Annotated in this window: 56 protein-coding genes, 1 tRNA gene and 1 other RNA gene (1 of these 58 running past the window's edge); 21 read left to right on the top strand and 37 right to left on the bottom strand. The window is 47.4% G+C overall.

Features of this window, described 5'->3' with window-relative positions; all coding sequences use genetic code 11:
• The 8 genes in view from hisG to hisIE are tightly spaced (at most 2 nt apart) and all read left to right on the top strand, a layout consistent with a single transcriptional unit that may run on beyond the window.
• Positions 1-820: the 3' portion of an ATP phosphoribosyltransferase gene (hisG, locus tag ACN0TF_RS13460; protein WP_114981992.1), read on the top strand. It extends 74 nt beyond the left edge of the window; 820 of the gene's 894 nt are visible here — the last part of the coding sequence; its start codon lies beyond the left edge, outside the window; the stop codon is at positions 818-820.
• A 2-nt stretch (positions 821-822) separates the two neighbouring features.
• A complete protein-coding gene (gene hisD / locus ACN0TF_RS13455; RefSeq protein WP_417442317.1) occupies positions 823-2151 on the top strand; it encodes a histidinol dehydrogenase in 1329 nt (442 codons plus the stop codon).
• A complete protein-coding gene (gene hisC, locus ACN0TF_RS13450; RefSeq protein ID WP_417442316.1) occupies positions 2148-3221 on the top strand; it encodes a histidinol-phosphate transaminase in 1074 nt (357 codons plus the stop codon). Before hisD ends, hisC begins: the two co-directional genes overlap by 4 nt.
• Positions 3218-4294 (top strand): bifunctional histidinol-phosphatase/imidazoleglycerol-phosphate dehydratase HisB, encoded by a 1077-nt coding sequence (hisB, locus tag ACN0TF_RS13445; RefSeq protein WP_417442315.1) that lies wholly within the window; start codon positions 3218-3220, stop codon positions 4292-4294. Before hisC ends, hisB begins: the two co-directional genes overlap by 4 nt.
• Positions 4291-4881 carry an imidazole glycerol phosphate synthase subunit HisH gene (gene hisH / locus ACN0TF_RS13440; protein ID WP_417442314.1) on the top strand — a complete coding sequence of 197 codons (591 nt, stop codon included), beginning with the start codon at positions 4291-4293 and terminating at the stop codon, positions 4879-4881. The genes hisB and hisH overlap by 4 nt, the downstream gene beginning before the upstream one ends.
• On the top strand, positions 4875-5612 hold the full coding sequence (gene hisA, locus ACN0TF_RS13435; protein ID WP_417442313.1) for a 1-(5-phosphoribosyl)-5-[(5-phosphoribosylamino)methylideneamino]imidazole-4-carboxamide isomerase: 738 nt from the start codon (positions 4875-4877) through the stop codon (positions 5610-5612). The genes hisH and hisA overlap by 7 nt, the downstream gene beginning before the upstream one ends.
• Complete coding sequence (gene hisF, locus ACN0TF_RS13430; protein ID WP_417442312.1) at positions 5594-6391, top strand: imidazole glycerol phosphate synthase subunit HisF; 798 nt, start codon at positions 5594-5596, stop codon at positions 6389-6391. Before hisA ends, hisF begins: the two co-directional genes overlap by 19 nt.
• Entirely contained in the window at positions 6388-6996 is a 609-nt protein-coding gene (gene hisIE, locus ACN0TF_RS13425; protein WP_417442311.1) for a bifunctional phosphoribosyl-AMP cyclohydrolase/phosphoribosyl-ATP diphosphatase HisIE, read from the top strand. Before hisF ends, hisIE begins: the two co-directional genes overlap by 4 nt.
• Here hisIE and ACN0TF_RS13420 read toward each other — a convergent pair.
• The 19 genes from ACN0TF_RS13420 to ACN0TF_RS13330 all read right to left on the bottom strand — a co-directional run bounded on the left by ACN0TF_RS13420 (position 6993) and on the right by ACN0TF_RS13330 (position 23330).
• Entirely contained in the window at positions 6993-8381 is a 1389-nt protein-coding gene (locus tag ACN0TF_RS13420) for an MATE family efflux transporter (RefSeq protein ID WP_417442310.1), read from the bottom strand. The genes hisIE and ACN0TF_RS13420 overlap by 4 nt on opposite strands.
• A 16-nt stretch (positions 8382-8397) precedes the next feature.
• A complete protein-coding gene (locus ACN0TF_RS13415; RefSeq protein ID WP_417442309.1) occupies positions 8398-9186 on the bottom strand; it encodes an alpha/beta fold hydrolase in 789 nt (262 codons plus the stop codon).
• Positions 9187-9195: 9 nt separating this feature from the next.
• Positions 9196-9603, bottom strand: a complete 408-nt coding sequence (locus tag ACN0TF_RS13410) for an MAPEG family protein (protein ID WP_417442308.1) — start codon at positions 9601-9603, stop codon at positions 9196-9198.
• A gap of 75 nt (positions 9604-9678) precedes the next feature.
• Entirely contained in the window at positions 9679-10326 is a 648-nt protein-coding gene (gene adk, locus ACN0TF_RS13405; RefSeq protein ID WP_011235077.1) for an adenylate kinase, read from the bottom strand.
• 117 nt (positions 10327-10443) lie between these two features.
• Positions 10444-12357: a molecular chaperone HtpG gene (gene htpG / locus ACN0TF_RS13400; protein WP_417442307.1), complete on the bottom strand. Its 1914-nt coding sequence runs from the start codon at positions 12355-12357 to the stop codon at positions 10444-10446.
• Between the two features lie 65 nt (positions 12358-12422).
• Positions 12423-13028, bottom strand: coding sequence for a recombination mediator RecR (gene recR / locus ACN0TF_RS13395; RefSeq protein ID WP_011235079.1), 606 nt, complete (start codon positions 13026-13028; stop codon positions 12423-12425).
• 16 nt (positions 13029-13044) lie between these two features.
• Entirely contained in the window at positions 13045-13371 is a 327-nt protein-coding gene (locus ACN0TF_RS13390) for a YbaB/EbfC family nucleoid-associated protein (protein WP_034823014.1), read from the bottom strand.
• 31 nt (positions 13372-13402) lie between these two features.
• Positions 13403-15511, bottom strand: coding sequence for a DNA polymerase III subunit gamma/tau (dnaX, locus tag ACN0TF_RS13385; RefSeq protein WP_417442306.1), 2109 nt, complete (start codon positions 15509-15511; stop codon positions 13403-13405).
• A 25-nt stretch (positions 15512-15536) separates the two neighbouring features.
• Positions 15537-16070, bottom strand: a complete 534-nt coding sequence (locus tag ACN0TF_RS13380) for an adenine phosphoribosyltransferase (protein WP_417442305.1) — start codon at positions 16068-16070, stop codon at positions 15537-15539.
• 16 nt (positions 16071-16086) lie between these two features.
• Positions 16087-16464, bottom strand: a complete 378-nt coding sequence (locus tag ACN0TF_RS13375; protein ID WP_417442304.1) for a response regulator — start codon at positions 16462-16464, stop codon at positions 16087-16089.
• Positions 16465-16499: 35 nt separating this feature from the next.
• Entirely contained in the window at positions 16500-16622 is a 123-nt protein-coding gene (locus tag ACN0TF_RS13370; RefSeq protein WP_255801606.1) for a hypothetical protein, read from the bottom strand.
• Positions 16623-16688: 66 nt separating this feature from the next.
• Positions 16689-17444: a DNA-binding domain-containing protein gene (locus tag ACN0TF_RS13365; RefSeq protein ID WP_417442303.1), complete on the bottom strand. Its 756-nt coding sequence runs from the start codon at positions 17442-17444 to the stop codon at positions 16689-16691.
• Positions 17437-18246 (bottom strand): DUF692 domain-containing protein, encoded by an 810-nt coding sequence (locus tag ACN0TF_RS13360; RefSeq protein WP_417442302.1) that lies wholly within the window; start codon positions 18244-18246, stop codon positions 17437-17439. The genes ACN0TF_RS13365 and ACN0TF_RS13360 overlap by 8 nt, the downstream gene beginning before the upstream one ends.
• A 74-nt stretch (positions 18247-18320) precedes the next feature.
• Complete coding sequence (locus ACN0TF_RS13355; RefSeq protein ID WP_417442301.1) at positions 18321-19619, bottom strand: tetratricopeptide repeat protein; 1299 nt, start codon at positions 19617-19619, stop codon at positions 18321-18323.
• 3 nt (positions 19620-19622) lie between these two features.
• Entirely contained in the window at positions 19623-20234 is a 612-nt protein-coding gene (locus tag ACN0TF_RS13350; RefSeq protein ID WP_417442300.1) for an energy transducer TonB, read from the bottom strand.
• A gap of 1 nt (position 20235) precedes the next feature.
• On the bottom strand, positions 20236-20637 hold the full coding sequence (locus tag ACN0TF_RS13345) for an ExbD/TolR family protein (RefSeq protein WP_417442299.1): 402 nt from the start codon (positions 20635-20637) through the stop codon (positions 20236-20238).
• 12 nt (positions 20638-20649) lie between these two features.
• The gene (locus ACN0TF_RS13340) at positions 20650-21174 is read right to left on the bottom strand and encodes a MotA/TolQ/ExbB proton channel family protein (protein WP_417442298.1); all 525 of its coding nucleotides are present in this window, start codon (positions 21172-21174) and stop codon (positions 20650-20652) included.
• Positions 21175-21177: 3 nt separating this feature from the next.
• Positions 21178-22545 carry a MotA/TolQ/ExbB proton channel family protein gene (locus ACN0TF_RS13335; protein WP_417442297.1) on the bottom strand — a complete coding sequence of 456 codons (1368 nt, stop codon included), beginning with the start codon at positions 22543-22545 and terminating at the stop codon, positions 21178-21180.
• Complete coding sequence (locus ACN0TF_RS13330; RefSeq protein ID WP_417442296.1) at positions 22542-23330, bottom strand: DUF3450 domain-containing protein; 789 nt, start codon at positions 23328-23330, stop codon at positions 22542-22544. Before ACN0TF_RS13330 ends, ACN0TF_RS13335 begins: the two co-directional genes overlap by 4 nt.
• Positions 23331-23799: 469 nt before the next feature.
• On the opposite strand from ACN0TF_RS13330, the gene priC reads away from it, so the two are divergent.
• From priC to ACN0TF_RS13315, 3 genes are read left to right on the top strand one after another with little or no spacing between them, the layout of a single operon-like run.
• Entirely contained in the window at positions 23800-24330 is a 531-nt protein-coding gene (priC, locus tag ACN0TF_RS13325; protein ID WP_417442295.1) for a primosomal replication protein PriC, read from the top strand.
• Positions 24317-25252: a histone deacetylase gene (locus tag ACN0TF_RS13320; RefSeq protein ID WP_417442294.1), complete on the top strand. Its 936-nt coding sequence runs from the start codon at positions 24317-24319 to the stop codon at positions 25250-25252. The genes priC and ACN0TF_RS13320 overlap by 14 nt, the downstream gene beginning before the upstream one ends.
• Positions 25253-25256: 4 nt before the next feature.
• Positions 25257-25532 carry a late competence development ComFB family protein gene (locus ACN0TF_RS13315; protein ID WP_011235094.1) on the top strand — a complete coding sequence of 92 codons (276 nt, stop codon included), beginning with the start codon at positions 25257-25259 and terminating at the stop codon, positions 25530-25532.
• A 17-nt stretch (positions 25533-25549) separates the two neighbouring features.
• On the opposite strand, the gene ffs is transcribed toward ACN0TF_RS13315, so the two are convergent.
• The 3 genes from ffs to ACN0TF_RS13300 form a co-directional block, all read right to left on the bottom strand.
• Positions 25550-25646, bottom strand: an RNA gene (gene ffs / locus ACN0TF_RS13310) — signal recognition particle sRNA small type.
• A gap of 83 nt (positions 25647-25729) precedes the next feature.
• Entirely contained in the window at positions 25730-26479 is a 750-nt protein-coding gene (locus tag ACN0TF_RS13305; RefSeq protein ID WP_417442293.1) for an enoyl-CoA hydratase, read from the bottom strand.
• 20 nt (positions 26480-26499) lie between these two features.
• The gene (locus ACN0TF_RS13300) at positions 26500-27588 is read right to left on the bottom strand and encodes a ketoacyl-ACP synthase III (protein WP_417442292.1); all 1089 of its coding nucleotides are present in this window, start codon (positions 27586-27588) and stop codon (positions 26500-26502) included.
• Positions 27589-27717: 129 nt separating this feature from the next.
• Between ACN0TF_RS13300 and ACN0TF_RS13295 the strand changes: the two genes are divergently transcribed.
• The 4 genes from ACN0TF_RS13295 to ACN0TF_RS13280 are packed head-to-tail and all read left to right on the top strand — an operon-like array spanning position 27718 to position 31103.
• On the top strand, positions 27718-28263 hold the full coding sequence (locus tag ACN0TF_RS13295; RefSeq protein WP_417442291.1) for a YajG family lipoprotein: 546 nt from the start codon (positions 27718-27720) through the stop codon (positions 28261-28263).
• A 2-nt stretch (positions 28264-28265) separates the two neighbouring features.
• Positions 28266-28856 carry a peptidylprolyl isomerase gene (locus ACN0TF_RS13290; RefSeq protein WP_417442290.1) on the top strand — a complete coding sequence of 197 codons (591 nt, stop codon included), beginning with the start codon at positions 28266-28268 and terminating at the stop codon, positions 28854-28856.
• Positions 28856-30199 carry an AmpG family muropeptide MFS transporter gene (locus ACN0TF_RS13285; protein WP_417442289.1) on the top strand — a complete coding sequence of 448 codons (1344 nt, stop codon included), beginning with the start codon at positions 28856-28858 and terminating at the stop codon, positions 30197-30199. The genes ACN0TF_RS13290 and ACN0TF_RS13285 overlap by 1 nt, the downstream gene beginning before the upstream one ends.
• Positions 30186-31103: a ketopantoate reductase family protein gene (locus ACN0TF_RS13280; protein ID WP_417442288.1), complete on the top strand. Its 918-nt coding sequence runs from the start codon at positions 30186-30188 to the stop codon at positions 31101-31103. The genes ACN0TF_RS13285 and ACN0TF_RS13280 overlap by 14 nt, the downstream gene beginning before the upstream one ends.
• Here ACN0TF_RS13280 and ribBA read toward each other — a convergent pair.
• From ribBA to glyA, 4 genes are read right to left on the bottom strand one after another with little or no spacing between them, the layout of a single operon-like run.
• The gene (gene ribBA, locus ACN0TF_RS13275; RefSeq protein WP_417442287.1) at positions 31100-32215 is read right to left on the bottom strand and encodes a bifunctional 3,4-dihydroxy-2-butanone-4-phosphate synthase/GTP cyclohydrolase II; all 1116 of its coding nucleotides are present in this window, start codon (positions 32213-32215) and stop codon (positions 31100-31102) included. The two genes, ACN0TF_RS13280 and ribBA, sit on opposite strands and share 4 nt — an antisense overlap.
• 13 nt (positions 32216-32228) lie before the next feature.
• A complete protein-coding gene (gene ribD, locus ACN0TF_RS13270; RefSeq protein ID WP_417442286.1) occupies positions 32229-33356 on the bottom strand; it encodes a bifunctional diaminohydroxyphosphoribosylaminopyrimidine deaminase/5-amino-6-(5-phosphoribosylamino)uracil reductase RibD in 1128 nt (375 codons plus the stop codon).
• Entirely contained in the window at positions 33349-33798 is a 450-nt protein-coding gene (nrdR, locus tag ACN0TF_RS13265) for a transcriptional regulator NrdR (protein WP_011235103.1), read from the bottom strand. The genes ribD and nrdR overlap by 8 nt, the downstream gene beginning before the upstream one ends.
• Positions 33799-33837: 39 nt before the next feature.
• Entirely contained in the window at positions 33838-35094 is a 1257-nt protein-coding gene (glyA, locus tag ACN0TF_RS13260) for a serine hydroxymethyltransferase (RefSeq protein WP_417442285.1), read from the bottom strand.
• Between the two features lie 159 nt (positions 35095-35253).
• On the opposite strand from glyA, the gene ettA reads away from it, so the two are divergent.
• The gene (ettA, locus tag ACN0TF_RS13255) at positions 35254-36918 is read left to right on the top strand and encodes an energy-dependent translational throttle protein EttA (protein ID WP_417442284.1); all 1665 of its coding nucleotides are present in this window, start codon (positions 35254-35256) and stop codon (positions 36916-36918) included.
• Between the two features lie 51 nt (positions 36919-36969).
• Here the strand turns inward: ettA and radA are convergent, their stop codons facing one another.
• A complete protein-coding gene (gene radA, locus ACN0TF_RS13250; protein ID WP_417442283.1) occupies positions 36970-38334 on the bottom strand; it encodes a DNA repair protein RadA in 1365 nt (454 codons plus the stop codon).
• Positions 38335-38399: 65 nt separating this feature from the next.
• Here radA and ACN0TF_RS13245 point away from each other — a divergent pair, with 65 nt between their 5' ends.
• Complete coding sequence (locus ACN0TF_RS13245) at positions 38400-40904, top strand: PilZ domain-containing protein (protein WP_417442282.1); 2505 nt, start codon at positions 38400-38402, stop codon at positions 40902-40904.
• Here the strand turns inward: ACN0TF_RS13245 and serB are convergent.
• Positions 40878-41540, bottom strand: a complete 663-nt coding sequence (gene serB, locus ACN0TF_RS13240) for a phosphoserine phosphatase SerB (RefSeq protein WP_417442281.1) — start codon at positions 41538-41540, stop codon at positions 40878-40880. The genes ACN0TF_RS13245 and serB overlap by 27 nt on opposite strands.
• A gap of 27 nt (positions 41541-41567) precedes the next feature.
• Here serB and ACN0TF_RS13235 point away from each other — a divergent pair, with 27 nt between their 5' ends.
• Positions 41568-42200 (top strand): YtjB family periplasmic protein, encoded by a 633-nt coding sequence (locus tag ACN0TF_RS13235; RefSeq protein WP_243735037.1) that lies wholly within the window; start codon positions 41568-41570, stop codon positions 42198-42200.
• Here the strand turns inward: ACN0TF_RS13235 and ACN0TF_RS13230 are convergent.
• Positions 42157-42954, bottom strand: a complete 798-nt coding sequence (locus ACN0TF_RS13230) for a TatD family hydrolase (RefSeq protein WP_417442280.1) — start codon at positions 42952-42954, stop codon at positions 42157-42159. The two genes, ACN0TF_RS13235 and ACN0TF_RS13230, sit on opposite strands and share 44 nt — an antisense overlap.
• Before the next feature lie 5 nt (positions 42955-42959).
• Complete coding sequence (prfC, locus tag ACN0TF_RS13225) at positions 42960-44549, bottom strand: peptide chain release factor 3 (protein ID WP_417442279.1); 1590 nt, start codon at positions 44547-44549, stop codon at positions 42960-42962.
• 177 nt (positions 44550-44726) lie between these two features.
• On the opposite strand from prfC, the gene ACN0TF_RS13220 reads away from it, so the two are divergent.
• The gene (locus ACN0TF_RS13220) at positions 44727-46418 is read left to right on the top strand and encodes a methyl-accepting chemotaxis protein (RefSeq protein ID WP_417442278.1); all 1692 of its coding nucleotides are present in this window, start codon (positions 44727-44729) and stop codon (positions 46416-46418) included.
• On the opposite strand, the gene ACN0TF_RS13215 is transcribed toward ACN0TF_RS13220, so the two are convergent.
• The 7 genes from ACN0TF_RS13215 to ACN0TF_RS13185 all read right to left on the bottom strand — a co-directional run bounded on the left by ACN0TF_RS13215 (position 46411) and on the right by ACN0TF_RS13185 (position 51558).
• Positions 46411-47610: a phosphopentomutase gene (locus tag ACN0TF_RS13215; RefSeq protein ID WP_417442277.1), complete on the bottom strand. Its 1200-nt coding sequence runs from the start codon at positions 47608-47610 to the stop codon at positions 46411-46413. The two genes, ACN0TF_RS13220 and ACN0TF_RS13215, sit on opposite strands and share 8 nt — an antisense overlap.
• The gene (gene deoA, locus ACN0TF_RS13210) at positions 47607-48947 is read right to left on the bottom strand and encodes a thymidine phosphorylase (RefSeq protein WP_417442276.1); all 1341 of its coding nucleotides are present in this window, start codon (positions 48945-48947) and stop codon (positions 47607-47609) included. The genes ACN0TF_RS13215 and deoA overlap by 4 nt, the downstream gene beginning before the upstream one ends.
• 4 nt (positions 48948-48951) lie before the next feature.
• Positions 48952-49698: a deoxyribose-phosphate aldolase gene (deoC, locus tag ACN0TF_RS13205; protein WP_417442275.1), complete on the bottom strand. Its 747-nt coding sequence runs from the start codon at positions 49696-49698 to the stop codon at positions 48952-48954.
• Between the two features lie 18 nt (positions 49699-49716).
• Entirely contained in the window at positions 49717-50154 is a 438-nt protein-coding gene (rimI, locus tag ACN0TF_RS13200) for a ribosomal protein S18-alanine N-acetyltransferase (RefSeq protein ID WP_417442274.1), read from the bottom strand.
• Entirely contained in the window at positions 50141-50461 is a 321-nt protein-coding gene (locus ACN0TF_RS13195; protein ID WP_417442273.1) for a hypothetical protein, read from the bottom strand. Before ACN0TF_RS13195 ends, rimI begins: the two co-directional genes overlap by 14 nt.
• A 67-nt stretch (positions 50462-50528) precedes the next feature.
• Positions 50529-50605: transfer RNA gene (locus ACN0TF_RS13190), tRNA-Trp, on the bottom strand.
• A gap of 95 nt (positions 50606-50700) precedes the next feature.
• Positions 50701-51558: an HDOD domain-containing protein gene (locus ACN0TF_RS13185; RefSeq protein WP_417442272.1), complete on the bottom strand. Its 858-nt coding sequence runs from the start codon at positions 51556-51558 to the stop codon at positions 50701-50703.
• Between the two features lie 85 nt (positions 51559-51643).
• On the opposite strand from ACN0TF_RS13185, the gene ACN0TF_RS13180 reads away from it, so the two are divergent.
• The gene (locus tag ACN0TF_RS13180; protein ID WP_417442271.1) at positions 51644-53371 is read left to right on the top strand and encodes an autotransporter assembly complex protein TamA; all 1728 of its coding nucleotides are present in this window, start codon (positions 51644-51646) and stop codon (positions 53369-53371) included.
• The gene (locus ACN0TF_RS13175) at positions 53368-56745 is read left to right on the top strand and encodes a translocation/assembly module TamB domain-containing protein (RefSeq protein WP_417442270.1); all 3378 of its coding nucleotides are present in this window, start codon (positions 53368-53370) and stop codon (positions 56743-56745) included. The genes ACN0TF_RS13180 and ACN0TF_RS13175 overlap by 4 nt, the downstream gene beginning before the upstream one ends.
• The last annotated feature ends 437 nt before the right edge of the window (positions 56746-57182 follow it).

The following is a 57182-nucleotide window of genomic DNA, read 5'->3' as shown; positions in this document are numbered from 1 at the left end:
CTGCGGTGTGAAATTTAGTGTTAACGAAGCACGCTTAATTGCGCACAGCACCAGTCACCCTATCGATTTACTGCGCGTACGTGATGACGACATTCCGGGTCTGGTTATGGACGGCGTGGTTGATTTAGGTCTGGTTGGCGAAAACGTGCTGGAAGAAGCCCGGTTAGAACGCATTGCAACCGATTCCGTCGCGGCCTATCAGCCATTACGTGGACTTGAGTTTGGTCAGTGCCGCTTGTCGCTGGCGGTGCCAAGAGAAAGCCAATACCAGTCGCTGCAAGACTTAGAGGGTTTAAGAGTCGCGACCACTTACCCGCAGTTGCTTAAGCGTTACCTGAAAGACAACGGCGTGAATGCGCGTACGGTTATGCTGACCGGTTCTGTGGAAGTTGCTCCCCGGGCGGGCCTTGCCGAAGCCATATGTGACTTAGTTTCCACCGGTGCTACGCTGGAAGCAAATGGGTTAGTCGAAAAGGACGTGATATTCCGTTCGCAGGCGCAGTTAATACAACGTGCTGACAGCCTTTCAGAAGAAAAACAGGCCATGATAGATCAGTTGCTGCCCCGTATAGACGGCGTGCAAATGGCGCGGGAAAGCAAATACATTATGCTGCACGCGCCAAAGAACAAATTAGAGCAAGTGGTTGAGCTATTACCCGGCGCGGAAACACCGACCATTCTGCCGCTAAGCCACACCGACGAGCAAGTTGCCGTGCACATGGTCAGCACCGAGAAGCTATTCTGGGAAACCATGGAAGATCTTAAATCTATGGGCTGCAGTTCGATACTTGTATTGCCTATTGAAAAAATGATGGGGTGATCATGAGTGAATTACGGATACCCATTGAACAATGGCAAAAACTGTCGGAAGCGGAGCAGGCTCAGCGCCTAGCACGCCCCGGACGGGCTCAGGCAGAGTCACTGCGAGAGAAGGTTGCAGTTATTCTGAGTGACGTTCGTGATAACGGTGAACGTGCGGTACTGAACTATACCCGCCAGTTCGATAACCCGGATGCGACCTCACTGCGAATGAGCGATGACCAGGTCGAAGCCGCCATTGCTAGTTTAGATGACAAAGTAAAACGCGCTATAGATACCGCGTATCAAACCATTTACCGCTTTCACGAAGCACAACGTCCGCAGAATTTAAGCATTGAAACCGCGCCGGGCGTACAATGTGAATTGCGTTATGCACCGTTAGACGCCGTCGGTTTATACATTCCGGGCGGCAGTGCTACTTTGCCCTCCACCGCATTAATGCTGGGAGTGCCCGCGCAAATTGCCGGATGTCAGCGTGTGGTTATGGTCAGCCCGCCTAATAAACAGGGCGAATTACCAGCCGCCCTGCTCTACGCTGCTAAGCGTTGCGGCGTGACCGACATTCTGCTGTGTGGCGGCGCTCAGGCTATTGGTGCGCTGGCGTACGGTATAGAGTCATCACCTGCTGTAGGTAAAGTGTTTGGCCCGGGTAACAGCTTTGTTACCGAAGCCAAGCAACAGGTTAGCCAGAATGACAGCGGTTGTGCCATGGATTTACCGGCAGGCCCCTCAGAGCTGTTGGTGATTGCTGATGACAGTGCAAACCCAGCCTATGTGGCGGCAGATTTACTCTCGCAGGCTGAGCACGGACATGATTCTCAGGTTATTTTGCTTACGCCGTCAATGACGGTCGCAGAGAACGTACGGCAGGAGCTGATTGCACAATGCGCTCAGCTAAGTCGCGCCGATATTGCGGAGCAGGCATTGCAGGCAAGTCGTCTGCTGGTGGTTTCAGATATGAATGAAGCCATAGCCATTAGCGAAACCTATGCGCCTGAGCACCTTTCTATTCAGACGGATAACGCGCGTGAGCTGCTGCCACAGTTAACCCGCGCAGGCTCTGTCTTTGTCGGGCACTACACACCGGAGTCCGGCGGTGATTATGCCACCGGCACCAACCACGTGCTGCCAACGTACGGCTATGCCCGTAATTACAGCAGCCTCGGGCTGGTCGACTTTTACCGTCGCTATACGGTACAGGAAGCCAGCCAGGACGGACTACGCCAGTTAGCAGAAGCTATTACTACTTTGGCTGACGTTGAAGGCTTAGATGCGCACAAACGTGCCGTTACTATTCGTACGGAAACTAAAAGTACGGAGAGCAAACTATGAGCATTGTTGAGCAGTTACAGCGCCAGCACCTGAAACAGCTAACACCCTATGCCTCTGCACGGCGTAGTATGAGCGGCGGCAATATCTGGCTGAACGCTAACGAGTCTCCGTACAGTAACTCGTACACCGTTGATGACAGCAAACTTAACCGTTACCCGGAGTTTCAGTCTAAGCCGCTGAATCAGGCATACGCTGAATACGCCGGAGTTGAAGCCTCACAGGTATTAAGCAGCCGCGGTTCAGACGAAGGTATCGAGTTACTGATACGAGCTTTTTGTGAACCCGGTCAGGACAAAGTACTGATTTGCCCACCGACTTACGGTATGTACGCTATTTCGGCTAAAACCTTTGCGGTTGGTGTTACTGAGGTTCCCTTACTAAATAGCGGAGAGGTGAACAACTGGCAGTTGGATACGGAGTCGATTATAGAAGCTGCTGCTGAGTGCAAAGTCATCTTTCTCTGCTCGCCTTCAAACCCGCTGGGCAATGCACTAAATACCGATGATATTGAACAAGTGCTGCAACACTCGCCACGTTCTATTGTGGTAGTTGATGAAGCCTATATTGAGTTCAGCTCTGGTGACAGCGTTGTCAGTTGGCTGGAACGTTATCCGAACTTGGTGGTGTTACGTACCTTATCGAAGGCCTTTGCTCTGGCCGGCATTCGCTGCGGCTTTTTGCTGGCGAATGACGACATCATTGAGTTACTGCAGAAAGTTCTGGCGCCGTACCCTTTGCCAGACCCGACAGTGCAAATTGCGGTTCAGGCTTTGCAGACAAGTCCGCTTGAACGACTTCAGCAACAGGTAGCGACCTTATTAGCCGAGCGCGACCGAGTGCAAACAGCCTTAAAGCAAACCCCACTGACCCAGGTATCAGAAAGTGACACGAACTTTTTACTGTATCAGTGTGAAGATGCCGCTGGTTTAGTGAAGACACTTGCCGATAACGGCCTATTAATACGTAATCAGTCGGCGCAGCGGGGACTGGAAAACGTTGTTCGCATAACTATTGGCAGCGCCGCCGAAAATGACGAACTGATTCAACAGTTAAAGGACTATTTTTCATGAGCCAGAAGCCTATTTTATTCATTGACCGTGACGGCACCCTGGTTGAAGAACCGGTTACGGACAAGCAGTTGGACAGCATTGAGAAGCTGGTGTTTGAACCGAACGTGGTACCGGCTTTGCTAAAACTGCAACAGGCGGGTTATCAACTGGTGATGGTGTCCAACCAGGACGGCCTGGGTACAGACAGCTTTCCACAAGCCGATTTTGACGCGCCACATAATTTGATGATGGCGGTGTTTGAGTCGCAAGGCATTCGGTTTAATGACGTTTTGATTTGCCCTCACTTTGACAGTGATAACTGCAGCTGCCGTAAGCCTGCGCTTGGGCTGGTAAAGTCGTATCTGAAAGAAGCCCGTGTGGACTTTACCAACTCCTACGTTATTGGCGACCGTGAAACTGACCTGCAACTGGCTGAAAATATGGGTATTGAAGGTCTGCGTTACAGTCGTAGCGAACTCAACTGGGATGCCATTGTTCACCAATTACTGGACAACCCGCGTACAGCGTCGGTTACCCGCACCACACGGGAAACGGACATCAATATTAAGGTGGATTTAGACAGTCAGGCTCCGCGCGAATTTGATACCGGCATTGGCTTCTTTGACCACATGCTTGAGCAGATAGCCACACACGCTGGTTTCTCGCTTTCGGTTAAGGTTAAGGGTGATTTGCACATTGACGATCACCACACCATTGAAGACACGGCTCTGGCGCTGGGTCAGGCATTACGCTCAGCACTGGGCGACAAGCGCGGCATTGGTCGCTTTGGTTTTGCTCTGCCTATGGATGAATGCCGGGCGGAATGTCTCATCGATTTATCCGGCCGCCCCTATTTGAAATGGGAAGCAGACTTCACCCGCGACAAAGTCGGCGAATTATCCACCGAAATGGTCGAGCACTTTTTCCGCTCGTTAACCGACGCCATGGCAATGAGCTTGCACTTATCGACCACCGAAGGTAATACCCACCACCAGGTCGAAAGCCTGTTTAAGGTATTTGGCCGGGCACTGCGTCAGGCCATTACCAAAACCGGAGACCAACAGTTGCCTTCAAGTAAGGGGATGCTGGCATGAATGTGGTGATTGTCGATACCGAGTGTGCCAATCTGACGTCGGTCCGCTTTGCGGTTGAACGTTTGGGCTACTCAGTGCTTATTACCGATAACGCAGAAAAAATAAGAGCCGCTGATCGTGTCATTTTACCCGGTGTAGGTACTGCTTCTGCTGCTATGCGTAACTTACAGCGCAAGCAACTCGTTGAACCGCTGCGGGAGTTAACCCAGCCAGTGCTGGGTATTTGCCTGGGCATGCAATTGCTGACCTCACACTCGGAAGAAGGTGACGTTGACTGCCTGAATCTGATTCCGGCAAAAACCAAACGCCTGCGCGATTCTGGTCTGCCTTTGCCGCATATGGGCTGGAATACTCTGCAGCCAACCGCAGACAACCCGTTAGTTCAGGGAAACGACAGTTATTGCTACTTCGTGCACAGTTTTGCCGTGGCAGTTGATGAATACACCATTGCCAGCAGCGAATACGGTGAGCGTTTTGCCTCAATGATACGCCACAACAACTATTTTGGTGCGCAGTTTCACCCTGAGCGTTCAGGTAAAACTGGCGAAGCTCTGCTGAAACGTTTTTTGGAGTTAACATTATGCTGATACCTGCCCTGGATTTAATTGACGGCAAAGTGGTACGCCTGTATCAGGGCGACTTCGCGCAAAAAACCGAGTTTGATTTAACCCCGCTGGGTCAGGCTCAGCTCTATGCAGAAGCTGGTGCCGAGTGGCTTCATCTGGTGGATTTAGACGGCGCTAAAGACCCGGACAAGCGCCAGCAACAACTGCTGGCTAAACTAGCCTCAGATTCCGGCATGAGGTGTCAGGCTGGCGGTGGAATTCGTACAACCGAGGATTTAGAAACCTTATTTGAAGCAGGTATTGAGCGCGCTGTGATTGGTTCCACCGCAGTTAATAACCCGGACAGAGTAAAACAATGGTTGCAGACCTACGGCGGCGAAAAAATTGTACTGGCGCTGGATGTGAATATTGATCAGAGTGGCAATGCCATGGTCGCTACCCACGGCTGGCAACAGGCCAGCACGCATACACTGGATGACATTCTCAACCGCTACCTGGATTTAGGCTGCCGTCATGTACTCTGCACCGATATCAGTAAAGACGGCACCATGACCGGCACCAATGTTGAGCTTTATAAGCGCTACAAACAACTTTATCCGCAGATAGTCTGGCAGGCGTCCGGAGGCGTCAGCTGCCTGGACGATCTTACAGATTTAAAAGCCGTAAACTGTGATTCAGTTATTTTAGGTAAGTCCTTACTTACCGGCGCTTTCACTATGCAGGAGGCATTAGCATGTTGGCAAAACGCGTAATCCCCTGTCTGGATGTTCGAGACGGACAAGTGGTTAAAGGGGTTAAATTCCGTAACCATGAAATTATTGGTGATATTCTGCCGCTGGCAAAACGCTACGCAGAAAGCGGTGCTGATGAGTTGGTGTTTTACGATATTACCGCATCGGCAGACGGCCGTACGGTGGATAAGTCCTGGGTCGAGCGGGTTGCCCGGGAAATCAACATTCCCTTCACCGTTGCCGGCGGTATTCGTTCGGTTGAGAACGCACAAACCATGCTGTCTATGGGCGCGGACAAAATTTCCATTAACTCGCCTGCCCTGCTTAACCCCAATTTAATTAACACGCTGGTTGAGGAGTTCGGCCAGCAGTGCATTGTTATTGGCATAGACAGCTTTTATAACGAGCAGTCCGGTGAATACGAAGTGCACCAGTTTACCGGTGACGAGAGCAAGTCGCACAAATCGGCATGGCAGACAAAAGACTGGTTACAGGAAGTCATTTCCCGCGGCGCCGGTGAAATTGTGTTGAACTGTATGAATCAGGACGGTGTGCGTCAAGGTTACGATATAGCACAGCTGTCGGCATTGCGCGAGCATTGCTCTGTGCCGTTAATCGCGTCAGGCGGTGCCGGTGAGATTCAGCATTTTGTTGATGCCTTTCAAAAAGCACAGGTCGATGGTGCTCTTGCGGCTTCGGTGTTTCACAAAAACCTATTCAGTATCAGCGATGTCAAAGCCGCAATGGCAGCCAATAATATTGCGGTTCGCCCCATTGAAGCGCTTCAGGAGACAACATGAAAATTGATTTGAATAACATAGACCAGTTGGCCTGGGGAAAAATGTCCGGTTTACTGCCCTGCACAGTGCAACATGCTTTAACAGGCGAAGTTCTGATGCAGGCTTATATGAATGCCGACGCCATTAAAGAGAGTTTATCGTCCGGTAAAACCACTTTTTATAGCCGTAGCAAAGAACGTTTATGGACTAAGGGTGAAAGCTCGGAGAACTACCTGCATCTTAAGGCTATGTATGCTGACTGCGATAACGACGCCTTGCTCATTCAGGCATTGCCCGATGGCCCAACTTGCCACTTAGGCAACCGCAGCTGTTTTGATGATGCTCCTAAGCCTTTATTACATGAACTGGACGCGTTAATTGCCAGCCGCAAGGGCGCGGATGCCAGTGAGAGTTATACTGCCAGTCTGTTTGCTGAAGGTATAAAGCGTGCCGCGCAAAAAGTCGGGGAAGAAGGCGTAGAAGTAGCGCTGGCTGCGGCAACCGAAGACAAAGAAGAATTGGTCAATGAAAGTGCCGACCTGCTCTACCATTTGCTGGTTGTGCTGCAGGCCAGCGATTTAAGTCTGGAAGATGTATTAGAGGTTCTGGCTAAACGCCGCGGTTAAGCGGCGCTGTTTAACTGCTCACGAAAATGCTTACGCTCGTATCGACGGGATACGCGGCGTAGGCGCAGTGACAAGAGTACTGCTGCGACGCTTAAGCCACTGATAAAGCCAACCCAGAACCCAGCCGCGCCCATGGCCGGCACGATCCAGTCGGTCAGCCCCAGAATATAACCAACGGTTAAACCAAATGGCCAGTACGAAATAAAGGCCAGTATCATTGGGTATTTGGTGTCTTTGTAGCCACGCAGAGTGCCAATGGAAATGGCCTGGAAGGTGTCCGACACAGTAAAAATAGCCGCCAGCCCCATCAGCGTCGCTGCCAGATTAATAATATCCTTATCAGGAGTGTAAAGGCTGGCTAACCAACCACCACCCAGATACATAATTAAACCATTAACGCCCGCAAATACACCACCAAACAGCATCGCAAGTTTAAAGCTCAACATGGCGTTTTTCGGATTACCCGCACCCAGCGCAAAGCCGACCCGTAAAGTCACCGCCATAGAGATACTCAGCGGCACCATATACACTAACGAACTTATGTTCAGTGCAATTTGGTGAGCAGAAACCACCGTCGGCCCCAGCGGCGCAATTAATAACGCGACTGCAGCAAACAGGCTGACCTCGAAAAAGAGTGACATCGAAATAGGAAAGCCAATACGAATAACGTAGGTAACGTCGTCCCAGTTAGGCCGGTACCAGCGACGGAGCAGGCGCAACCGCTTGTAACGTTTGGCGGTAAAGGTATAAACAACCATTGAAAGCGCCATACCCCACAAGACAATAGCCGTTGCCAGGCCGCAGCCAGCGCCCCCAAGCTCCGGCATACCAAACTCGCCGTAAACAAAAATGTAGTTTGCCGGAATATTTATCAGTAACCCGATAAAACCAATGATCAGCGACGGCATGGTGTTAGACAAGCCCTCACAGAAGTTTCTCAGTACCGCGTAAATAACAAAGCCCGGTATGCCCCAGGAGATGTAAAACAAATAGTCCAGAGTAATGGCGCGAAAGTCGTCTTCAACTTCCATGATGTCGAGCAACCAGGGCGCTGACGACATACCCAGTAGCGTGATAACACCAACAATGGCGCAAGCGTAGAACCCCTGCTGCAATATGTTAGCGACACGCCGGTGCGAATTTGACCCGTCCAGGTGAGAGATAATGGGCGCTAATGCCAGCGCCAGACCAAACACCAATAAAGTTGCCGGCACAAAAATACTGCCGCCGACAGACACAGCGGCCAAATCAACCGCGCCTTTACGCCCGGCCATGACCGTATCTACGACACTCATTAACATTTGAGTTAACTGAGCCACCAGAATAGGACCGGTCAGTTTAGCCAGCTTATTAAATTCGCCTTTATTATTCGTCCACCAGTTCACGCGCGTCTTCTCTGGGTTAGGATTGCTTACGCAAAAATTGCAGGATACGCTGATTCACATCAGCCGGATGAGTCAAAGGCCCCATATGACCTGCACCAACAGAGTCGCGTTGGACATCAGGAAGTATCGTCGATAAAGCCTCTGCGACAGCTTTTGCACTGCGACGAGTGTGTTCGCCCTGCAGTAGCAGAACGCTTTGCTCTACGCCGCGGTAATCTTCCAGGCGTCTGGGTTCGTTAAGCAAGGCGTCGAAGTCCAGAGCCACTTTGGCAGCCTGACTGATCATAATTTGCTGAATGCGTTCAGGTAAAGCATCAAAATAACCAGCGTCATTCCAGTAATCGACAAAGGTGCGAGTGCATTCGACTGCGTCTTTACCGTGCATAGCGTGACTGATTTCCTGTATTTCCAGCATGCCCGGAGAATCATCCGGTAATACGTGAAAGGCAACAGGTTCGTAGACAACCACATCGGCAATTTTAAATGGCTTTTCCAGCGCCAGCTTTAATGCAACAGCGCCGCCGTAGGAGTGACCAACCAATTGCACAGGCCTGGATAACGCAAGTTGCTCGATCGCGCTAATAATACGGGGCAGTTCCTGCTCTAGTCGAAAGTTTGCCGTAAACTCAACGTTAGGCGCCTGCCCATACCCCAGCAAATCAACCGCAATAACAAAGTGAGTGCTGGTTAATTCTTTTATTAACGCCCGCCATTGCGTACTGGCGCTCTGTGAGCTGTGCAACAAAACAACCGGAGGGTTTTGTTGTTCGCCATACAGATGGATACCTGATTCTAATTCAGACATAGCTTCACTTTATAATAAACTGACACCAATAAACTGACCGATACCAAAGCCAGCAGCTAACAATAAAACGGCAAAAGTCGTTAATACCCCGATGGTGCGGGGCAAACTCACGCCGACACTACGGGTTAATCCAATAGCGTGACATAAGCGAGCAACGACTAACGCAATACCCAGCCCATGGAGCAGAGCAAGCGGAGCGTATTGTACTTCCATCATAGCAAACAGAATAAGTGCCAGAGGCACATACTCAATAAAGTTACCATGGATGCGCACTGCAACGTTGAGCTCTTCGGCTTCGCCTGTGCCAATGCCGACCCGATGTTTCCAGCGCAAGCGGATAATATTCACAGCCAGAACAAGATAAATTAGCGTTAAAATGCCCGCATAAAAGCCGGTGATTGTTAGTTGAGATGTCATTGGAATGCCTCTTGTTATTCGTGGGGGCCTGGCTTCATTAAAAAAGGCTCACCATGTGAGCCTTTTAGTAAAAAATTACTTTCTGAGCAAATCGCCCAGTTGCTCACTGACTCTTTCAACGGGTTGCGTACCATCAATTTTGTGATACTCCGTCTTACCTTCTTCAGACAGCTTTTGATAATACTCTACCAAAGGTTCCGTCTGTTCGTGGTAAACCGAAAGGCGTTTACGAACCGTCTGTTCCTGATCATCCGGGCGAACAACCAGATCTTCACCCGTTTCGTCATCTTTGCCTTCCACTTTCGGTGGATTGTGCTCAACATGATAAACACGGCCGGAACCAGGATGGACACGGCGACCACTCATGCGATCAACAATAATTTCGTCCGGAACATCAAATTCCAGCACGTAATCAATTTCAATACCGTTATCGCGCATCGCGTCGGCTTGCGGAATGGTTCTTGGAAAACCGTCGAGTAAAAAACCATTCTGGCAGTCTGGCTCTGCAATTCGTTCTTTGACCAACTCGATAATGATGTCGTCCGACACTAACTGTCCGGCATCCATAACTTGTTTGGCCTTTTTACCCAATTCCGATCCGGATTTTATTGCTGAACGCAGCATATCACCGGTGGAAATTTGAGGGATCCCAAAAGTATTCATCAGGAATTGTGCCTGAGTTCCTTTTCCAGCTCCCGGGGCGCCTAGCAAAATAATGCGCATAGAAAACCTCTTTGCATGATTCAAAAGTCTGCCCCGAACTTTACCCTGACAGGCGGGCTATTACAAGCGCAGAAAGCCGCTGCAGGCAATGACTTTCCCACAGCGGTTAGTACAAAATTAAGCGTTAAGCATTAATTTGTTAAGGCGGGTAACGAAGGAGGCCGGATCTTTCAGGTTGCCCCGCTCCGCTAAAGTGGCCTGATCCAATAACACTTCAGCCCATTCTTTGAAGGTATCGTCCTCTTTGGTCAGCATGCGCTGAACTAAAGGGTGATCAGGGTTCACTTCAAAGATGTACTTAGTTTCGGGAACCGCCTGACCGGCGGCTTCCATCAGCTTAGCCATTTGCGTGCTCATATCATTGTCGTCGGTAATGATACAGGCCGGCGAGTTAGTTAAGCGATTGGTCACACGAACCTTCTTCACTTTGTCACCTAAAGCTTTTTCAAAGCGTTCCAGATTCTCTTTAAAGGCTTCTTCAGCTTTTTCCTGCTCAGCCTTGTCCTCTTCGTCGTCCAGTTCACCTAAGTCAAGGTCACCACGAGTCACTGACTGCAACTGTTTCTCTTTAAATTCAGTCAGGTGGCTCATCAGCCATTCATCAATGCGCTCTGAAAGCAGCAACACTTCAATGCCTTTCTTGTTGAAGATTTCCAGCGCAGGGTTGTTTCTGGCGGCTTCGTAGCTGTCGGCAACAATGTAGAAGATTTTATCCTGACCTTCTTTCATACGCTCAATGTAGTCGTCCAGGCTGACTGACTGCACTGCGCCGTCGTTATGTGTTGAAGCAAAACGCAGCAGCTCGGCAATACGCTCACGGTTAGTGTGATCTTCCGCCGGACCTTCTTTCAGCACGTTGCCAAAAGTATCCCAGAACTGTTGATACTGTTCTTTGTCGTCTTTTGCCAGCTTCTTCAGCATTTGCAGTACTTTTTTGGTACTGCCGTTACGCATAGCACGGGTAATTTTATTGTCCTGCAAAATTTCACGCGAAACGTTCAGCGGCAAGTCATTTGAGTCAACCAAACCACGTACAAAGCGCAGATAAGTTGGCATTAACTGCTCAGCGTCGTCCATAATGAAGACACGCTTCACATAAAGTTTAACGCCGTGCTGTTGTTCGCGGTTCCATAAGTCCCACGGAGCGCGTTTTGGAATGTACAGCAAGTTAGTGTATTCGGTTGTGCCTTCAACTTTGTTGTGGCTCCACAGCAGTGGTTCATCAAAGTCGTGCGCTACGGTCTTATAGAACTCTTTGTATTCTTCGTCAGTAATGTCTGACTTCTCACGAGTCCAGAGCGCCTGACCTGAGTTTACAGTTTCCCATTCGCCGGGCTGCCCTTCCACTTTGTTGCCTTCGTCATCTTCTGACTCAGGTACTGGTTCCTTCCACATTTGAACCGGGATACTCAGGTGCTCTGAATATTTGTTGATAATGCCACGCAGACGGTTTTCATCTAAGAATTCATCGGCATCGTCTTTCAGGTGCAAAATAATGTCAGTGCCGCGACGGGCTTTATCAATGTCAGCAATTTCGAAATCGCCTTCACCTTGCGAGCGCCATTCAACCCCGCGAGCGTCTGTATCTAATGCTGAACGGGTTCTTACGGTAACTTCATCGGCAACAATAAAGGCTGAATAGAAGCCAACACCAAACTGACCAATAAGCTTGCTGTCTTTTGCTTCGTCGCCGGAGAGCTGACCGAAGAACTCAGCCGTGCCTGACTTGGCAATGGTTCCCAGGTTATTCATCACGTCGTCGCGCGTCATACCAACGCCGTTGTCGCTGATGGTAATGGTGCGGCTGTCTTTATCAACAGAAACACGAACGTGCAGGTCACTGTCATCACCGTAAAGAGAGTTGTCACTTAAGGCTTTAAAACGCAGTTTGTCTGCTGCGTCGGACGCGTTAGAGACCAATTCGCGTAAGAAAATTTCTTTATTGGAATACAACGAATGAATCATCAGGTGAAGCAATTGTTTTACTTCTGTCTGAAATCCATGTTTTTCCATTTGACCGGCTTCCGCCATAGTATATTTCTCCTGCTGTTATTACCTATGGCAATAACAATGGGGGCGCAGGAGACATTTTCAAGTCATCGGGAAAATTGTTTTCGGCCACTGAAGGCGTGACCCAGTGTGGTTTGATCGACATAACCCAGTTCACCGCCTACTGGCACCCCGTGAGCAATTCGGGTGGTGTTGATATTCAATTGCGCGGCAATGTCGGCAATATAGTGCGCGGTAGCATCCCCTTCCACGGTCGGGTTAGTCGCCAGCACAATTTCTTCCACCGGCTCGCTCTGTAGTTGCCGCTCCAGCTCATCCAGACCAATGTCAGCCGGCCCAATGCCATCCAGCGGAGACAAATGCCCCATCAGCACAAAATACCGCCCCTGAAATTGAGAGGTCTGTTCAATGGCTAATACGTCGGCGGGTGTTTCAACAATGCAAAGCACACCGTTCTCGCGCCGCATGGGGTTGCTGCAAATGCGACACAGAGGTTCTTCGGTTAAGGTCCGGCAACACTCGCAGTGGCCTACTTTTTCCACCGCAGACTGCAAAGACTCGGCAAGCCTTGAGGCTCCACCGCGATCACGTTCAAGCAAATGAAACGCCATACGCTGTGCTGACTTTTGGCCAACACCCGGTAGGCGTTTTAAATTCTCGACCAGTTGATCGATTGCCGGACTTATACTCATTAACTTACCCTAGCTCTTAGAACGGCATTTTAAAGCCCGGGGGTAAACCCATACCGCCGGTTATTTCAGACATACGCTCTTTGCTGGTCTCTTCAACGCGGCGCACAGCATCGTTGGTAGCTGCAGCAATTAAGTCTTCCAGCATTTCCTGATCGTCTTCCATTAGGCTTGGGTCAATGCTTACGCGCTTTACGTTGTGGTTACCCAGCATGGTAATTTTAACCAGGCCTGCACCGGCTTCACCGGTAACTTCCATATTTGCGACTTCTTCCTGGGCTTTTTGCATGCGCTCCTGCATTTGTTGCGCCTGCTTCATCATGTTACCCATTCCACCTTTAAACATAATTTAATTCCTCGTTTAAGCTTTTAAAAAATTAACGCGCCTGAATTGATGACTCATCAATTTGCGCTTGAAACCTTTGCTGTAATTCCTGCACGCTGGCGTCCCCATGTAATATTTCACATGCGCGCTGGTGACGGTATTCATTGATATGTTGTTGCACCATTAAAGGGGTTGGCTGGCTCGGTACGCCAACTTTAAACTCTACCCTTGCGGTCGCCCCTAATAGCCCGGCCAAAGACTCTCTGACGGCCTGACTGGTTGATTCGTTCAATAAACTTTTTTGTTCTTCAGCCACCAGAATCAGCCAGTCGTCGTCGCCGAGCTTTTGCAGTTCTGAGTTTAACAACACCTGACGAGCCAACCCGGAAATGTCCATGCCCGCAATCATGGCACTCCATTTATCAACTTCGGCGGCTTCGCGGATATCGTCATTTAACTCAGGTAACTCGTAGTTACTAGTATCTTGATTCAATTCGGCTATTGGTAATGCCACCGAGTCAGTATTTGACTCTGTAGTTGGCTCTACACTTGGTTCTATACTGGTTTCGCTACCCAACTCTGCGTTTAATTCGTCTTTTGATTCCGGCTGATGCTCGGGTTGAGCTTCTGGTTCGGCTTTTGCCGGAACAGTTAATGGCATCGGCGAACTGTTTTCTGCCCGGCTGTTTAATGTTTTGTTGCTATTGTCTGGATTTTTTTTTTCAGCCAGTTGCTCTCGCACACGTAAAAGATCGGCTACGCCAGAACTGCTCTGCGCCGCTGGCTCAGGTACAGGCTCCGACTTAGCAGCCTCTTCCATATGATACGGAGGCGCATCATTATGATAAAAGCCTGCGTCATCATCCGGTTCAGGGTAATTAAATTCAGGAGGCTCTTCATGCTCACTATAAGACGGTTGCATAGGCTCTGAGAGCTCAGCTTCAGGCTGCGGCTCTGGTTCTGCCTGCGGTGTTACTTCTGCTTCAGGCTCAGGTTCAGTCACTTCTGGAGCAGTTAGCTTTGACTCCGGCATATCAACAGCAGACGAGTCCGGTTCTGAAATGTTGTAATCGCCCTTCTCTGCCGGACGGAAACACAGCAGACGCAATAAAGTCATTTCGAGTCCGCTACGCGCATCTATAGCGTAAGCCTGCTCGCGGCGACCTTCCAAAACCGAGCGATAGAAAACCTGAATAAGTTCAGCCGGCATGCGTCGCAATAATGGTTTCACAACATCGCTGTTTTCGAACACGTTAGCGGCACTGGGCACTTGCTGAACCAACGCCAGCTGATGCAACAAGCTCTGTAGCTCAACCAGAACTGAACTCAAGTCCGGTACCATGGATACCATGCTGTCCACACGCTGCATTACCGCTTCTGCATCCCCTTCCAGAACACATTCCAGTAATGCGGCAATATCTGCCACGGGTACGTTGCCAAGCATACGTCTGACACTGTCGATACTCACCGAGCCGCCACCTTGGGCAATAGCCTGATCGGTTAAGCTAAGCGCATCGCGCATACTGCCACGGGCAGAACGAGCCAAGAGAGGCAGCGCTTCGGAGTCAGCCTGAACCTGTTCCTGCGATAAAACATAGCTAAGCTGCTGCGTAATATCGTCGTTCGACAAGGCTTTTAAATTAAACTGCAGACAGCGCGATAAAATGGTGACCGGTAGCTTCTGCGGATCGGTTGTCGCCAGCAGAAACTTTACGTGCTCCGGTGGTTCTTCCAGTGTTTTCAGCAGCGCATTAAAACTGTGCCGTGACAGCATGTGCACTTCATCAATTAAATACACCTTATAACGACCACGGGTGGGGCGATATTGGACGTTATCAAGTAACTCGCGGGTGTCTTCAACTTTGGTTCTTGATGCTGCGTCAATTTCCAGTAAGTCAACAAACCGTCCCTGCTCTATTTCAAGACAGGCACTGCATTTGCCACATGGCGTTGCCGTAATACCTTCTTCGCAATTCAGTGCTTTAGCGAGGATTCGTGCAATGGTGGTTTTACCCACCCCGCGAGTACCGGTAAACAGATAAGCATGATGAAGCCGCTGCTTGTCTAATGCGTGTTCAAGCGGCTTCAAAACATGTTGTTGGCCGACAACTTCTGCAAATTGCGAAGGTCGCCATTTTCTCGCCAGTACCTGATAACTCATAGGATGGATTATTAACTCTGTTTCGTTAAAACTGACATAAGGTATAGCACGCAACGCCGGCCTGCTGCAATTTATCTTCGCCACCAAGCTCAGGTAAAGAGACCACAAAAGCCGCTTCTACAACGTCTGCGCCGGAGGACTTAATCAACTGACTTGCAGCAACCACGGTTCCGCCGGTAGCCAGTAAATCATCGACAATCAGCACCAGATCGCTTTCGGTCAAAGCGTTTTCATGCATTTGCAGTTCGTCTGAGCCGTACTCTAACTCGTAATTCTGGCGTGTCACTTTACCGGGTAACTTTCCCGGTTTTCTTAACAAAGTGACTCCACAACCCATGGCATAGGCTAATGCGGAACCAAAAATAAAGCCACGGGCTTCAACGGCAGCAATTTGTGTTATGCCCTGCTCAGCGTAGCGTTGCTTTAACGTATTAATGGTTAATCTGAACGCATCTGGGTTTTGCAGTAAAGGCGTTATATCCCGGAAAATAATACCTGGCTTAGGATAGTCCGGAATGGAACCGATAGAGTCTCTTATATCAGTCGTAGCTGATTCCATAATATTAGTCTCATCATTATGCGACAAAGCGCACCGCCCAGGATTTTAGCGTATCCAACAGAAAATCCTCGTTCAAAGGTTTAGCCAGACATTGAGTCGCACCAGCCTTTAATGCTTTTGGCTCTATCTCTACCAAATCCTGAGTTGACATAAACAACAACGGAGTGCGGTGATAGGCGTCTAAATCGCGCAGGTTTTTCAGTAAAGACAAACCGTCCATAACCGGCATTTTGTGGTCAAGCAAAACAATATCAAAATAGGTCTGTTTCGCTTTACTTAAGCCATCTAAACCATCCCGGGCTACAGTAACCTCGAAGCCCAGAGGCTTTATCGCGCTGCAAATAGACTCAAGCGTTTTGTCTTTATCCTCGACAACGAGCAAAGTGACTGACATAAATGTCGTTTACCTGATAGTTAATGAGGATGTATTTAAGAAGAAAGAATTTGTGTTAAACGCAGAACCAGCGGTAAACAGGCCCAGAATAAAAACAACACTGCCGTAATAAGCAAAAATCGTTTGCCTGCCGGTTCTTTAAAGGTTTCTGATGACATAACTTTTACCTCTTGATGAAATCGGGGCTGATCATACTCGATCCTCGACAACGATAAAAGTTGAATTCAATTCTTTACCTTCAATATCAATTGCTGCCCGGCCAGCCTGTTTAAAGTCTGTTCGGCCCCTTGCAGTAACTGTTCTCTAGGCCATTGAGGAAGTAACTCGGGCAAAAGCGCGAGTAAGCTATTCAGTTGAATACTATCTCTATCTTGTAACTCTGTTAACAGTAAAAAAGTCATCGCATTGATACGAATAAAGCGAACCTTATCACTGTTGTCGCGAAATACGATCAAAAAACGCGGTTCTGCCAAGGGTTCCTGAGGTTGAAACTCAGTACTTATTTCATCAACAGGGTATTGATATGACGAAACCATAGCCGTGGGGTTAAGTGCAATCAGAAAGTCCCTATGAAGCACCTTTTCCAAGCGAGTATAATTTTCCGGCCACGGCTTTTGCTCTACCGCCAGTTCTGCCCATTCATAATGAGCCAGTTCTGCCGCAAAAATAAACAACTCGTCGTGAGACTGCAGGTACTCAACAAAGCTTGCTGCAATACCAGTAAAATATGGTGACTGAGAAGAAAAGGTACGAAAAAACCGCTCTTTGGTTTCTGCCCATTGTTTTTCCGCTGTCAGCTTTTTAAGTATGGGGAATGCACTATCAATAAACCGAAAAATATTATTGCGCAACAATCGCTGATAAACAGCCAGCCGCCGCGCTTCTATCTCATTTAGCCAAGGCTCGTCTACGAACTTTTCCGGCGCTTTTAACTGTTCAACAAAGCGATTTTGAATTTCTTTAAAAGTCATTTTACTCATGGTGAGCCTGTATCGCCTTTATTCTATTCAACTCCTGATTTAACTCTTCCAGTGATGGGAAGTTAAAATCTCTTTCCAACAAAGTAGGGTAAACGCCGTGCCGCCTATAAGCATAATCCAGAAGCTGGAAAACTTCGTCTTTTACGCCGGCACCATGAGTATCAATATAAAGATCGTCGTATTCTTCGTGATGTCCCGCTATGTGTCCGTAGACAATTCGTTCAGAAGGCAGGCCATCGATGAACTCATAAGGGTCATAACTGTGGTTTACGCTGTTAACAAAAACATTGTTCACATCCAGCAAAAGCTTGCAGTCTCCGGCCTCAAGCACCTGATTAATAAACTCTAATTCAGTGAGCTGCGGCGAAGGGCTGGCGTAATAAGAGACGTTTTCCAGTATTAAAGCTTGCCCTAACCTATCCTGCACATCTTTAATTCGTTCGCCAACATAGGCAACGGCATCGGTTGTAAAAGGAATAGGCAGTAAATCGTATAACTGGCCGTTATGGGAGCAATAGCTTAAATGCTCACTGTAAATGTCAATATCAAAGTCATTCAAAAAGCGTTTCACATCTTTCAGAAAGCTTTGGTTCAACCAGTCCTGGCTACCAATAGATAGCGATAGCCCATGGCAGGTCAGTTGATATTTTCCGGCTATTTGGGCGAGTTTGTCCAAACGAGAACCTTTAAAAGGTATCCAGTTCTCCGGGGCTATCTCAAGAAAGTCAGCATCAATCTCTCCAGCTAAAGCTGCGTCGAGCAACTCGTTTCTTAAGCCAAGCCCAACCGAATGAGATTTCATGTTCCTCTCCCCAAAAAACAAAAACCCGACACTGTGGCCGGGTTTTACTATGCAGTTATAAAAACGAAAAGTGGTTAATCGAGATCGATACCTTTCCGTTCTGCCGTAGACTTGATGTAACCTCTCCAGCTACGAGCGCTGCGACGTTGACCATCGAAGGTTGCAGCTTCATCAACATAACGCATTGCCTGGCGATAGTCACCACCATAGAAATACGCTTCTGCTAAAGACATGTACACACGACCTTCGTCTTCACGCTCAAGATAGTCCAACGCTTTCTTCAAAGGCTCCGCTGCCGCAATATACTGTTCGTTCAACAGCATCAAGTTACCTTGCTTACGGTAGTATTCACCTTTGTCATCACTGTCATTGGTTGCTTCTGCTGCGCGTTCATACCAGGAAACGGCCTTATCAAGCTCTTTCGCGCGATGGTAACTATTAGCAATAGTTCCAAAGTTCTTCGCGTTCTTCTCGATATCACCCGCTTCTACATGTTTCTCCATAGTAGAAGCAGCTTTATATGGAATACCTTCGTTATCATACAGCTGAACCAGCATTTTGTACTGACTCTCTGTATCCAGGTACCCAGCCATATAAGCTATTTCCATGGTTTGAAGAGACTTAGCTAAGTCTTCTTCAAGCATGTAGAACTGCGCTAACTGAGGCCACCATTGGGTTACTTCGGGTAGCTTATCCAGACCTTCCTCAAGAACTTCTATGGCTTGAGGATACATCTTACGTTCATAGTAAGACGCCATCATCAACGTATAGACATTCTTTTCAGGCTTGTCTGCCGCTTTTAACGAAGCTTCCGCATAAGGAATGACTTCAGCGAAGCTCTTCATCTGGTAGTTCGCATTAGCCATGTACAAGAATACCTGAGATTCACGTTCACCTGTAAATTGAACCCATTTTTTCAGGTATTCAAGGCTCTGCTCATACTTCTCTTCTTGCAGACTAATTTGTCCTACCAACTTCATCGCTGCCGCTTGGTCACTCCAACCCAGCACATCCTGGTCGACTGCGCTTTTCAAAACTCGTAAAGCATCAGCCATGCGCTCATCTGCTGCATAAAGGTTACCAAGAAAGCGTCCCAAGTACGCTGAATCGTAGCCTGGATCAGGATCTTGATCTTCAAGAACCGCTATCGCTTCCTTGATTTTTTCTTCTTCATACAGCTCAAACGCGTCCATAATTGCCCGGCCAATGCTTTGCGAAGCAGCCTTATTGTCACGAGCTTTCTTCTGCGCCTCAACAGTCTCTTTATCCGGAATGTTGAAACCAAGATCCTGAGCCGAAGCCTGGACCGTTGTCATCGACATAACGGAAGCAAAAGCCAGGGCACTAACAAATGTTTTTACTGTATATTTCATTTCTTAGTTCCCATCCATTGTGAAGTCGAGCTGAACGGTCATGCCTTCTTGACGAATTGGCTTACCGTCAACAACCTTAGGCTTATATTTCCAACGCAACAGTGCGCGTCGTGCCTCACGGTCAAACACTCGACGAGGTTCAGAATCGATGACTTCAACGTCAGTTACACCACCTTGCTGGTCAATAGTGAATCGCAGTTGTACCCAACCTTCTGTGCCATTTCGCGCAGCTGTAGGCGGATAACGCGGTTCAATACGAACAATTGGTGTTGCGTCACCGTCAGAACTTAAACCTCCACCAGGACCTGAAAGTCCGGTATCAGCTCCACCCACATCAACATCGAACCCCATGTTCATGTTCATACTACTGTCTGATGTATCAGGCTCAGACTGTGGTGTTTCTGGTGGTTGCTCCGGTGGCGGCGGCGGCGGCGGCGGTGTACGCCGACGCTCCTGAACGTCAGACTCAGGTGGCGACGTTACGATGTCAATAACCGGCGATGGAGGCGGCGCTTCATTACGCTGCGCTCCCCCGCTGATTAAGTAAGCCATGAAAGCAAACAGAGCAAACGTAACGGCGGCACCTAGTAGTAAAGATACTAAAAAGCGCACCATATTAGTTATTCTCCGCAGCTATGGATATCTTATCGATACCCGCTTCCTTAACCTGATCCATGACTTCTACAACGACACCATGTTCAGCTTTTCTGTCGGCCTGGATAACAACAACATCAGTTGGCTGTTCGGCAAGCAGACGCTCTATGTTCGCGCCTACGCGTTCTACATCAACTTGACGTTTATCCATCCAAACTTCACCAGTATCACGAATTGCGATAAAGATGTTAGCTGAAGGCTCCTTGGTCGTATTATTGGCTTCAGGTTTATTAACCTGAATACCCGCTTCTTTGACGAATGAGGTCGTTACGATAAAGAAGATCAACATAATGAAGACGATGTCGAGCATCGGCGTCATGTCGATCGACGCATCTTCCTCTTCTCGATTACGATTACGTGCCATAGTTTTACTCTCTTAGTGATGTGGCAAACTGTCAACAAGGCGTTCTTTCGTTCTGCGTATTTTACTTTCAAGACGCGTCGCGAAAAACATGCCGGATAACGCTGCAACCATTCCCGCCATTGTCGGGATGGTAGCCATCGATATACCCGACGCCATTAGACGAGGGTTACCCGTCCCTTGTACTGCCATAACTTCAAACACCGTAATCATACCTGTCACGGTACCCAGCAGCCCGACTAGCGGACATAAGGCAACACAAGTTTTAATCAACAGAATACGTGCATTCAGTTTATCGTTCGCTTCGGAAATCCATGCTTCACGGATTCTATGGGCGTACCATGAGGTGGTGTCCTTACGGGCATCCCATTTCGCTATAATTTCATTGCGAAGTTTAGGGAAAGCACCTGTAAGGTACCAATAACGCTCTATCATCAGTACCCACATTAGAAAGAGCACCCCCATGACGATGTACAGGACATCGCCACCGGTAGCCAGAAAATCCCTGATAGATTCCCAAAGTTCCATCAGGTAAAGCATGGGTTACTCCTTCTCCGAATGCGCAGCTACGATACCCGCTGCTTGCTCGTCCAGAATATGAACAATAGACTTGCCGCGAGAAGCCACAATACTATGAACCAAAATCAATGGAATAGCTGCAATAAGACCCATAGCTGTTGTTACCAACGCCATAGAGATGTCGCCTGCCATGATCTTCGGATCACCGGTACCAAACAGTGTAATAGACTGGAACGTACCAATCATACCAACAACCGTACCCAACAGACCAAGCAATGGCGCGATAGCCGCAAGAATCTTGATGACGTTAATGCCACTTTCGACTCTAGGCGTCTCACGTAGAATTGCTTCGTCCAGTTTCAGTTCTAAGTTTTCAACATCTGCATTCTTATTCTCTTGATAAACCTTAAGAATACGACCTAATGCGTTGTTGTCTTTAGGTTGCTCTGGATTCTTCAACTGAGAGCGAATTTTTCCTGCCGCAGTTGTCAAAGTAACCAGTTTGAATACAGAGATTAGCAAACCCAGAATTAATACTGCTGTAATAACATAACCAACAGTGTCGCCCTGGTGATAAAACTCTTCCAGTGTCTTTTTGCCAGTTAACAAGCTAAGAATCTGCCCTTTTGAAGGGTCAAGGTATACGCCTTCATAACCTTCTTCAGTGTTAGCAAATTCTTCAGCTTGCGAAGTCGCACTACCCTGAGGCTGACGACCTAACGGCTGAACTTGCTCTGTAGTATCGTTGTATAATAGATATTGGTTACCAGAAATTAAGTTAAAGGTACCAACACGAACCACTTCACGAGTTTCACTACCACCGTCAAGTAAGGTAACTTCGGTATCAAACTTAACAACTTTTCCTGACTCTACCATTTCAGTCAGCAAGGCTTTCCAAAGCTCTTCAAGCTCTTCCAGAGTAGGAAGCTCTTTCGCTTCAGACAGACTTTCCAGAACGTCTTCACGACCTGGGTACTCCGCACTAATGATAGAAGTCGCAATACGACCGATAGTTTCTGTCGCTGCACCACGAACAACACCAAACATTTCACCTAAGGTGCCTTTGGCATTCTCAAGCTCTTGCTCTTTGTTGGCGAGGTCAACTTCGTTTTCAGAAAACTCTTCCTGCAAACGCTTGCCACGAGCTTTCTCTTCTTCTAACTGCTTCTCAGCACGATTCAGCAAAGCTTGCTTATCTGCACGAGCAGAAGTGAATTCACGCTCACGTTCGGCGTTCAGTTCACGTGAAGAAACGCGGTTTTTTTCAACAAGCTGAAGTAGCTCGTCTAAGTTTTTAGCTTCAGATTGATCCTGAGCTTGGGCAGCGAGAGTCGTACCTGCAGAAAGGGTGACTGCTGCTGCAATCATTAACGATTTTAATAATTTATTCATTCTGCACTCTCCGCTGCGAATACTGGAAGTTTCACCAGATCGTAAGCAAGTTGCTTACGTGACATACGAATCGCTTGGGTTAGAGGACGGATAAACTCGTCGTCCAAAGTAGTCCACTCATCAGTTTCGTTGTTGTAAATCCAGGCATTTTTCATGTCCAGAGACTGAGCTAAGAATGCAACACGACCCATGTGGAAATAATCAACAGCCACTTCCTTACCGTCAATTTCCAGGTTGCCCTGATAAGAAATCAAACCTGAACCGTAGTCCATTTCGGTTTGATAAGCTTCGATAATTTGACGGAATTGCTCTGATGTAGAAACACTTGAGCTATCCATGATATCGCGCAGACGCTCTACACGCTCCATACGCTTTTCACGGTGAATTGGAATGTCCAACTTCACAAACTGCTCAAGCGAGTCAATCATTTCATACATCAAAGGAACAACGCCTTGTTTCGTGCGTTCGATTCCGTTGATCTGCTTCTGGAGAGACTCAAGCGTAGCGTTCTGGTCATTGACCAAGCCTTGAACGTGATCGTTATAGACCTTCAAGTTCTCGTACTCAGAAACGACTGAACGATATTCGATAAGAAGATCCTGGCTTTGCTCGAACAAAGAGTCGATTTTCTTCTGTGACTGTTCGTCAGCGTTCAAAACCTTTTGCTCTTCGTTTTGTAGCTTAGCTACATCTACTTGCTGTGCAGCGGCAACGCCGGTGCCAGCAAACGCCATCACACCCATCAGGGTTGCAGCGAGTTTGGTTCTTTTGATTACTTTGGTCATAGTTCCCAACCAATTTGACTTAACTTCCGCTTCAACGCCTAAGGCGCGAAACACCAGTTGTTTGAATGACGAAAAGATCTAGTTCTACACTTTTTATTATTATTGCCAAAAAATACAGCAATACCAAAGAATACTCCCACGATGACTATACGCTGTCAACCAAGTAAACTGAGTCAACCGCGCTATAGCTGCCGCGCTATATCCAGTGCAGAACACGGATCTGGAGTCGCGTAATTTCCAGATATTTTCTCGGACAACATCCTGTCGTCAACTCTTTTCATACCCTCAGTATTAGCACTTATATACCTAACTTTGGATATTACTCCTACCTGAATAGTATCACTTTTTGATCAACGAACAACACTGACATTTCAATTTCAACGTTTTTTAAACAAATAATTTGCCAGCCTATATTTAATGGTAGATCCAATTCCGTGACCTAAGTTTTAAAATCCTTTAATATAGAGGGATGAGAGAGATATTAAATGTAACCTCAATACAACATATTGAACAGCTGCTCAACACTTTACAGGAGCGAGCTGAGCAAATTGATGGGGAAAACAGAAAGAAACATCGCCAGCTTAGCGAAAATTGGTTTAGTTCCTCCCTGTTCAGTCAGAGTTCTAACCTGGCTGTCGATTACGTTGCGGAGACCCGAAGCCTTTTCCGACAACTCCAGCAAAGCGACAACCAACAGGCTCAACGTTACCTCGCGGAAAAACTTAGCCTGCAGCTAGAAGCATTAAATACAGCTTTTCGGGCTAATAGACCACCAAAACAACAGCAAGATCATCGCATTACTGCGCAAAATCAACTGCAGCAAATGCATCAACAATTAGTGACTTATCGTGACTACGAAAGACGACTGACAGAAAACCTGGATACGGCAGCAGGGGGTAATAACCCAACTTTGATTCAAAGCGCGCAGCAACGCCTTAATCGCTGCCAAATGGCCATTGATACTCTGGAGAAAAAGATTAGCCGTTATGAAGAAGGTTGACGTTCCTTTTATCTACTCACCTTTATACAGTGAATTAGATTTACCTCCCAGACACCGTTACCCAATAGAGAAATACCGCCTACTAAAAGACTGGGCGGTTAAGCACGGAGCAACGAATAATCAATGGCACCTACCTGAGCCGCTTAGCTGGGAACAGGTAGCGCGAACGCACTGTCCGGGCTATTTGTCTCAGTTACGGCAGAACAGCATGGATAAAAACAGCTGGAGACGCATAGGCTTTCCCTGGTCAGAACAGCTATTGTACCGCACTCTCACCTCCGCTGGAGGCACACTGCTGACGACTGAGCTGGCACTAACGAAGGGAATTGCCATACACTTTTCCGGCGGCTACCACCATGCTCACAAAGACTGGGGCAGTGGCTTTTGCGTACTCAACGATTTAGCGATAGCCTGCAATGAAATACTGGTTCGCCACCCAGAGCTAAAAATAGTGGTACTGGATACTGATGTTCATCAAGGCGACGGAACCGCCACGCTCTTCGAAAATGATGATAGAGTTTTTACCTGCTCAATACACGGAGAGCGCAACTTTCCATTCTCCAAAGTGAGTTCTAATCTGGATATCCCTTTAGCTAAACACACCTCTGACAAAGAATACTTAGCTGCTCTTGAAAATACTCTAGAACGCATCAACCGCGAAATTAAACCTGATCTTATTCTTTACGATGCCGGTGTCGACATTTATCAGCGGGACGAGTTGGGTCATCTGAATATTAGTCTGGCAGGTATTTTTCAAAGAGACCTCACTGTACTACGCTTTGCTAAACGACATGAGACTCCTCTAGCTGCTGTAATCGGCGGTGGGTATCAACGTAATTTACCTCGTTTAGTCAGAGCCCATGCTCAACTACTAAGAGCCAGTTATTATGTCTATACTGAGAATGAGCTAACAGAAGGATAAAAGTATGAAGTTTGACGATGACATTCACAATTATTACGAGCGCTTAGTTGCAGACCGGATAGAAGAACTGGAACTGGAGAAGCAACACAGCCAGGAGTTTCTTGCTGATCTCAGTTGTCTGGTGCTCAATCAGTTGCCGCCTCGGTATATTCGTCACGAAGTTGATATGGCTTTCTTTTTACCACCGTCAAAGCGGCTGGATATGGAAATGCAGGTACACAAGGCAATAGCGGAAGCGCTGGAGTTCTTAAAAGGAAGAAAACGCCCTGACGGCGATTAATAAAGATTGGGTGGCGACTCTACCAGCCACACCTCGGCACACACATCCCTGACTACGGCTGCTCCCTTCCGGGCCTGACCGGGTTCACCAGTTAGCGTTGCGAGGGGACCCGCAGAGTCACCATAAACGCTTTGTTCAAAGCGGGCTGCATTATGAACCAGTTACCTGCCTGAAACAACCCACAGTTTATCTTTTGCTTACTTTTTCTGCAGCTTTGCAGCAATTGCCTGACGAGCTTCATCTGAGCTTAACGCTTTTGCAAAAAACGTCGCTTCACGACTGATGCGATCAGCTACTGACTCCGTTGGCTGCTTTAATAAATGCTTGGAAATTCGTAATGACTTGCTGGATTGCTTACGCAGTTTATCCAGAGTTTCGTCAACCACAACAGGCAAACGCTCAAGCGAAACCACATGGTTAACAAACCCGGCCTGCTGAGCCGACTGCGCGTCAAAACTTTCGCCAAGCAATAACAGTTCTGCCGCTTTTTGGTAACCACAAATTTGCGGCAACAACAAACTGGAAGCCGCTTCAGGCAACAACCCAAGCTGAACAAATGGCAATGCAAATACCGCGTCGTCACTACTGTAAACAATATCGCAATGCAGTAAGAGTGTCGTGCCTATACCTATTGCTAATCCATTTACTGCAGCAACTATAGGCACCTCAGCACGCGCCAACGTATGTAAAAACTGAAACGGGGGTGCCGATTCGTCTAAGTTTTCAATTGATAAGAAGTCATTTAAATCGTTACCGGCAGAAAAACTGTCGCCACTGGACTCAAAAAGCACAGCATGAATCGAGCTATCGTTGTCTGCCGCTTTCAACGCGTCATTACATGTTGTGTACATGTCCTGAGTGAAGGCATTCTTCTTTGCCGGTCGGTTCAGACGTATGCGAACAACACCGTTATCTTGCGAAACTTGTACGAGCTCTTCAGTATTCAAAATCTGTCTCCCGTCAATTATTACTGACCGCGATTTTTCCAGGCTTTTTTAGTCGCTTCATGCATTGGCACAATCAGTTCCAACGCGCTCTTATCACCGGCCGGTAGCTCCATTTGATTAGGACGTTTGGGCGTGACTCGCTGGCCCCATTTAATCAATCCGGCACCGCACGTGAGTCCACCGCCAAACACAGCTGACATAATGCTGTCGCCAGGCTTGATAATACCGTTGTCAGCTGCTTCAGCAAAGGCAATAGGCAATGTCGCTGAGGACGTATTCCCGTAATTCTGAATATTAATAACGGTTTTCTCGCTCGGGACTTTGCACATTTTACCTAAGAAATCGATTAACCGTTTATTCGCCTGATGCGGAATAAGGGCATCGATATCGTCGGTGGTCATGCCGGTTTCCTGAAAAACTTTTTCAACAGCAGCGCTCATTCCCTTCACTGCCCGTTTAAATATTTCCTGACCAACAAAATCAAATTGCATGATGCCGTCAAAATTAAAGCGATCAAAGCTTGAGCCAAAATTCAGACTCAACACGTCGCGGGCATCGGCATCACAACTAATATGGCTGGCTAGCAGACCAACCTCTTCATCTGAGGCTTCAAGTACCATAGCCCCCGCACCATCACCGAATAGCACCGCACTTTCGCGTTTAGTCCAATCCAGAATACGGGTTAAACGCTCAGCACCTATCAGCAAAACTTTTTTATGTGCGCCGGTTTTTATGCCTTGAGTTGCAACATGCATAGCGTATAAAAAGCTGCTGCAAGCTGCATTTAGGTCAAACGCTGCCGCATTTTTTGAGCCAATATTTTGCTGTACTTTAGAAGCGACATTAGGAATAAGTTCATCTGCAGTACAAGTACCGACAATGATGAGATCCAATTCGTTAGGATCTAAATCGGCAGCTGCCAAGGCATTGCGTGCAGCAACCGTCGCCAACTCGGATGTACCGACATGGCTTACTCGACGTTCGGAAATCCCCGTTCGCGAAACAATCCATTCGTCGGAAGTTTCCAGAAAAGTGGCAAGATCATCATTGGTCATTACAGCCGGTGGCAGACATTTTCCCCAACCGGTAATTTCAGCAAATTTAGTCACGGCAAAACCTTTTACTTCTGTCGGCTAGTATCGTCATAATGGTAAGGTATTTTATGACAATACGGTTTCACCGTATGATAGCACGAATCGACGTCAGGTGAATGACCGCCAGAAAAAAGGATAACTCCAATGTTCCGAACAATATTAGCAGCAGGTTTTTTACTTATTATCAGCGCCTGCCAGAGCCAGCCTGATCCATTAATTATCAGCTCTGACACTGTTACTGATAAACTTAGCGCCAAGGTTAATCAGCTAAAAGTCAAAGACCAGCGTTCATACTCTTATCTGTACCGTCATAAAAAAGATAAAGATAAGGCCCAGTTTGCCCCCGCTCAAAGGCCTTTAACAGACATTATCGAAGAGGCTTTACAGCCTGTTACAGGTGCTTCAGACAACAACGGGCTTACCTGGCATGTCACCATTGAAAAAGCATTGATTGATGCAACGCTTCATACAGTGAAATACGAACTGGAGCACAGTGTAACTATCCGTGTAGAGGCAACCCGGGGAAACCGCCGGTACAGTAACTTTTATTCGGGAACCTATAACTCGAGCGGCGGTCTTAAGCCTGCTCAGGCAACTATGGAACGTCAGTTTAATCAATTGTTGAACTCAGTACTCACAGAAATTGCCAATGACCCTAAGCTGCGCATACGTGAACAAGAGGATTTTTAGCAATGACATTCCTTAAATACTTTATTGGCATTACCGCAGCCTTTTTTATCAGCGTCGGGCACGCTGAGATTCAGCCGGACAACCCATTCCCCCGGGTTAAATTAGTCACCTCTATGGGTGACATTACAGTTGAACTTAACCGCGACGCCGCCCCGTTAACCGTTAAAAACTTTTTCCGCTACGTGAAAAAAGCACAATACAACGACACCATATTTCATCGCTTAGTGCCGGACTTTGTCATTCAGGGTGGAGGTTACGACGAAGACTTTCAGGACAAACCTTCTTACGAGAAAGTTGTAAATGAATCGGGTAACGGCTTAAAGAACGAATATGGCACCGTTGCCATGGCTCGTGAGCGCGGCCCACATTCTGCTACCCGCCAGTTTTTCTTTAATTTAAATGACAATAGCTCATTAGACCCCGACGATGGTGACTGGGGATATACTGTGTTCGGTCGCATTGTGGATGGCTTAGATGTGCTGGAGGCCATGGCGGAACTTGAATCTCAGGCTTACAGCGATGATATTGGCTGGGCCGATGTACCTGTCGACCCGCCTATTTTAAAACGCATAGAGGTTGTTCCTCAAAACTAATGGCTTTGACCAAACCGACTTTCTGGCAAGACCTTAAAGTCTATAAACAGCCACGTGTTTTAGTTATTTTTGTTCTGGGTCTTGCCAGTGGTTTTCCGTGGGTGATGATTGGCTCAGCGCTGTCTGCCTGGTTGCAGGAAGTAGGCCTTACCCGATCAACTATTGGTTATTTTGGTGCTGTTTCAGCGGCTTACTCAATAAACTTCTTATGGGCTCCTCTAATAGACAATTTCAAGCTTCCGCTGCTTACTCGCTGGCTGGGTCAACGAAGAAGCTGGATCTTTCTCTGCCAGATGCTCATTGCCGGTGGCTGTTTTGCATTGGCCAGTCTGGATATCACCAGCAACCTTCATCTGGCCGGGATAATCGCGCTGGGCATTGCAATAAGTTCTGCAACTCAGGATATTGCTATTGATGCCTACCGGATTGAGTCTTTTGCTGAAACCGAAGGCCGTCTGCAAAGCGCCGGCGCAGCAATGACAACTGCAGGATGGTGGACAGGTTACAGCGGTTTAGGCGCCCTGCCGTTCTTTTTTGTCGATGGTATAAACTGGCAATGGCAACACGCGTATTTCGGTTTGGGCTGCATCATGTTAGTACTTGCAGCCGTCGTACTCTTTGTACGCCGTACCACTTATCATCAGGATCCAACCATAAAGACAAAGCTGACCCACTTTTGGCCAGCAATGAAAGAAAGAGTCAATCTTGTTGTTATTCAGCCCATTGGGGAATTTTTTTCCCGCAACGGCGTTAAGCTGGCGTTTTCAATTCTGGCCTTTATCTTTTTGTTTAAAATTGGTGAAGCTTTTCTGGGCCGGATGTCCATTGTTTTCTATAAAGAAGTTGGTTTTACTAATGCCGAAATCGGCACCTATTCAAAATTAGTTACCTGGTGGGTAACGATTGTTTTTGCACTGCTAGGCAGTGCCGTCAATTTACGACTGGGCATAATTAAAGGCCTGCTCATAGGCGGCATAGCCATGGCTACCTCTAATCTGATGTTCTCGTGGATTGCTCTGGTAGGCCCGGATACAAACCTTTTTCTAAGCGCGGTTTTAATTGACGGCTTTACCAGTGCCTGGTCAACCGTCGCCTTCGTTGCCTTTATCAGTTTACTTTGTAACCGAACCTTTACCGCAACCCAGTATGCGCTAATGGCATCGTTGGGGTCTTTAGGGAAAACCTTATTGTCGTCCTCAAGCGGAACAATTGTCGATTATATGGATGGCAACTGGGCACTGTTCTTTGTGGTAACCGCTTTAATGGTTATTCCCAGTCTTATCTTCCTCTGGTTTATTCGTAAACCCATAGCCGAGCTGGAGCGAAAACGTGACGAAGGCTAACCTGAACTGGGTAGTACTTGGCCCCGGGGCAATCGGTGGACTTATTGCCAGCGCTCTGCTGGAACACGGCCAGTCTGTGTCAGTACTACCGCGTGAGAGCGGGCCGCGAGAAATAAACTGGCAAGTCACTCATAAGCAGTTTAAGGCTGACTACAGTGCTCAGGTTATTACGCAACCTCTGGCCGGAAATACTGTGTTCGTTATTGCGGTTAAGGCCTTTGACGTGATTCAAGCTCTGCTACGCATAACGACATTGCACGGATTTAATAAAACCATGCCCATAGTAATAAGCCACAACGGCATGGTTGAACTTCCGGAACTGTTAAAAGAACTTAATTTACACCCACTGGTGACAACCCACGGTGCAGTGAAAAGTCAGAGTGAAAATGGCAACTTTTGTATAGAGCACCGAGGTGCAGGTCGTAGCTGGCTTGAAGTCGGCCCTCAAGGCCGGAATCAGCCGACAGACTTTGCCCCTGGCTTGGTCCTGCAACAGGCATTCCCTCCACTTACTCTGGAACAAGATCTAAGTGAGAGGCGCTGGTTAAAGTTCGTTATTAATTGCATTATTAATCCGCTGACCGCAGTTCATGAGTGCGCAAATGGCGAATTACTGAAGGAAAACTGGCAGACACAAGTATACAGCCTTGTGGCAGAAGCCGTTGCTGTAGCAAAAAGTCACAACGTGTCGCTGACAACTGAGGAATGCTATAAGGAGGTGCTTTTAGTAGCAAAGGAAACAGCCTTAAACCACTCTTCAATGCTGCAGGATATTCAACAACAACGGCGTACCGAGATACAGCAGTTAACCGGTTATTTAATTAACGCTGGTAAGACGGCGGGTGTTGCCACGCCAACTCACCAGCAACTATTCAATGAATTCCAACAACGTTACAACGGTTAGTCTTGGTCTTCAATAAAGTCGACCACTTCCAGGCCAAAGCCCGACAGTGCAGAGTAACGTTTTGGCGAGCTCATTAAGTGCATTTTATGAATGTTCAAGTCTGCCAGAATCTGTGAGCCTAAACCGACATTCCGGGACGCATTTGACGCCGACGTTGTTGGCTTATGTTCACCTTTGTCCTGAGCTTCAAACTCACACACCTGAGCAATGATGCTTTCTGGCGTCTGCTGACGACCAATAATAACCAGCACACCATCGTGTTCAGCAATATAGGACATAGCTTTCTGAATTGGCCAGCTGCGTTTTGCTGCACGCTCGGTTAGAAAGGTATCGTGGAAAGTATCCTGCAAGTGAACTCGTACGTTAGTCACTTTATCTTGCGAGAGGTCACCATGAACAAGAGCATAATGTACCTGCTCATCAATAGTGTCCTGATAAGTGATTAACCGGAACTTGCCAAATGCCGTAGGCAAATTACATTCAGCTACCCGTTCTATGGTTTTTTCTTGTATCGAGCGATACTCAATTAAATCGGCAATGGTGCCGACTTTAATACCATGCTCTTCAGAAAAAGCTTCAAGATCGGCCCGGCGCGCCATGGTGCCATCTTCATTCAGCACTTCCACGATAACCGCCGCAGGTTCAAAACCAGCTAAACGCGCAAGGTCACAACCCGCTTCGGTGTGTCCCGCACGGTTCAACACCCCGCCCGACTTCGCTTTTAACGGGAAAATATGTCCAGGCATAACCAAATCTTCCGGCTTGGCGTCTTTTTTCACAGCATCCAACACCGTTTTCGCTCTGTCCGCCGCGGAAATACCTGTGGTTACACCCTCAGCAGCCTCAATCGAGACAGTAAAGCTTGTTGCGTATGGTGCGTTGTTCTTATCCACCATCAGCGGCAAATTAAGTTGCTCGCAGCGTTCTTCAGTCAGCGTTAAGCAAATTAGTCCACGACCGTAACGCGCCATAAAGTTGATGGTTTCCGGCGTCACGCACTCGGCTGCAATAATAATATCGCCTTCGTTTTCGCGGTCTTCGTCATCCATAAGGATAACCATTTTACCCTGACGAATGTCTTCGATAATTTCTTCTGTGCTATGCAGTGACATAACGCTTTACCCTTTAATCTTGTGTATGAGGTACTGCTACCAAGCGTTGATCAGGGCCTATCTGCCGACGATCAATAATTTTAAACCTTGGTGCTGAAGCTAAATTCAACGGCTCGTTCATGTCGATAACCGAACGTCCATGATGGCCCAATAACTGACCCGAACTGTAAATCATCAATCTGTCGCATAATCGCTGCTGAATAAGAGCGCCCGCCAAATTCGCCCCACACTCAGTCCATAGCTGGTTAATTTCGCGGTTAGCCAATTCAACCATAAGCGCCGGCAGACTCACTTTGCCGTTAGGGTCTGCGGCTATAATTAATTCATGACAATGTGGATGGCGACTAGGCTTACCGGGAGTTGTTCGCACTAACCAAACCGGCGCCGGAGAGTCAAAAACTCTGGCCTCATCATTCACCCGGTGCTGACTGTCAATAATAATACGTACCGGCTGTTTTAATGGCTCAGGCAACGGCCGTGATTTTGGCCACTGATCAACACGCACTGTCAATTTAGGGTTGTCAGCCAAAATCGTTGCGGCACCACTCAGTATGGCATCGGCCTGTGCCCGGAAAAACTGTACATCACTGCGAGCGTCAGGGGACGTTATCCATTGACTGCGGCCATCTGACAATGCTGTTTTTGCGTCCAGTGAGGTTGCCATTTTTAGGGTTACCCACGGGCGTTGTCGCGTCATGCGGGAAATAAACCCCGGATTCAGACTCTCGGCAGCCGATTGCAGTACACCTACGTCCACAGAAATACAGGCCTCTTGTAAACGCTGAATACCATTGCCACTAACCCGGGGGTTTGGATCCTGCATTGCAACCACAACACGTTTTATTCCGGCCTCAATTAACGCATCGCAACAAGGAGGTGTGCGGCCTATATGACTGCATGGCTCCAACGTGACGTAAGCCGTTGCGCCCCTGGCTTTTTGCCCGGCCGCGCGCAAAGCATGTACTTCAGCATGAGGTTCGCCAGCCTGATGATGCCAGCCTTCGCCCACAACCTTATTATCAAAAGTAATGACACAACCCACCGCAGGGTTTGGCCGGGTTGTCATCAGCCCGCGCCGCGCCAGCATTAACGCACGGTGCATCATTTGATGGTCAAAATACTGCGAGTTTAACTCAGTCATTAAGGCGCGCTATTTCTTCACCAAATTCGCGAATGTCCTCAAACGAGCGATAAACGGAAGCGAAACGCACATACGCCACTTTATCTATCTGCTTGAGGTTTTCCATGACCAGACTGCCGACGAAATTACTGCTTATTTCACGCTCACCGGTCGCCCGGATACTGGATTTTATTTTGTTAATGGCCTGCTCCATCAACTCGAGACTCACAGGCCGCTTTTCCAGCGCTCTCAGCAGTCCATTTCGGAGTTTATCTTCGTTAAATGGTTCGCGGGAACCATCGGTTTTGATAACCCGGGGCATGACCAGCTCAGCTGTCTCAAACGTTGTAAAGCGCTCCTTGCAATGATTACATTCACGTCGGCGACGAACTGAGGCTCCATCCGCAACCAGTCGCGAATCAATAACCTTAGTATCCTGTGTGCCGCAAAATGGACAATGCATTGCCTGACTCCTTTATGTGCGCTCTACAACTACTCGCAATTAACCGTAAACCGGAAACTTAGCGCATAACGCTTTTACTTGCTCGCGAACTTCATTAATTTTGCTTTCGTCAGCAATGTCATCCAGCACATCGCAAATCCAGTTGGCGACCTGCTCAGCTTCCGCTTCTTTAAAGCCGCGGCGAGTAATTGCCGGCGTGCCTAAACGCAAACCTGAAGTGACAAAAGGTGAACGCGGGTCATTAGGAACCGCATTTTTGTTAACAGTAATAAACGCGTTACCCAAAGCCGCATCAGCGTCTTTACCAGTAATATCTTTGTCGATAAGATCGACCAGGAACAAATGGTTCTGAGTGCCGTTCGACACAATTTTGTAACCCCGCGCCTGCATGGTTTTTACCATGGCATTGGCATTCACTAACACCTGTTTTTGGTAATCTTTAAATTCTGGCTGCAATGCCTCCTGAAAAGCCACCGCTTTACCAGCGATAACGTGACAAAGTGGCCCACCCTGGTTACCCGGGAATACCGCGCTGTTTAATTTCTTGTGTAACTTTTCGTCGTCACTGCCAGAAATAATCAAACCGCCGCGAGGACCCGCCAGAGTTTTGTGCGTAGTGGTAGTGACAACATGAGCATAAGGTACCGGGTTAGGATAGACGCCAGCTGCAACCAGACCCGCTACGTGCGCCATATCAACCATTAAATAAGCATCAACTTTATCGGCAATTTCGCGGAATTTAGCCCAGTCAACAATGCCTGAATAAGCAGAGAAGCCTGCGACGATAACTTTCGGTTTATGTTCCTGCGCCAACTTTTCAACTTCAGCGTAGTCAATTTCACCGGTGGATTCATCCAGACCGTATGAAACCGCATTGTATAGTTTGCCGGAAAAGTTCACACCAGAGCCGTGTGTTAAGTGACCGCCGTGAGCCAGGCTCATACCAAGGAAGGTATCGCCTGCTTCCATCATAGCCATAAAGGCAGCGGTATTAGCTTGAGAGCCGGAATGCGGTTGTACGTTTGCGTACTTGGCGCCGAACAATTCTTTTGCGCGCTCAATAGCTAAGTCCTCGACTTTATCGACAAACTCACAGCCGCCGTAGTAACGCTTGTGCGGATAGCCTTCTGCGTACTTGTTAGTCAGTTGTGACCCCTGAGCCTGCATTACCCGCGGACTGGTGTAGTTTTCCGATGCAATCAGCTCAATGTGTTGTTCCTGACGTTCAACTTCATCCTGCATCGCCTGCCATAAGTCCGCGTCAAAGTCGGCAATGTTCATCTCAGATTTCAGCATTACAGCTCTCCAAATCATTAAATGGTCTTAATTTGCCCGCTATTTTACCTTAAAACACAAATGAGTGCCTAGTTCAGCACAACAAAGTTTGGGGATGTCCGTAAATCACAGTAAACTATGCAGTAACTTTTTTGTTGATAAGAAGGATTTTACGTCGCTATGGCGCAATATATCTATTCAATGTCGCGGGTGAGCAAAGTTGTTCCACCCAAGAAAACTATCTTAAAAGACATTTCTCTGTCGTTTTATCCCGGCGCCAAAATTGGTGTTTTAGGCGTTAACGGTGCTGGTAAGTCAACCTTACTGCGAATTATGGCGGGTATTGATAATGAATACGAAGGCGAAGCTCGTCCTTTAGCAGGCATCCAAATTGGTTACCTGCCTCAGGAACCTCAGTTGGATGAAGATAAAACGGTGAAAGAAACCGTTGAAGAGGCTGTGGCCGATGTAAAAGAGGCCTTCGCTAAGCTTGACGAAATTTATGCCGCTTATGCCGACGAAAATGCAGACTTTGACGCCTTAGCAAAAGAGCAAGGTGAGCTTGAAGCTTTGTTGCAGGCAAAAGACGGGCACAATATCGACAACATTCTTGAGCGCGCTGCTGATGCACTTCGTTTGCCGGAGTGGGATGCAAAAATCGGTAACTTGTCAGGTGGAGAAAGACGCCGTGTGGCCATTTGCCGCCTGTTGCTATCGAAGCCCGACATGCTACTTCTTGATGAGCCCACCAACCACTTGGATGCGGAATCGGTGGCCTGGCTTGAACGCTTCCTGCATGACTACAATGGTACTGTGGTTGCTATTACCCACGACCGTTATTTCCTTGATAACGTTGCGGGCTGGATCCTTGAACTGGACCGTGGTTACGGCATTCCGTGGGAAGGCAACTACTCCTCCTGGCTGGAACAAAAAGAGAAACGTCTGGAGCAGGAAGAGCGCTCTGAAAAAGCACGCCAGCGCACCATTAAGCAAGAACTTGAGTGGGTACGTACTAACCCGAAAGGCCGTCAGGCGAAAAGCAAAGCACGTCTTAACCGCTTTGAAGAACTACAAAGTGGCGATTACCAAAAACGTAACGAAACCAACGAACTGTTTATTCCACCGGGCCCTCGCTTAGGCGATAAAGTTATTGAGGTTAACAGCATAAGCAAGGCTTACGGCAAGCGCCAGCTGATTGATAACTTAAGCTTTAGCGTTCCCAAAGGCGCTATCGTTGGTATTATCGGTCCAAACGGCGCGGGTAAATCCACTTTATTCCGCATGATTAGCGGACAAGAGCAACCTGACAGCGGTTCAGTTGAATTGGGCGAAACCGTGCAATTAGCCAGCGTTGATCAGTTCCGTGACAACATGGATGACAGCAAAACCGTCTTTGAAGAAATTACTGACGGCAACGACATTCTGAAAATTGGTAACTTTGAAGTTAACGGCCGGGCTTATGTTGGACGCTTTAACTTCCGTGGTACCGACCAGCAAAAACGCATTGGTGAACTATCAGGTGGCGAGCGTAACCGTGTGCATTTAGCCAAACTGCTAAAAGCCGGTGGCAACACCTTGTTACTCGATGAGCCGACCAACGACTTAGACGTGGAAACCCTGCGGGCACTGGAAGAAGCCATTCTGGAATTCCCGGGCTCAGTGATGGTTATTTCGCACGACCGTTGGTTCCTTGACCGTATTGCTACTCACATTCTGGACTACCGCGATGAAGGCGAAGTAGTATTCTACGAGGGTAACTACAGCGATTACGAAGCTTATATGAAAGAAAAATTCGGTGAACAGGCCATGGAGCCGCACCGCATTAAATACAAACCTATTGGTTAATAGGCTGAATAGCAAAGGGGAGCTTTATCGCTCCCCTTTTTTATTTCCGAATTACATGACATCCAGCGCTTGCTGAAGGTTTTTCACCCCAATAACTTCCATACCCTTGGGTGAGGTTTTGGGCGTATTACCAATAGGTACAATAGCTTTTTTGAAACCATGCTTAGCCGCTTCGTTTAAACGCTCCAGACCATTAGGTACCGGGCGTATTTCACCGGCCAACCCTACTTCTCCAAACACGATTAACTCACGTGCTAACGGTTCGCCTTTAAAGCTGGAGACAATAGCAAGCAACAACGCTAAATCTGCCGACGTTTCGGATACCTTAACCCCGCCAACAACGTTCACAAAAACGTCCTGATCCGACACTTGTAAACCGCCATGCCGATGCAGAACCGCCAACAACAGCGCAAGCCGTGTAGCTTCAAGCCCCACCGCAACGCGCCGAGGATTCGCAAGAGCCGAGTAATCGACCAAGGCCTGAATTTCAACCAGCAAGGGTCGGGTGCCTTCCCAAATCACCATCACCACAGAGCCATTGCCCTGATCTTCGGCGCGCTGCAGGAATATAGCCGATGGATTCGAGACCTCTTTCAGTCCGCCACCTGTCATCGCAAATACGCCGAGTTCATTTACCGCACCAAACCGGTTCTTGGTACCACGTAAGGTGCGATAACGGGAATCTGATGAGCCATCCAGAAGTACGGAGCAGTCAATGCAATGTTCCAGAACTTTCGGCCCCGCCAGATGCCCTTCTTTGGTCACGTGCCCGACCATAATAATCGCCACATTTTTTTGTTTGGCGTAACGCGTTAAAAACGCGGCTGATTCGCGCACCTGAGAGACGCTGCCCGGTGCCGATTGAATATCGGCCATATGCATCACCTGAATGGAATCAATGACCATAATGGCGGGTTTTTCTTTATCAGCCAGCTGGCAAATGCTTTCCACTGAGGTTTCAGACAGCATACGCAGTTTATTCGTCGGCAGGTTAAGCCGCTGAGCCCGCATTGCCACCTGCTGCAGAGATTCCTCACCAGTAACGTATAATGCCGACATGCGTTCTGCCAGTTTGCATAAGGCCTGAAGTAATAACGTACTTTTCCCCGCCCCCGGTGAACCGCCGATGAGTATGGCCGAACCGGGCACAACACCGCCGCCTAAAACGCGGTCAAACTCCTGAAAGCCCGAGCTAAAACGCGGCACCTCCTGTAAGTCCACTTCGTTCAGGGTCTGCACCCGGCCTTCGGTAATACCACTAAAGCCCCGCCGTTCCGATGAATTAGGGGTTGTTTTTGATGTTAAACGAATTTCAGTTAGCGTGTTCCAGGCCTTACATTCCGGACACTGCCCAAGCCAGCGCGGGAAGTCGGCGCCACAGTCATTACACACATACGCACTTTTTGCTTTTGCCATTCGTCTGCTTCTCGTTTTATGATGAGGTATTATTCAAGAATAACTATAAAAAATATTAGACTTCGATGCCGAACCATTATTTTGACCAACTTATCGATCAGTTAAAACCCGTCGTTTACGATACTGACTTTGACACCTTATTTCAGTCGTTAACTGAAAACGAAGATGGTCCCACAAAGTTCAAGCTTAAAATGGAGCTTAGACGTTTAGCTGCTCCCTGTCATCGCACTGTTGACTTGCGTAATCAGGTCGATGGCGAGTGCCGTCCTTACGAATACAATGGGCGCAGGCATCAGCTTGACGATGTTGCTATTGAAATTTTTGAGCAAGGTCTGGAAACCTATAAAGGCGTTTTCACCCAGGATACTTTTGAACAAATACTGGATGCAGACAACCATTTACGCCAGGCTCGCGAAGAAGAAAGAGCCTTCGCACAAAGTTTAGCGGACCACAATGCCGAGCCTTTAAGTGGTCAATCACCATTTTTGAACAGCGACAACGAGGCTGAATCTTACCTTCTGGAAACATTCCACTTTGGCCAGTACCCTTACCGCGCCGAAGAACGAATGAATTTTACCATCGAAGTCGGGCTTGAAGACAGTAAAGGAAAAAATTATCAGGCGATAACGGCTGATATTTCCATTACGGGGATGCGCGTGCGTGTCAACGATGAACATAATCTACAATATGGCGATTCCCTTTCGCTTTATTTTACCGGGTTGGCGAAAGAGTTCACGGTAAACCCCGAAACCCGAATTCCCTATCGCGTTGTCGGAGTTCAGGAGGTAGACGGTAAACACTACTTGAGTTTGAATCGAGACCCGGATTATCAGTCAGCCGAACTGGATAAGTTTTTTCATCGATTTATTAATGGTTATAAAAAACGCTACCGCGTTAATGTCGACAATACTTACAACACAATACTCAATAAAGGACACGAGCAATTCCTGTTACCCAGAATGCAGCAGTTACCGGTGTTCTTTTCTGAGTCAAACAAACAACTGGTAGCCGATTACGTATTAACCACCGACAACAACCGCTTTATTTTAAGTAACTGGATTAATGAACTGAATCAAATCAGTTTCGGTTCTATTTTTAATCTACGCCGCAGCCGCTGGTTACTTCAGGACTTAGCTCAAAAAGAGCATTCTCGTTTACTGGTAATGACCTTTTCCATTACCGCACGCGGAAAAATATACAACTACTCAGCCACCGCAGAAGAGCTTCAAAAAACTGGGTTATGGGACACTTATATTGCCTTTGGCAGTAAAAAAGCCTCCTGGCGAGTTTATCAAATCGATTTACGCCGGGTAGATTTGAATCAGGCATGGCAACCTCAGAGCGTACCGAAAAACATTAATGTTCCGTTTCGCATCAACCCACCTACAGCACAAGTTAAAAGAGCGATAGCACCCTTACGATATATGGGAGTGGTCAACGATATAACTGATAGTTTGCAGGGCTTTTTCGATACAGGTATCGAAAAAGAGCAGTTGGTATCATTAAAAGCTTTCGCGCATCCACCTTCCACACCTATTCGCACAAAAGAAGCACGCCTTGAGTTTATTAACTTACGCAGTGAGAAACGCTTCAGCTACCGCAGCCGCTGCCGCGTTAAAGTCGGTAAGCTGGTTCGTGACGGCATGATCATTGACCTTTCTGTCAGCGGTCTGCAAGTACAAATTGATACACCACTACCGGCAGAAAAAGGTGACAACGTCGACATTTCTCTGACCGGCTTTAAGAAACTGTATAAAAAAGCCAAGTTAGACCATTTAGCTTACACCATAGCTTCTATTGACGATGCCCGCACCACGTTACGTTTGAAAATTGAAGGTGACCACGAACAACACATGGGCTCGGAGTTCATACGCTTTTTAATTCGTGAACAGCGCGACCTGCTTAAGCTGCAAGTGGAAAACACCTCAATAAATGGGCTCGAACTTTGTCTGCGCAATTTGTACTGTGACGCTCCGGGCTCATTGCCGGTTTTCCTGTACAGAAACAAAAAACGTAAAACCTCTGTGCGCCGGGCCGGTCTCTCTAACTGGCCATCCGGATGGGCTAAGTTATTAGCTAAATTTCCCGGCAGTCAGCCAAGTGCAATTAATTTACAACCGCTGCTGCGAGGCTCTTCGTTAACAGAAGAACTTCTCCCCAGGTTAAATGAGATGGACCGTACGTCAGAACCTGTCACTTTATTGCTGTTACTACGGTTATATCGTCAAAATGGCGAGGACATTGTTCAGACCCAATGGCTGGAGGGTAATGACAACCAGGCCATTGAATCATTTATTGAGCAAAGTATACCCAATTCTATCTTTCGGGCTGTCACTGTGACTCTTTCCAGAACAGGACGCCCTGATACTCAGTTTATTCAGGCCGAACTGAATTACATTAGCCGCTATGCTGCTTACCGGGCACAGGAAATAGAAGAAGACTTATGGCAGGTATACGCCATTGCAGACACAGTTGATGTGACCGAAAGCTTACTGGAGTTTGCCTTATCGGGCTCCGATGCCATTAAGGAACAACAGGAGCGCTTAAATAACTGGCTCAATAAGTTCTGACTGTTTAAGGCAGCCTAGTATCTCGAGTAAGTTACTGGAATTGACAGAATAATCCGCAATAGCCTGTAATGCCGGTTTTGCATTAAAGGCTATACCAACAGCGGCGGCTTTAAGCATTAAGGCGTCGTTAGCGCCGTCTCCTACCGCTACAGTTCGGTCAGCCGGAATATTCCAATGCCCGGCCAGTTGCTGAAGTTGTGCAGCTTTAACTTGAGCGTCAACAATGTCACCTAATACCTTCCCGGTCAGACAGCCATCGGCTACTTCCAACTGGTTGGCGACAACCGCATCCAGATTCAGAGCCGCTTGAACCCTGTTTGCAAACCAGGTGAAACCACCGGAAACCAGTGCAGTTTTCCAGCCCGCGGCTTGCAGCGCCTGAATAAGTTCTTTAGCACCGGGGTTAAATGGAATAGGAGAAAATAAACTTTCCAAATCAGACTCTTTAATGCCTTCAAGGCAGGCCACACGCTGGGTTAAGCTCTCTGCGAAATCAATTTCACCCCTCATAGCGGCTTCCGTTATGGCCGAGACTTTAGTATAACGGTTGTTTAATCGTGCAATTTCGTCGATACACTCAATATGAATTAAGGTAGAATCCATGTCGAAAACAATTAAACCAGAACTGTGTTTCATTTAACGGGAAACTCCTGAGCTGAACTCATGCGACTAACAGAATCCAGGCAATGGCAAAGAGTAAAAAGTACTTTGCTTAACAACAAAACCAAAGCCATTATTCGTATTATGACGAAACGTGCTCTGCGCTTAGCCGCTGCCGGTGGATTACTGCTAATCATTATTAATGTCTGGAATATTGCCAGTGTCCAGTCGCAACAGCAACTTTTCTCGCAAACTCAGTCGGTAACTCAGCTTATGATGGATCAGGCCGAGCACGAAGCGCATTATTGGCTTGAACATCAAAATACCGAGCGCTTAACTGCTCTGACCGACAATATCGCCAGCCACCCCGAAGTTATGGCGGCAACCATTCGTAACCGTTTTGGTGAACTGCTCGTGCACAGTGGCGTTAATTCATCCATTATTGACTGGCCCACTAGCGAAGACACTTCTGAGCCATGGGTACTGGTTGAAGAAATTAACCTGGAAGACAATGTGAGTGGTTATTTACAGGTCATTTTCGATAAAAATTTATTATTGAAGCAAAGCCAGACCGCCCATAACGGCCTGATGCAACAAGGTAAACTGTTACTTCTTTTGGCGATGCTGGCCGGTGTATTTATTATGCTTGGCTTTAACCGGATACGTGATCGTTACTGGCAGGTTGAGCATCATTAAACAGCTCACAACTGTTCTTCCATAAAGCTTCGCTAAGCGAGTCTTTATCAACCTTTCTCAACTCGGCTAAAACGCTCAAAACCTTTGCAATCCTTGCCGGTTCATTACGTTCTCCCTGATGTCCGCAAATAGGCATATCCGGTGAGTCTGTCTCTAGCACCAAAGCCGATAGCGGTACTTTGGCTATTGCCTGTCGCGTTTTTTGTGCCCGGGTGTAAGTAATTACTCCGCCAACACCCAGCTTATAACCGCAATCAACAAACTTCATAGCCTGCTCATAGCTGCCGCTAAAAGCGTGTATAACGCCTTGCTCTGGGCCATATTGTTTGACTAACGGATGAGTTGTCTCCAGAGTTTTACGATGATGTATAATGACTGGCAGGCGATAGCTCTTCGCTAATTTCAGTTGTTCAATAAAGAGCTCGCGCTGCAGCTCCGAATTATCGTAGGTAGCATCCAACCCTACTTCGCCCACTGCCCGTAACCGCTCATGCGGAGTATCTAAGGCTTGTTCAAGCTCTTGCAGGTGGTTCAGATTATGTTGTTGAATAAACCAGGGATGCAAGCCTAAAGCAAAGCGCCAGCTTGAAAACTGATTAACTAACTGCTGCAGCCGGGGCCATTGCTCAGCACTAACACCCGGCACCATAAAACGTCCAACTCCGGCTTCGGCAGCCGCTTCTAAAACTTGCTCCCTGTCCTCATCAAATGCCTGAAAATCAATATGGCAATGAGTGTCGTAAAGCGTATTCATAAGCTTTAGTGTTCGCGTGTATGAGTAAACTCAATATCAGGGTAACGCTCTTCTGCCAGGCTTAAGTTCACCATAGTCGGGGCAATGTAGGTCAGGTTGTCACCGCCATCTAATGCCAGATTCGCTTCTGCTTTACGACGAAACTCATCCAGTTTCTTCTCGTCTTTACTACTCACCCAGCGCGCTGTCGCGACGTTAATATTTTCGTACATGGCATCCACTTTGTATTCTGTTCTCAGGCGATGAACAACCACATCAAACTGCAGTACACCAACAGCGCCAACAATCAGGTCGTTGCTGATAAGCGGACGGAACACCTGCACGGCGCCCTCTTCAGATAACTGCACTAAGCCTTTTAATAATTGCTTCTGCTTTAGTGGATCTTTCAGGCGGATACGACGGAAAAGTTCAGGCGCAAAGTTCGGAATACCACTAAACTTGAAGTCTTCGCCGGCGGTAAAGGTATCGCCGATTTGAATAGTTCCGTGGTTATGAAGACCAATGATATCGCCTGGGTAGGCTTCTTCCACGTGCGAACGGTCACCCGCTAAAAAGGTTAATGCATCACTGATACGCACGTCTTTACCTGTACGAACCTGACACATTTTCATACCTTTCTCATACTTACCGGACACAATACGCATGAAGGCAACCCGATCTCTGTGACGCGGGTCCATATTCGCCTGAATTTTAAAAATGAAACCGGAGAAGTCTTCGCTGGTGGCACTAACGCCTTCTTGTTGATCGGTTTCCCGCCCTTGAGGTTTCGGTGCCCAGTCGACCAGACCATCCAGCATATGATCCACACCGAAGTTACCTAATGCCGTTCCGAAAAACACCGGCGTCAACTCGCCGGCAAGAAACAGCTCTTTATCAAAGGGGTTTGATGCACCATTCACTAACTCGATTTGCTCACGTAGCTCATCTGCCCAGACACCTAGCTTCTCATCTAACTCAGGGTTATCAAGACCTTTTATAATGGTCTCTTCCTGAATTCGGTGCCCCTGCCCGGTTTTATATAAAATCGTTTCATCTTTAAGAAGGTGATAAACCCCTTTAAAGTTTTTGCCGGAACCAATCGGCCAGGTAATAGGTGCGCACATAATTTTCAGAACATCTTCCACTTCATCCAGCAACTCAAGCGGGTCGCGAATGTCACGGTCAAGTTTGTTCATAAAAGTGATAATAGGAGTGTCACGTAAACGTGTCACTTCCATCAATTTAATAGTTCGGTCCTCAACACCTTTAGCCCCGTCAATAACCATTAAACAGGAGTCGACGGCGGTCAGGGTGCGATAAGTATCTTCTGAGAAGTCTTCGTGTCCGGGAGTATCTAATAGATTCACCAGGGCATTATGATAAGGGAATTGCATGACCGAGGTGGTTACAGATATGCCCCGTTCTTGCTCCATTTGCATCCAGTCTGACTTTGCATGCTGACCAGACTTCTTGCCTTTTATCGTTCCCGCTTTTTGGATCTGCTGACCATGCAGCAAGACCTTTTCAGTAATCGTGGTTTTACCGGCATCCGGGTGAGAGATAATGGCAAAGGTACGACGTTTGGCGACTTCATTCTGCAAGCTGGATTCAGACATCAACAAGACTCTTATTGGTTAAATTTAACTATATTGCTTATTTTCGCTGATCTGCTGCCGATACACAAACCATGGATTGTTATAATCTGAGATAGATACAGTACTAACGTCTAAAAGATAGCATTCCGAGCCTGTACTAAACTGCAAACTGACATGAACAACCCGAGTAACCTACACATGCAACTGACGATAAAAGCGAAAGTATTTTCTCTGGCACTTATCCCCCCGGTACTTATTGCCGTGTTCTTAACCTGGTATAACTTGTCTCAGTCGACGACTGTTGGTCAAAACGCCGTTGAAGAATTCACAACGCAAATGGAAAAAGACAGTCGAGAGGAGCTTTCTAACTATTTGGAGTTAGCATTTACTTCTATCCAGCACCTTGTAAAAGACACTTCTCTGGGCTCGTTACAGGAAAGACAAGAACGCGCAAAACAAATACTACGGCAACTACGTTTTGATGATTCTGGCGATGTGGGTTACCTCTTTGTTTATGACCGTCAGGGGGTCAGTGTTGCTCATGGCGTTAATCAAAGCCTTGAAGGTAAAAACCTGTTCGACTTTCAGGACCCTAATGGGGTTTACCTTATAAGAAAGCTCATTGAAGAAGCAGAAGGCGGTGGCGGCTTCGTCAAATATGACTGGCAGAATACTCAGCAGCAAGTGAATCCTAAACTCGGTTACGCCAAGCTACTAAACGAGTGGAACTGGGTAATAGGTACTGGCTTTTGGACAGCAGGAATGGAGCAGGAAGCCGCCAGAATTGAAAATAATGTTGATGAAGCACTAGCCGACGCCGTTTTTGAAACCATCATTGCGTCAATTATTGCATTGCTGATTATCGCCGCGCTGGCGTTGTTTGTGGTCAAAGGAATTACTAAACCACTGCGTAACGCCCTTAACGCTATGGAAAGAATTGCAAAAGGCGATGGTGATCTTACCCAGCGTCTTGATACGACCAGCAACGATGAGATGGCCGATCTTGGGCAAGCCTTTAACGATTTTGCCGACCAGGTTTCCGATATGGTAACCAATATCCGTCATTCTGCGAGCTCCGTCAGCCGCTCCACTCAAAAACTGGACAAAGTTCTGATAGACGCTCGTGAGGGAGTAACCGAGCAGCAGGCAGAAAGTGAGCAGGTGGCAACCGCGATTAACGAAATGTCGACGGCTTCTCATGAAGTCGCCCGTAGCGCCAGCGAAGCGTCGTCAGCAGCTGAACAGGCGGAAGAATTGGTGCATTCCAGTAACCACCTGCTGACCAAAGCCGTTAATGTCATTCACGGCCTGGCAGAAAAAGTCGAAAATGGCGCATCAGAAGTTGAACAGCTAAACGCGCACTCAGCAAAAATTGGCTCTGTGCTTGATGTTATTCGCGGTATTGCCGAACAGACCAACTTACTGGCGCTTAACGCGGCAATAGAGTCGGCTCGGGCAGGTGAAGCTGGTAGAGGTTTTGCCGTTGTTGCCGACGAGGTTCGCACTCTGGCAAAACGAACTCAGGACAGCACCCACGAAATTGAATCGATGATAGAGCAACTGCAGCAAGGCAGTAAAAAAGTGTCCAGCGTCATGGCCTCAATAAAAGAAGGTAGTGAAACCAGTGTCGCTGAAGCGGCGGAAGTGGAAAATGCTTTGGCGAAAGTTCTGGAGGCGGTAAACACCATTAACACGCAGAACGCACAAATTGCGACTGCAGCGGAAGAACAAACATCGGTTTCGGAAACCATAAACCAAAATATGACCGCAATTGTCGATATTGCGAAGCAAACCGCAGATGGTACTCAACAGGCCGGAGAGCATATGAAAGAGCTTAGTGACACAGCAGCACAACTCGAGAATAACGTTAAGCGGTATCGTGTTAGCTAAGCTTAATCGCCTTGCCTTCTTCCATCGCGGGTAAGTCAAATAGATGACACAGTGTTTGCCCTAAATCGGCGAAACTGTGTCGTCTTCCCCGGTTACCGGCCTGCACGTTTTGACCCGACAGTAATAAAGGAATAAATTCACGGGTATGATCGGTTCCCTGCCAGGTGGGATCACAGCCATGATCAGCGGTTAATACCAAAACATCATCCGGTTTCATTGCCGATTCAATAACAGGCAACCATTGGTCGAACGCTTCCAGTTCCCGGGCATAACCATCAATATCGCGCCGGTGTCCATATAAGGTGTCAAAATCCACTAAATTAGTAAAAATTAATGTGCTCTCCGGAGCTTTCTCCATGGCGTTTAATGTCGCACTTAAAAGCCCGTTCAGCCCCGAGGCTTTGACTGACTCGGAAACTCCCTGTCCGGCAAAAATATCCGAAATTTTACCGATAGCAATAACCTTACCGCCTTTATTCTGAAGCTTATCCAACACCGTCGGCTTAGGTGGTGAAACAGAGTAGTCTTTGCGGTTGGCTGTGCGCTCAAAGTTGTCAGCGTTGTCACCAATAAAAGGACGCGCAATAACACGACCAATATTATATGGCTCTATAAGCGCCCTAACCTTCTCGCATACCTGATATAAACGCCCCAGACCAAAATGTTTTTCGTGCGCGGCAATTTGAAACACGGAATCGGCAGAGGTATAAAAAATAGGATAACCGCTACGAATGTGCTGCTCACCTAACTGCTTTAGGATTTCAGTGCCCGAAGCATGGCAATTACCAAGATAACCGTCGAGTTCGCAGGCCTTAAGAATTTGAGCTAATAATTCATTGGGAAAGCTGTTTTCTTTATCCTGGAAATAACCCCATTCGAAGTGTACAGGAACGCCCATTAGCTCCCAGTGACCAGAGGGTGTGTCTTTTCCGGACGAGAGTTCTGCAGCACAAGCATAGGCGCCATGAGTTTCCACTTCATGAAAACCTTTGGCATAGATGCCCGTCGCTTCTTTATGAGCTTCAGCTAAGCCCAGCCGGGTCAGATTAGGTAACTGTAGGGGTTGCCCCTGCTGATACCTGTATTCAGCAATATGGCCAAAAGTATCAGCGCCTTCGTCACCAAACTTCTCAGCGTCGGGGGCTGAACCAATACCAAACGAATCTAATACCAGAACAATGGCTCTGCTCATTCAGTCTCTCCGGCTATGCGCTCATAGATAACAGAGTCGGGCTCCGGCGGGTTAGAGGAAAAACTCAAAGCTTTCAGTATGCTATCGGCAGCCTCTTGCCAGTCCGACTCGTTACTGGCATGCACTGTTGCAATGACACTCTCTGAGTCCACTTTCGATCCAATGGTCAGGATATCGGTCATACCAACGCTTAAATCCAATTTATCATCAGCTTTGCGCCGACCTCCACCTAAACAGACAACCGCCATTCCCAGTTCTCTTGTATTCACTTCCGATAAATATAGCCCATGATACTCGGCGGGAAGCTTTAACGGCTTTATCAGGTTTGCCCGAGGCAGGTACTGGTCGCTTTTCTCCAGAAAGTCGTGAGGCCCGCCCAAAGAACTGACCATTTTTTCAAAACGTTCCGCCGCCAAACCGTTTTCCAGCACGTTTTCAACCATAACCTCAGCTTTGTCAGTATTTTTAGCCAAGTTTCCTGACACCAACAACTCAGCAGATAACGCTTTTGTTACCTGATGCAGACGTTTATCTCTGCGCTTTCCCGTTAAATAATCGACGGCTAACTGAACCTCAACCGCATTACCGGCAGCTGAACCTAATGCCTGGTTCATGTCAGTAATAAGCGCCGTGGTTTCCACTCCCAATTTACGGCCGACACTCACCAGACTCTGCGCAAGCTCTTTAGACTCTCTGTAACCTGGCATGAATGCACCATTGCCGGCTTTAACGTCCATAACCAAACCATCAAGGCCTTCCGCCAGCTTTTTTGCCAGAATAGAAGCTGTAATTAACGGAATCGACTCCACTGTCGCGGTCACATCGCGCGTTGCGTAAAAGCGGCTATCAGCTGGTGCCAGACGTCCTGTTTGCCCAATAATGGCAACACCAGCCTGCTTAACCGTGTCGCGAAAGCGTTGATTATCCGGCGCGGTCTGATAGCCGGGGATGGCGTCAAATTTATCCAGCGTACCGCCAGTATGTCCCAGACCACGCCCCGAAATCATCGGAACATAGCCACCACAGGCTGCGACAATAGGACCCAGCATTAAACTAACGACGTCACCGACACCGCCGGTTGAGTGCTTATCCAATACCGGACCATTTAAATTGTCCTGTCGCCAGTCAAGAACATCGCCGGAATCTCGCATAGCAACGGTTAAAGCTGTTTTTTCCTGCGCCGACATACCGCGAAAATAAATAGCCATAGCCAACGCGGCTATTTGCCCCTCACTGACGCTGTCATCGCAAATTCCGTTAACGAACTGCTGAATATCGGTGTCAGATAAATTCACAGCGTCACGCTTTTTGCGAATAGCTTCTTGCGCCAAAAACATAAGCTTAAACCTTAACCAAAAGGCTTTGGAGATCCTGCAACAGGCTACTGGCTCCGATGCGGAAGTTATCAGCCGTAACCCAGTCTTCGCCCATAATCCGCTCGGCTAACTCAATATACTGAACCGCATCATCCAGAGTCCGGATTCCACCTGCGGCTTTAAAACCACAATCTGTTTGACTGGACTTAATGACTCCCAGCATGGCTTCAGCCGCTTTCAAAGTAGCATTTACCGATACTTTACCGGTTGAGGTTTTAATAAAGTCAGCACCATTAGCAATAGCTAACTCACTGGCCAGAACGATTTTATCGTGTTGCTGAAGTTCGCCTGATTCAATAATGACTTTTAACTGAACGGAATCACCGCATATATCCTTGCACTCTCTTACCAATTCAGCCGGAGTGCTCTCATCACCCTGCAATAAAGCCAGATAAGGCAAAACCACGTCGACCTCATGTGCTCCAGCCGCTATAGCGCGCTCAGTTTCAGCTGCCGCGCGGGCCACATTAGTACTGCCATCAGGAAAGTTAGTGACCGTAGCGACTTTGGTATCCAGCCCCTGCTCGTTGAGAAACTGGCGAGCCAATGCCACCCATTCAGGAAACACACAAACCGCAGCGACACTTTTTTTATTTATCGAGGCATGTTGGCATAAGTCTTCAATAACCTCTCGGGTATCATCGTTATTCAACGTGGTTAAATCCATAAAGGACAAAGCCTGTAGTGCCCGTACCTGTTGTGTTGATGGCATAATTACTCCATTTGGTTATTAGCTTTCCCAACGCATAACTAAAGCGTCTTCACGCCCGTCAGCGGCTGAATAATAATTGACTCTGCGCCCTACCGTATCAAATCCATTGCCTTCATATAAACGGATAGCGGCAGCATTGGAGGCACGAACTTCCAGAAACACAACGCAGTGTTTCTTTTCAGCATAGTCTAATAAGTCCTGCATGAGTTTGTAACCAAAGCCCTGTCCCTGAAAGTCAGGATCCACAGCAATGTTGTGCAACGTCAATTCATCGGCAACTAACTGACTGATAGTAAAACCAATAACCTTTGAGTCGCGCAATAGCCGCCGACAACGATATTGTTCACCATAACTTTCGCTAAATACAGACCAGGACCAGGGAGTACTATGTGCTTTTTTTTCAACCGAAAATTCAAGCTCACTGGGTCGAAAATCCTCAATGTTAAAGCTTTGCATGTGCCAGTTGCTGCCAGAGGGACTTTTTTGTTTCAACCGGAACGGAACCGTTAAGACTCTCAGTGTAATCGAAACACAAGTCTGGAGTTTTAGAGGGAGCTTTTATAGCAACCGGGCGTTGTCCGAGATACAAGCAAAGGTCATCAAGCCAACAGGGCAGAGAAACAGGCAACTCATTCTGTCCACGTAAATAGAGTGACCCCAGACGATAATAAAATACCGGTGCCGGCGCACTTTTCTTTTCCCACACGGGAATACCCATAACTTGTAATGCGGCGCGTTGTTGACTGGTCCATTCTGGGAGCATGACGATTACCGTTGAAAACAGATAAATGCAGTTTACTCAAGCTTGGGAAGGATAGCCAGTTAGAAACTGGCAGGGGCGGAGGGATTCGAACCCCCAACCATCGGTTTTGGAGACCGCTGTTCTACCAATTGGAACTACGCCCCTAACGCTTGAGCGAAGAATTATACCGACACCCAGTATTCAGACAAGCGATATTTACAGCTTCACCTACCGTTTGCAGATAAATTAAACAATTATGGCTAAGCTTCTGCGTCAAAAAGCTCCTCATGAACAATCTGCAGCATCTCATCTACCTTAAACTCATCGATTTGAAAATGCTCAAGTACGCCATCCTGAACATACTGCCATTCTTCTTCCCCGGCCAAACTGCGGGTTCTCAAATCAATTGCGTACCGTGATATCTTTAGTATTCCCAATAAGTCGAGGGTTAAACTGTCGAGTTCGCTGGAGTGATTGAAAATTGAACTGTCTTCAAACAAATAATAAATGACTTCAACAACAATTTTCGGCAACTTCCATTGTTGTGCCAGTAGCGCACCGATAGTGGTATGTGTGGTCTGGAAGAGCTCCAGCTCTTTGGCCTGAACTTGCTGCCAAGGCGTGCTTTCTGCAGCATTGAGTAAGTCGGCATAATCATCGAACTCAGCCAACATCACCGGTATTCCCGAGCTTTGAAAAAGGCCCAGCATATAAGCATGATCTCTCAACTCGGGTCGCCCGATGGCTTCAGCTATCATCACACAGGCGCTCGCAACCCACTCGTTATAACGCCAAAACTCGCTGAGATCATAGTCCGACGTCAAAGCCGACTTAAGCGCAACTGCCCGAACAATCGGAAAAACCCGACGAAAGCCAAGAGTCATGACTGCCTGCTGAATTGAATCTACCTCTCTCGCTCTACGATAGGCGGCAGAATTAACAACCTGCAAAACAGCGGACGCTATACTCATATCAGCAGAAATAGATTCAGCGATAACGGTAACATCAGGTTCACTTTTTTTGGCTTCACGACTCACAGTTAGCAAAGTTTCGGGGCGTGGTGGAATACTCACTCTTTGTAACAATCGTTTTTCTGCTGTCGTAATTTCTATCGCCATAGAGTCTCCGGGTTGAACCAATGATTTACATGAAATCTTAAAGCATGCGATTATGTCGTAACTTTTTGTCTGGTATAACACTTCAATGCGTTACTTTCGATGTATTCTTTTTAGCTGTAGTTTACTTTTCAGCGGACTAGCTCTCGCTTCAGTTGAAGTTGAGGTCTCCGGTGTTGAAGGAGACGAGTACGCCAATATTATGGCGCTATTGCAAATAGCCCGTCTGGATAAAGACAAAAGTTACGCCGACTACAGAGTTCGATATCTGCATCGACAAGCCTCTGCCGATATTAGAAAAGCACTCCGCCCATATGGATATTATCAGGTTGAAGTGAATGCTCAACTAGAAACAGTTGACGGAGGTTGGTCAGCCGCCTATCAAATTGAGCTGAATGACCCGGTACAAATTGCTAAAAATATGTGGAAAATTCAGGGCGACGCGGCTGAAGACAAGGCGTTTGAAAAAATAGCAGAGAATAATAGCCTCAAAGAAAAACAACGTTTTATTCATAGCAATTACGAACAAGTTAAGTCCAGGTTACTGTCATTAGCCAGTCAGCGCGGCTATCACGATGCTCGCTTTCTAAAACACAATGTCGAAATTGATATCGCAGCAAACACCGCTGATATAGAGGTCGTTTTTGATTCCGGAAAACGCTACCAGTACGGTCAGGTCACTTTTGAACAAGATATACTTGACGATGAATTACTCCATCGCTTTGTTCCTTTTGAGCGCGGCGAAGGCTACAGCACGCAGGAACTCAGTCAATTACAAGTGGCATTGGGAGACAGCGGATATTTCTCTCAAGTTCAGGTCAGTCCGGACTGGGGAAGCGCCGAAGAGCACACAGTACCTATCTCTGTCAGCTCCGAGCCTAACTTCAGAAACCAGTACCAATATGGTGTGGGTTACGGTACCGATACCGGGGCACGTATTAGTGCCAGTCTTAACCGCCGTTGGGTCAATACTCAGGGGCATCAACTTCGGGGAATGACGCAATTATCTGAAGTAGAGAGCCGTATTGGCGCGAATTACATTATTCCGGGCCAAAATCCGCAGTCAGATTACTACCAGATTCGGGCTGAAGCTTCCGATAAAGACAATGAAGGACAAACTAACCGACTGTACCGCTTTGGCGCATCCAGCGTTGTTGCAATGGATAAATGGCGACGCGAGTACGGGCTAAACTGGCAACGTGATGACTTCGAAATTGGTGAAAGTTCAGGAACCAGTCAGTTTTTAATTCCACAGGCTAGTTGGAACTATATGACAGCCGACGGAAGGTTGAATATCGACAAAGGCTTTCGTTTTGATGTGACTTTAAAAGCAGCAAATGAAGCATTGTTGTCCGATGCCGATATGGCCAGCGTGGAACTTGGCTTTAAAGCGGTTGTCCCTGTTACAGACAATATACGTTTTCTTGCCAGAGCCGAAGCCGGCGCTACCTATATAGATGATTTTAATCAGTTGCCTCCTTCGCTACGTTTCTTCGCTGGCGGGGACAACAGCGTGCGCGGCTACGCTTATGAACAATTAGGACCAGAAGACGATACAGGAACTATTCTAGGTGGCCGTTATTTGGCTGTTGCCAGCGCGGAAATTGATTATCGCTTTAAGGAAAATTGGCGTGTCGCTTTATTCACGGATATTGGTAATGCCATGATTGAACCTAATGAGAAACTTAAGCAAAGTGTCGGATTCGGAATACGCTGGATTTCCCCAATCGGCTCGGTTCGCCTGGATCTGGCTCAGGCAATAGATGAGCCAGATAAGCCCTGGCGCCTGCACTTTACTTTAGGCCCCGATTTATGAGCATTTATCGTTGGCTGGCCATTACAGTACTTGTTGTGGTTGTTTTAGTTCCACTACTGGCTATCAGCCTGATTGGCAGTGAAGCTGGCAGCCGCTGGATACTCACTCAAGGGCAAAAGTATTTACCGGTAGACATCCAGTACAAAGAATTTCATGGAACCCTGCTGAATGAGTTTGAGTTTGAAGATTTTCGTTTTGAGAGCGAAACTTTTTCCTATACACCGGACAAGTTAGTCATAAACTGGGCTCCTTTAGCTTTGTTCTCCGGTGTTATCCGAATAGATAATATCGAAAGCCTTGGTGGCGAAATCCGTCTTCGTGCAGCTCAGAATTCGAGTCAGGATGCTGATTCTGAATCCTCTATTGAAGACATTCAAATTGAGCTGCCTTTAGATGTCAACTTGCGGAACTTGCTGGTTGAGGAAAGCCGTTTTTTTATTTTAGAAAACCCTTCTCAGGAACTAACGATTGAAGCATCAGCCAGAATTAATGCTGATGGCCAGCTTAATATCAGACAGCTTCGTCTGGAGCACCAATACCTAACCACCGAGATTTCCGGAAAAACTAAGTTATCTTACCCTTTTAAAAGCGAGCTTGAGAATAACACCCATGTACACTCACCAGACATCCCTTCTCTTAAAGTAAAGACGGAGATAACTGGCGACATTCGGTCTCTGACAACAAATAGTGAGCTGTCCGAGGGACTTGTCGGTGCAATTACCACTAAAATCGATAACCCTTTGAACAAGCTTAGTTGGCAGTTTGACAGCAGTTGGCAAGAGAATAACCTGGCCCAGTGGCTGGCAAGTGCCGGAGCTAACCCGGTTGAATTGAGTTTAGGCGGAAATATACGCGGCGAAGGTGGACTAACACAAGCCAATATCGAGCCCGACATAACTGTCACAGTTAATCAACAGACAATGGATATTGAAGGAGCCGTTAGCTATCAAGACAACATAATAAATTTCGCACCACTCAATGTGCATTCTAAAGGCGATATCCAGGGACAGTTAACCTTGCAGGGAAACGTTTCTTCACTATCTACGACTCCGCTGATTGATGCTTCAGCAAGCTGGGAAGAAATAACCTACGAACCAAACGGTATCAGCAGCCGCGAAGGCCGTTTACAGGCCAAAGGCAAACTGGATGAACTTGCGATTAACTTAAGCAACGAACTGTCTGGCCTGCTAGAAGAAGACTTACAGCTTGTTACTCAAGCTAAACTTAAGCCTGACAGCCTAAGTATCTTAAGCCTGGAACTTACTCATAATGATGAAACTGTCAGTGGCAAAGCTGATATCAGTTGGAAAGACAATCTATCTTTAACTACGGATATTTCGGGTGAATATCAACAGCGGACGGTCAATGCAGAAGTGAAATTGCGTTTGTCAGAGCCCTACTTATTTGTTGATCAGTTCAATGCTAACTGGGGAGCGCAGTCGCTTATAGCTGAAGGGGCGCTTAGCCCTGGCAAGAAACTCGCCTGGCAAGTAACGTCTAAAGATTTAAGCGAGCTCTCTGATGTTAAAGGCGAGGTTGTAGCTACCGGTGATATTAGTGGGCAATTAAACCAACCAGAGTTTGAATTAGGCGTTAATAAATTTAACCTCAAGCACCCTGACTACAATACCGTTAGCTTAAACCAACCTATAACAGCGGGTTTTAACTATGAGGACGTCACGTTCAACACTACCCCTGTTTGTCTAAGTTACGAAGGGATAGATAACCCCTTCTGCCTTAAGTTAGAACAGCAGGACAAGGTAATAAATTTCGATGCCAATGCCAGAGAAGTTCCGCTGGACTTACTTCAGGCTCTTGTATTACCCGACGTAGCTTATAAGCTAACGGGGGCTATATCGGCAGAGGTTAGCGGTGCGTTCGATTCTGAGAATATGACGTTGCAGAAGCTTAACGGAGTTATTAACGCAGATAACAGCCAAGTGCTGGCCGGTGAAGAAAAAGTTACTTTAAATCAGCTTAACTTAACCACCAAAAACCGTGATAACGAAGGTATCGATATTGGAATGACGGTGGTAGCTGAGGAAATAGATTTTAACCTATCAGGGCAACTTACTATCGAAGAAGTAGCTCCTGACAGCCTTCTTTCCGGAAAGGTTTCATTAAATTCTAAAAGTTTAGAGTTACTGAATTTATTAGCGCCGCAAGTGGATATTGGCGATGGGAGTACACGCGCTGAACTCAATATTGCAGGCAATTTAAATGACCCAACAGCTTCGGGACAAGTTAACCTTAATGCCGACAGAATCATTGTGCTGGCCAGTGGCACATTAATTACCAAACTGAATGCGGAGCTCACCGCAGACGCAAATGTTGGCGAATTCACGGTTAACGCAAACGGAAAAGTAGGCGAAGGCGATGTCACTATTGAGGGTGAGCTCAATGCGTTTAAGCGAGCAGGCAACCTAACCATAAATGGTAAAGATCTATTAATTTTAGATACGCCAGATCTTCTCCTGGTTGCGTCACCGGATATCACTTTAGAGCTCGATAAAAATCTTGTGTTCGTCAGAGGTAATTTAGATTTACCAAAGGCTAGAATAACGCCTGTCAATTTAGACCAGTCAGTTACAGAATCCGCTGATGTTACCCTAAAAAATGAATCGAAAGACCCTCCTCTGTTTTCTATGAATACAGATATAACGGTAAGTTTAGGAGAGCAAGTTCGTGTCGAGGCTCTGGGTTTTGCCGGTAACTTAAAAGGCAAACTGCAGATTACACAACAACCCGATTCCGCTGCACGAGGTAACGGCAGTATTGGCGTCGTATCCGGTGATTACGAGATTTACGGACAAAAACTGGCTATTGAACGCGGTGATTTGCTCTTTAATGGAGGTCCTTTAGATACCCCTTCTCTGAACCTTAGAGTTACCCGAAATATCGAACAGACAGGCATAGATCAACGGCCGCCTGAGAAGATAGGAGCCCGCGTTACCGGTACAATAGACCGACCTGAATTAAGCCTTTTTTCCACTCCATCTCTTCCGGACAGTACTATCCTCTCGTATCTTTTGTTCGGGAAACCGCCGGGTAGCCAAGGAGATGCAAATAACCTTGAGCTGCAGGCCGCATTATTAGTTGGTGGTCGTAGCGCCAAATTTTTAACCGAAGGTATAAAAGACACTTTTGATTTAGATGAAGTGTCTCTGGATTCTGAAACCAGTGATGTTAATGATACCTCATTGTATATCGGTAAATACCTCTCCCCTCGTCTATATATTAAGTATGGAATAGGGTTACTCGAACCAACCTCTACTTTCATACTGCGCTACACGCTGTCTGAGAGATTGCTTTTTGAATCTACCTCCACTACTGAAGGTCAAGGTGGCGATTTAATATATACCATCGAAAACTAAACACACTTCCTCGCTTTATCACCAAATATTGTTGTGTCGTAGCCTGATGCTCCCGCATCATGAGGGGTAGTAGTTATACCCTGGATAGATTGAACAGGAGATCCACGTGGTCGGATCGGCAGGCTTTAGCCTGCCGCCTCTGCAGCTTCCCGTGGGTTAGGGAGCAAGGTCAAAATACGATGAAACGAAAGCTGAGGGCTTCTTAGAATGAAAGTCTGGACAAGGTTTCGCAGAGCTCAACCTGTTCAGCGGGGTAAAGCCAAATGGTTGGCTTTACCGGGGACCCGCTTCACCCTACTCTCAGTAGGTCACAACCAGAAATAAAAAACCCCAGCCGATTGGGCTGGGGTTATTTATTTGTAGTCTGGCGGTGACCTACTCTCGCATGGGGAGACCCCACACTACCATCGGCGCTGGTGTGTTTCACTTCTGAGTTC

The sequence above is a fragment of the Idiomarina sp. genome (genome assembly GCF_048265525.1).
Classification (GTDB): domain Bacteria; phylum Pseudomonadota; class Gammaproteobacteria; order Enterobacterales; family Alteromonadaceae; genus Idiomarina.
Note: the sequence above shows the minus strand (reverse complement) of the source record. Positions and strands in the feature narration are given on the sequence as shown.

Bases quoted from the DNA above. Each gene is read 5' to 3' on its own strand.
- ACN0TF_RS13360 (WP_417442302.1), bottom strand. From the start codon at position 18,246: ATGAAATCTCATTCGGTTGGGCTTGGCTTAAGAAACGAGTTGCTCGAC.
- ACN0TF_RS13415 (WP_417442309.1), bottom strand. From the start codon at position 9,186: ATGTCTGAATTAGAATCAGGTATCCATCTGTATGGCGAACAACAAAAC.
- rimI (WP_417442274.1), bottom strand. From the start codon at position 50,154: ATGCAAAGCTTTAACATTGAGGATTTTCGACCCAGTGAGCTTGAATTT.
- ACN0TF_RS13350 (WP_417442300.1), bottom strand. From the start codon at position 20,234: ATGGTGCGCTTTTTAGTATCTTTACTACTAGGTGCCGCCGTTACGTTT.
- ACN0TF_RS13215 (WP_417442277.1), bottom strand. From the start codon at position 47,610: ATGAGCAGAGCCATTGTTCTGGTATTAGATTCGTTTGGTATTGGTTCA.
- ACN0TF_RS13230 (WP_417442280.1), bottom strand. From the start codon at position 42,954: ATGAATACGCTTTACGACACTCATTGCCATATTGATTTTCAGGCATTT.
- ACN0TF_RS13340 (WP_417442298.1), bottom strand. From the start codon at position 21,174: ATGCTTTACCTGATGGAACTTTGGGAATCTATCAGGGATTTTCTGGCT.
- ACN0TF_RS13285 (WP_417442289.1), top strand. From the start codon at position 28,856: ATGGCTTTGACCAAACCGACTTTCTGGCAAGACCTTAAAGTCTATAAA.
- hisB (WP_417442315.1), top strand. From the start codon at position 3,218: ATGAGCCAGAAGCCTATTTTATTCATTGACCGTGACGGCACCCTGGTT.
- ACN0TF_RS13290 (WP_417442290.1), top strand. From the start codon at position 28,266: ATGACATTCCTTAAATACTTTATTGGCATTACCGCAGCCTTTTTTATC.
- glyA (WP_417442285.1), bottom strand. From the start codon at position 35,094: ATGCTGAAATCTGAGATGAACATTGCCGACTTTGACGCGGACTTATGG.
- ACN0TF_RS13335 (WP_417442297.1), bottom strand. From the start codon at position 22,545: ATGAATAAATTATTAAAATCGTTAATGATTGCAGCAGCAGTCACCCTT.
- hisA (WP_417442313.1), top strand. From the start codon at position 4,875: ATGCTGATACCTGCCCTGGATTTAATTGACGGCAAAGTGGTACGCCTG.
- ACN0TF_RS13410 (WP_417442308.1), bottom strand. From the start codon at position 9,603: ATGACATCTCAACTAACAATCACCGGCTTTTATGCGGGCATTTTAACG.
- ACN0TF_RS13235 (WP_243735037.1), top strand. From the start codon at position 41,568: ATGCGACTAACAGAATCCAGGCAATGGCAAAGAGTAAAAAGTACTTTG.
- ACN0TF_RS13295 (WP_417442291.1), top strand. From the start codon at position 27,718: ATGTTCCGAACAATATTAGCAGCAGGTTTTTTACTTATTATCAGCGCC.
- ACN0TF_RS13195 (WP_417442273.1), bottom strand. From the start codon at position 50,461: ATGCTCCCAGAATGGACCAGTCAACAACGCGCCGCATTACAAGTTATG.
- htpG (WP_417442307.1), bottom strand. From the start codon at position 12,357: ATGGCGGAAGCCGGTCAAATGGAAAAACATGGATTTCAGACAGAAGTA.
- ACN0TF_RS13245 (WP_417442282.1), top strand. From the start codon at position 38,400: ATGCCGAACCATTATTTTGACCAACTTATCGATCAGTTAAAACCCGTC.
- ACN0TF_RS13220 (WP_417442278.1), top strand. From the start codon at position 44,727: ATGCAACTGACGATAAAAGCGAAAGTATTTTCTCTGGCACTTATCCCC.
- ACN0TF_RS13370 (WP_255801606.1), bottom strand. From the start codon at position 16,622: ATGTCATCAGAAACCTTTAAAGAACCGGCAGGCAAACGATTTTTGCTT.
- hisD (WP_417442317.1), top strand. From the start codon at position 823: ATGAGTGAATTACGGATACCCATTGAACAATGGCAAAAACTGTCGGAA.
- ACN0TF_RS13330 (WP_417442296.1), bottom strand. From the start codon at position 23,330: ATGACCAAAGTAATCAAAAGAACCAAACTCGCTGCAACCCTGATGGGT.
- hisIE (WP_417442311.1), top strand. From the start codon at position 6,388: ATGAAAATTGATTTGAATAACATAGACCAGTTGGCCTGGGGAAAAATG.
- adk (WP_011235077.1), bottom strand. From the start codon at position 10,326: ATGCGCATTATTTTGCTAGGCGCCCCGGGAGCTGGAAAAGGAACTCAG.
- priC (WP_417442295.1), top strand. From the start codon at position 23,800: ATGAGAGAGATATTAAATGTAACCTCAATACAACATATTGAACAGCTG.
- ribBA (WP_417442287.1), bottom strand. From the start codon at position 32,215: ATGTCACTGCATAGCACAGAAGAAATTATCGAAGACATTCGTCAGGGT.
- deoA (WP_417442276.1), bottom strand. From the start codon at position 48,947: ATGTTTTTGGCGCAAGAAGCTATTCGCAAAAAGCGTGACGCTGTGAAT.
- ACN0TF_RS13390 (WP_034823014.1), bottom strand. From the start codon at position 13,371: ATGTTTAAAGGTGGAATGGGTAACATGATGAAGCAGGCGCAACAAATG.
- ACN0TF_RS13355 (WP_417442301.1), bottom strand. From the start codon at position 19,619: ATGAAATATACAGTAAAAACATTTGTTAGTGCCCTGGCTTTTGCTTCC.
- prfC (WP_417442279.1), bottom strand. From the start codon at position 44,549: ATGTCTGAATCCAGCTTGCAGAATGAAGTCGCCAAACGTCGTACCTTT.
- ACN0TF_RS13320 (WP_417442294.1), top strand. From the start codon at position 24,317: ATGAAGAAGGTTGACGTTCCTTTTATCTACTCACCTTTATACAGTGAA.
- dnaX (WP_417442306.1), bottom strand. From the start codon at position 15,511: ATGAGTTATCAGGTACTGGCGAGAAAATGGCGACCTTCGCAATTTGCA.
- hisH (WP_417442314.1), top strand. From the start codon at position 4,291: ATGAATGTGGTGATTGTCGATACCGAGTGTGCCAATCTGACGTCGGTC.
- ACN0TF_RS13180 (WP_417442271.1), top strand. From the start codon at position 51,644: ATGCGTTACTTTCGATGTATTCTTTTTAGCTGTAGTTTACTTTTCAGC.
- nrdR (WP_011235103.1), bottom strand. From the start codon at position 33,798: ATGCATTGTCCATTTTGCGGCACACAGGATACTAAGGTTATTGATTCG.
- ACN0TF_RS13185 (WP_417442272.1), bottom strand. From the start codon at position 51,558: ATGGCGATAGAAATTACGACAGCAGAAAAACGATTGTTACAAAGAGTG.
- hisF (WP_417442312.1), top strand. From the start codon at position 5,594: ATGTTGGCAAAACGCGTAATCCCCTGTCTGGATGTTCGAGACGGACAA.
- ribD (WP_417442286.1), bottom strand. From the start codon at position 33,356: ATGACTGAGTTAAACTCGCAGTATTTTGACCATCAAATGATGCACCGT.
- ACN0TF_RS13380 (WP_417442305.1), bottom strand. From the start codon at position 16,070: ATGGAATCAGCTACGACTGATATAAGAGACTCTATCGGTTCCATTCCG.
- deoC (WP_417442275.1), bottom strand. From the start codon at position 49,698: ATGCCATCAACACAACAGGTACGGGCACTACAGGCTTTGTCCTTTATG.
- ettA (WP_417442284.1), top strand. From the start codon at position 35,254: ATGGCGCAATATATCTATTCAATGTCGCGGGTGAGCAAAGTTGTTCCA.
- recR (WP_011235079.1), bottom strand. From the start codon at position 13,028: ATGAGTATAAGTCCGGCAATCGATCAACTGGTCGAGAATTTAAAACGC.
- ACN0TF_RS13365 (WP_417442303.1), bottom strand. From the start codon at position 17,444: ATGAGTAAAATGACTTTTAAAGAAATTCAAAATCGCTTTGTTGAACAG.
- serB (WP_417442281.1), bottom strand. From the start codon at position 41,540: ATGAAACACAGTTCTGGTTTAATTGTTTTCGACATGGATTCTACCTTA.
- ACN0TF_RS13375 (WP_417442304.1), bottom strand. From the start codon at position 16,464: ATGTCAGTCACTTTGCTCGTTGTCGAGGATAAAGACAAAACGCTTGAG.
- ACN0TF_RS13345 (WP_417442299.1), bottom strand. From the start codon at position 20,637: ATGGCACGTAATCGTAATCGAGAAGAGGAAGATGCGTCGATCGACATG.
- ACN0TF_RS13315 (WP_011235094.1), top strand. From the start codon at position 25,257: ATGAAGTTTGACGATGACATTCACAATTATTACGAGCGCTTAGTTGCA.
- hisC (WP_417442316.1), top strand. From the start codon at position 2,148: ATGAGCATTGTTGAGCAGTTACAGCGCCAGCACCTGAAACAGCTAACA.
- ACN0TF_RS13175 (WP_417442270.1), top strand. From the start codon at position 53,368: ATGAGCATTTATCGTTGGCTGGCCATTACAGTACTTGTTGTGGTTGTT.
- radA (WP_417442283.1), bottom strand. From the start codon at position 38,334: ATGGCAAAAGCAAAAAGTGCGTATGTGTGTAATGACTGTGGCGCCGAC.